General features: G+C 71.9%; 45 protein-coding genes, 1 rRNA gene, 2 pseudogenes and 1 riboswitch (1 of these 49 only partly in view). Of the genes and pseudogenes, 28 read left to right on the top strand and 20 right to left on the bottom strand.

Going from position 1 to position 53642, the window contains the following annotated elements; genetic code table 11:
* Both OG946_RS21285 and OG946_RS21280 read right to left on the bottom strand, forming a co-directional pair.
* Positions 1-137: ribosomal RNA gene (locus tag OG946_RS21285) — 16S ribosomal RNA — on the bottom strand (it extends 1391 nt beyond the left edge of the window).
* A gap of 387 nt (positions 138-524) precedes the next feature.
* Entirely contained in the window at positions 525-1103 is a 579-nt protein-coding gene (locus OG946_RS21280) for a MarR family winged helix-turn-helix transcriptional regulator (protein ID WP_047017400.1), read from the bottom strand.
* 136 nt (positions 1104-1239) lie between these two features.
* Here OG946_RS21280 and OG946_RS21275 point away from each other — a divergent pair, with 136 nt between their 5' ends.
* Positions 1240-2550: an MFS transporter gene (locus OG946_RS21275; protein ID WP_326797644.1), complete on the top strand. Its 1311-nt coding sequence runs from the start codon at positions 1240-1242 to the stop codon at positions 2548-2550.
* Positions 2551-2616: 66 nt separating this feature from the next.
* Here OG946_RS21275 and OG946_RS21270 read toward each other — a convergent pair whose 3' ends face one another.
* Together OG946_RS21270 and OG946_RS21265 are read right to left on the bottom strand one after the other, a co-directional pair.
* Complete coding sequence (locus tag OG946_RS21270) at positions 2617-4335, bottom strand: ATP-binding SpoIIE family protein phosphatase (RefSeq protein WP_326797643.1); 1719 nt, start codon at positions 4333-4335, stop codon at positions 2617-2619.
* An 82-nt stretch (positions 4336-4417) separates the two neighbouring features.
* On the bottom strand, positions 4418-5773 hold the full coding sequence (locus OG946_RS21265; RefSeq protein WP_326797642.1) for an NAD(P)/FAD-dependent oxidoreductase: 1356 nt from the start codon (positions 5771-5773) through the stop codon (positions 4418-4420).
* Positions 5774-6127: 354 nt separating this feature from the next.
* On the opposite strand from OG946_RS21265, the gene OG946_RS21260 reads away from it, so the two are divergent.
* Both OG946_RS21260 and OG946_RS21255 read left to right on the top strand, forming a co-directional pair.
* Positions 6128-6838, top strand: a complete 711-nt coding sequence (locus OG946_RS21260; RefSeq protein ID WP_326797641.1) for a TetR/AcrR family transcriptional regulator — start codon at positions 6128-6130, stop codon at positions 6836-6838.
* A 342-nt stretch (positions 6839-7180) separates the two neighbouring features.
* Positions 7181-9088, top strand: coding sequence for a sigma-70 family RNA polymerase sigma factor (locus tag OG946_RS21255; protein ID WP_326797640.1), 1908 nt, complete (start codon positions 7181-7183; stop codon positions 9086-9088).
* A gap of 127 nt (positions 9089-9215) precedes the next feature.
* Here the strand turns inward: OG946_RS21255 and OG946_RS21250 are convergent, their stop codons facing one another.
* Positions 9216-10661, bottom strand: a complete 1446-nt coding sequence (locus OG946_RS21250) for an MFS transporter (RefSeq protein ID WP_326797639.1) — start codon at positions 10659-10661, stop codon at positions 9216-9218.
* 767 nt (positions 10662-11428) lie between these two features.
* On the opposite strand from OG946_RS21250, the gene OG946_RS21245 reads away from it, so the two are divergent.
* The 6 genes from OG946_RS21245 to OG946_RS21220 all read left to right on the top strand — a co-directional run bounded on the left by OG946_RS21245 (position 11429) and on the right by OG946_RS21220 (position 18967).
* The gene (locus OG946_RS21245) at positions 11429-13531 is read left to right on the top strand and encodes an asparagine synthase-related protein (protein ID WP_326797638.1); all 2103 of its coding nucleotides are present in this window, start codon (positions 11429-11431) and stop codon (positions 13529-13531) included.
* 122 nt (positions 13532-13653) lie between these two features.
* A complete protein-coding gene (gene lhgO, locus OG946_RS21240) occupies positions 13654-14970 on the top strand; it encodes an L-2-hydroxyglutarate oxidase (RefSeq protein WP_326797637.1) in 1317 nt (438 codons plus the stop codon).
* Positions 14971-15025: 55 nt separating this feature from the next.
* Positions 15026-15784 carry a tRNA (guanosine(46)-N7)-methyltransferase TrmB gene (gene trmB, locus OG946_RS21235; protein ID WP_326797636.1) on the top strand — a complete coding sequence of 253 codons (759 nt, stop codon included), beginning with the start codon at positions 15026-15028 and terminating at the stop codon, positions 15782-15784.
* Positions 15785-15988: 204 nt separating this feature from the next.
* Complete coding sequence (locus OG946_RS21230; protein WP_442814436.1) at positions 15989-17167, top strand: PrsW family intramembrane metalloprotease; 1179 nt, start codon at positions 15989-15991, stop codon at positions 17165-17167.
* A gap of 58 nt (positions 17168-17225) precedes the next feature.
* Complete coding sequence (locus OG946_RS21225) at positions 17226-17429, top strand: hypothetical protein (protein WP_326797635.1); 204 nt, start codon at positions 17226-17228, stop codon at positions 17427-17429.
* 674 nt (positions 17430-18103) lie between these two features.
* Positions 18104-18967, top strand: coding sequence for an NgoMIV family type II restriction endonuclease (locus OG946_RS21220; protein WP_326797634.1), 864 nt, complete (start codon positions 18104-18106; stop codon positions 18965-18967).
* A gap of 15 nt (positions 18968-18982) precedes the next feature.
* Here OG946_RS21220 and OG946_RS21215 read toward each other — a convergent pair whose 3' ends face one another.
* Complete coding sequence (locus OG946_RS21215; protein WP_326797633.1) at positions 18983-20242, bottom strand: DNA cytosine methyltransferase; 1260 nt, start codon at positions 20240-20242, stop codon at positions 18983-18985.
* 90 nt (positions 20243-20332) lie between these two features.
* On the opposite strand from OG946_RS21215, the gene OG946_RS21210 reads away from it, so the two are divergent.
* A complete protein-coding gene (locus OG946_RS21210) occupies positions 20333-20794 on the top strand; it encodes a very short patch repair endonuclease (protein ID WP_326797632.1) in 462 nt (153 codons plus the stop codon).
* Positions 20795-20853: 59 nt separating this feature from the next.
* Positions 20854-21192 (top strand): annotated as a pseudogene (locus OG946_RS21205) (transposase); the annotation flags it as partial.
* A 356-nt stretch (positions 21193-21548) separates the two neighbouring features.
* Here the strand turns inward: OG946_RS21205 and OG946_RS21200 are convergent.
* On the bottom strand, positions 21549-22793 hold the full coding sequence (locus OG946_RS21200) for a restriction endonuclease (RefSeq protein ID WP_326797631.1): 1245 nt from the start codon (positions 22791-22793) through the stop codon (positions 21549-21551).
* 324 nt (positions 22794-23117) lie between these two features.
* Between OG946_RS21200 and OG946_RS21195 the strand changes: the two are divergent.
* The 3 genes and pseudogenes from OG946_RS21195 to OG946_RS21185 form a co-directional block, all read left to right on the top strand.
* A pseudogene (locus OG946_RS21195) lies at positions 23118-23282 on the top strand (DUF397 domain-containing protein); the annotation flags it as partial.
* Between the two features lie 421 nt (positions 23283-23703).
* Positions 23704-24462 carry a hypothetical protein gene (locus OG946_RS21190; protein ID WP_326797630.1) on the top strand — a complete coding sequence of 253 codons (759 nt, stop codon included), beginning with the start codon at positions 23704-23706 and terminating at the stop codon, positions 24460-24462.
* Positions 24463-24513: 51 nt separating this feature from the next.
* The gene (locus tag OG946_RS21185; protein WP_326797629.1) at positions 24514-24879 is read left to right on the top strand and encodes a VOC family protein; all 366 of its coding nucleotides are present in this window, start codon (positions 24514-24516) and stop codon (positions 24877-24879) included.
* A gap of 205 nt (positions 24880-25084) precedes the next feature.
* Here OG946_RS21185 and OG946_RS21180 read toward each other — a convergent pair whose 3' ends face one another.
* From OG946_RS21180 to OG946_RS21170, 3 genes are all read right to left on the bottom strand, one after another.
* Complete coding sequence (locus OG946_RS21180; protein WP_326797628.1) at positions 25085-26206, bottom strand: M23 family metallopeptidase; 1122 nt, start codon at positions 26204-26206, stop codon at positions 25085-25087.
* An 11-nt stretch (positions 26207-26217) separates the two neighbouring features.
* Positions 26218-26360: riboswitch (cyclic di-AMP (ydaO/yuaA leader) on the bottom strand.
* Between the two features lie 254 nt (positions 26361-26614).
* Positions 26615-27913, bottom strand: coding sequence for a PP2C family protein-serine/threonine phosphatase (locus OG946_RS21175; protein WP_326797627.1), 1299 nt, complete (start codon positions 27911-27913; stop codon positions 26615-26617).
* A gap of 439 nt (positions 27914-28352) precedes the next feature.
* Positions 28353-29624, bottom strand: a complete 1272-nt coding sequence (locus OG946_RS21170; RefSeq protein WP_326797626.1) for a cytochrome P450 family protein — start codon at positions 29622-29624, stop codon at positions 28353-28355.
* Between the two features lie 128 nt (positions 29625-29752).
* On the opposite strand from OG946_RS21170, the gene OG946_RS21165 reads away from it, so the two are divergent.
* Entirely contained in the window at positions 29753-30628 is an 876-nt protein-coding gene (locus OG946_RS21165) for an RNA-guided endonuclease InsQ/TnpB family protein (RefSeq protein ID WP_326797625.1), read from the top strand.
* Positions 30629-30733: 105 nt separating this feature from the next.
* Here the strand turns inward: OG946_RS21165 and OG946_RS21160 are convergent, their stop codons facing one another.
* Genes OG946_RS21160 through OG946_RS21140 form a run of 5 tightly spaced genes read right to left on the bottom strand, consistent with a single transcriptional unit; the run spans position 30734 to position 35549 of the window.
* Positions 30734-32287 (bottom strand): cytochrome P450, encoded by a 1554-nt coding sequence (locus OG946_RS21160; protein WP_326797624.1) that lies wholly within the window; start codon positions 32285-32287, stop codon positions 30734-30736.
* Entirely contained in the window at positions 32284-32976 is a 693-nt protein-coding gene (locus OG946_RS21155) for a GTP-binding protein (protein WP_326797623.1), read from the bottom strand. The genes OG946_RS21160 and OG946_RS21155 overlap by 4 nt, the downstream gene beginning before the upstream one ends.
* A complete protein-coding gene (locus OG946_RS21150; RefSeq protein WP_047017380.1) occupies positions 32957-33325 on the bottom strand; it encodes a DUF742 domain-containing protein in 369 nt (122 codons plus the stop codon). The genes OG946_RS21155 and OG946_RS21150 overlap by 20 nt, the downstream gene beginning before the upstream one ends.
* Positions 33322-33759 (bottom strand): roadblock/LC7 domain-containing protein, encoded by a 438-nt coding sequence (locus OG946_RS21145; protein ID WP_326797622.1) that lies wholly within the window; start codon positions 33757-33759, stop codon positions 33322-33324. Before OG946_RS21145 ends, OG946_RS21150 begins: the two co-directional genes overlap by 4 nt.
* Positions 33756-35549, bottom strand: coding sequence for an ATP-binding protein (locus OG946_RS21140; RefSeq protein WP_326797621.1), 1794 nt, complete (start codon positions 35547-35549; stop codon positions 33756-33758). Before OG946_RS21140 ends, OG946_RS21145 begins: the two co-directional genes overlap by 4 nt.
* Before the next feature lie 467 nt (positions 35550-36016).
* Between OG946_RS21140 and OG946_RS21135 the strand changes: the two genes are divergently transcribed.
* The 5 genes from OG946_RS21135 (at position 36017) to OG946_RS21115 (ending at position 42689) form a co-directional block, all read left to right on the top strand.
* Complete coding sequence (locus tag OG946_RS21135; RefSeq protein ID WP_326797620.1) at positions 36017-37564, top strand: arylsulfotransferase family protein; 1548 nt, start codon at positions 36017-36019, stop codon at positions 37562-37564.
* A gap of 42 nt (positions 37565-37606) precedes the next feature.
* On the top strand, positions 37607-38650 hold the full coding sequence (locus OG946_RS21130) for a type III polyketide synthase (RefSeq protein WP_326797619.1): 1044 nt from the start codon (positions 37607-37609) through the stop codon (positions 38648-38650).
* A gap of 37 nt (positions 38651-38687) precedes the next feature.
* Positions 38688-39335, top strand: a complete 648-nt coding sequence (locus OG946_RS21125) for a sulfotransferase family protein (RefSeq protein WP_326797618.1) — start codon at positions 38688-38690, stop codon at positions 39333-39335.
* Between the two features lie 291 nt (positions 39336-39626).
* Complete coding sequence (locus OG946_RS21120) at positions 39627-40103, top strand: hypothetical protein (protein WP_442814634.1); 477 nt, start codon at positions 39627-39629, stop codon at positions 40101-40103.
* 1779 nt (positions 40104-41882) lie between these two features.
* Positions 41883-42689 (top strand): hypothetical protein, encoded by an 807-nt coding sequence (locus tag OG946_RS21115; protein WP_326797616.1) that lies wholly within the window; start codon positions 41883-41885, stop codon positions 42687-42689.
* A 91-nt stretch (positions 42690-42780) separates the two neighbouring features.
* Here OG946_RS21115 and OG946_RS21110 read toward each other — a convergent pair whose 3' ends face one another.
* A complete protein-coding gene (locus OG946_RS21110; RefSeq protein WP_326797615.1) occupies positions 42781-42984 on the bottom strand; it encodes a hypothetical protein in 204 nt (67 codons plus the stop codon).
* A 93-nt stretch (positions 42985-43077) separates the two neighbouring features.
* On the bottom strand, positions 43078-43578 hold the full coding sequence (locus OG946_RS21105; RefSeq protein ID WP_326797614.1) for an ATP-binding protein: 501 nt from the start codon (positions 43576-43578) through the stop codon (positions 43078-43080).
* Positions 43579-43731: 153 nt separating this feature from the next.
* Between OG946_RS21105 and OG946_RS21100 the strand changes: the two genes are divergently transcribed.
* From OG946_RS21100 to OG946_RS21085, 4 genes are all read left to right on the top strand, one after another.
* Entirely contained in the window at positions 43732-44577 is an 846-nt protein-coding gene (locus tag OG946_RS21100) for a helix-turn-helix domain-containing protein (protein WP_326797613.1), read from the top strand.
* Positions 44561-44809, top strand: a complete 249-nt coding sequence (locus OG946_RS21095) for a DUF397 domain-containing protein (RefSeq protein WP_326797612.1) — start codon at positions 44561-44563, stop codon at positions 44807-44809. The genes OG946_RS21100 and OG946_RS21095 overlap by 17 nt, the downstream gene beginning before the upstream one ends.
* 108 nt (positions 44810-44917) lie before the next feature.
* On the top strand, positions 44918-45451 hold the full coding sequence (locus OG946_RS21090; RefSeq protein ID WP_326797611.1) for a GNAT family N-acetyltransferase: 534 nt from the start codon (positions 44918-44920) through the stop codon (positions 45449-45451).
* Positions 45452-45696: 245 nt separating this feature from the next.
* A complete protein-coding gene (locus tag OG946_RS21085) occupies positions 45697-47793 on the top strand; it encodes a HelD family protein (RefSeq protein WP_326797610.1) in 2097 nt (698 codons plus the stop codon).
* Positions 47794-47855: 62 nt separating this feature from the next.
* On the opposite strand, the gene OG946_RS21080 is transcribed toward OG946_RS21085, so the two are convergent.
* On the bottom strand, positions 47856-48938 hold the full coding sequence (locus OG946_RS21080; protein WP_326797609.1) for a methyltransferase domain-containing protein: 1083 nt from the start codon (positions 48936-48938) through the stop codon (positions 47856-47858).
* Between the two features lie 212 nt (positions 48939-49150).
* Between OG946_RS21080 and OG946_RS21075 the strand changes: the two genes are divergently transcribed.
* The 4 genes from OG946_RS21075 (at position 49151) to OG946_RS21060 (ending at position 51787) form a co-directional block, all read left to right on the top strand.
* Entirely contained in the window at positions 49151-50377 is a 1227-nt protein-coding gene (locus OG946_RS21075; protein ID WP_326797608.1) for a PP2C family protein-serine/threonine phosphatase, read from the top strand.
* Between the two features lie 92 nt (positions 50378-50469).
* The gene (locus OG946_RS21070; RefSeq protein WP_326797607.1) at positions 50470-50838 is read left to right on the top strand and encodes a hypothetical protein; all 369 of its coding nucleotides are present in this window, start codon (positions 50470-50472) and stop codon (positions 50836-50838) included.
* 26 nt (positions 50839-50864) lie between these two features.
* Entirely contained in the window at positions 50865-51395 is a 531-nt protein-coding gene (locus OG946_RS21065) for a hypothetical protein (RefSeq protein WP_326797606.1), read from the top strand.
* Complete coding sequence (locus OG946_RS21060) at positions 51392-51787, top strand: peptidase inhibitor family I36 protein (protein WP_326797605.1); 396 nt, start codon at positions 51392-51394, stop codon at positions 51785-51787. The genes OG946_RS21065 and OG946_RS21060 overlap by 4 nt, the downstream gene beginning before the upstream one ends.
* 147 nt (positions 51788-51934) lie before the next feature.
* Here OG946_RS21060 and OG946_RS21055 read toward each other — a convergent pair whose 3' ends face one another.
* Together OG946_RS21055 and OG946_RS21050 are read right to left on the bottom strand one after the other, a co-directional pair.
* Positions 51935-52927: a hypothetical protein gene (locus OG946_RS21055; RefSeq protein ID WP_326797604.1), complete on the bottom strand. Its 993-nt coding sequence runs from the start codon at positions 52925-52927 to the stop codon at positions 51935-51937.
* Positions 52909-53556 carry a hypothetical protein gene (locus tag OG946_RS21050; protein WP_326797603.1) on the bottom strand — a complete coding sequence of 216 codons (648 nt, stop codon included), beginning with the start codon at positions 53554-53556 and terminating at the stop codon, positions 52909-52911. Before OG946_RS21050 ends, OG946_RS21055 begins: the two co-directional genes overlap by 19 nt.
* Positions 53557-53642: the final 86 nt, after the last annotated feature.

The raw sequence follows: 53642 nt of genomic DNA, 5'->3' as shown, positions 1-53642 counted from the left end.
GAGTGCAGGGCAGATTGCCCACGTGTTACTCACCCGTTCGCCACTAATCACCGGCCGAAACCGGATCATCGTTCGACTTGCATGTGTTAAGCACGCCGCCAGCGTTCGTCCTGAGCCAGGATCAAACTCTCCGTAAATGCATACATGATGCATCACAGAAACGAGTCTGCCTCGCTTACTGCTGTGTCACTACATCAAACACTTGGCATCGATTACTTGGCACACTGTTGAGTTCTCAAAGAACGGACACTTCCATCAAGACCCTTTCAGGTCTCTCCGGGCGTTTCCCTTCGGTGTTCCATAACCGTAGCGGATTGTCCCGGCGGCGCAAAATCCGGCCGCCCGCCGAAAAGAACCGGGCATGCCGATTCAACCCCGACGAAAGGGAGTCGATCACACAACGAGAAGATGGGACGAGCCGCCCCTCAGGGACGGCCACCGTCGCACTCCAGAACCTCAACGGCCCCGTGGCAACCTGAGGAACCTTACGGAGCGGGCTCAAACGTGTCAAGCGCGATCAAGGGCTAGTCCAAATCGGACAGTCGGCCGCTCGCGTCGGGCTGGGCGTCCTCGACGCGGCGGAGGAGGCGGGTCAGCAGCTCGCCGAGCAGGGTGCGTTCGGCCGGGGTGAGGTCCTGGAGCAGGTCCTCCTCCCAGTCGGTGCCCATGCGCATGGTCGCGAACCACTTCTCGCGGCCCAGCTCGGTGATGCCGACGATGACGCGAACGCGGTTGGCCTCGTCGCGTTCGCGGGTGACCAGGCCCTCGGCGACCATGCGGTCGATGCGGTGGGTCATCGCGGCGGGGGTGAGGCCGAGGCGCTTGGCCAGCTCGCCGGGGCCGAGCTGGTAGGGAGCGCCGGCGAGGACGAGGGCCTTGAGCACCTCCCACTCGGCGCCGTTGATGCCGATGTCGGAGAGATGGCGGCCGTAGGCGACGGTCATGCGGCGGTTGAGGCGGCTGAGGGCCGAGACGATCTGCTCGACCTGGGGGTCGAGGTCCTGGAACTCCCGCTGGTAGAGCGCGATCTGCTCGTCGAGCGAGCGCAGCTCCTGCGTGGGCGTCCGTTCGGCATCGGGGGCCGGGGCGTCGCTGTCGGACATGGCGCGCAGTATTCCACCAATCTCGTTCGCGTCGAACTTCTCAGTCGTGTACTCTTTAGGTCTGAACTTTAGCATCGAAGTCTTCGACCCGGTAGCTCGTCGGCGCCGGGCCGTACGTGTGTATGGGAGGTGAGCAGTGACACGCGAGACCGGCGCCGCGGCCCTCCGCAGGATCCAGGTGGGGAACGCGCTGAGTGCCTTCGGCAGCGGCTTCACCGTGCCGTACACGTTCTTGTACGTATCGCGGGTGCGTGACCTGGGCTCGACGACGGCGGGAGTCGCGCTCGCCGGGTTCGCCATGGCCGCGCTGCTCGTGCTGCCCTTCACCGGGCGGTTCATCGACCGGCGCGGGCCCCTCCGGGTGGCTCTGGTGGGTACGGTCGCGGCCGCTACCGGGGCGCTGTCGCTGGGGCTGGCCTCGACGGCGCCGATGGTGCTCGCGTCGACGCTGGTCATGGGCGCCGGGATGGCGGTCATCCAGCCTGCGCTGGCGACGATGATCGTCTGGTGCTCGACGACGGTGACGCGGTCGCGGGCGTTCGCGACGCAGTTCTTCCTGAACAACCTCGGGCTCGGTGTCGGAGGTCTGCTGGGCGGGCTGCTCGTGGACGAGGAGCACGCGGGGTCGTTCGTGCGGCTCTTCGCCATCGAGTCTGTGATGTTCCTGGTGCTCGGCGCCGTGGTCGCCACGGTGCGGCTGCCGCGCGGGACGCGCGCCGCCCACGCCGTCCCGGCGGGCGAGGGCGCCCGGGGGCGGTGGCGGATACTGCTCGCGGACCGGGCGATGGTGTGGCTCTGCGTGCTGGGCTTCGTGATGTTCTTCGCCTGCTACGGGCAGTTCGAGTCGGGGCTGTCTGCGTTCGCGGTCGAGGTGTCGGGGATATCCCCGTCGACGCTCGGGGTGGCGCTGGCGGCGAACACCGCGGTGATCGTCGTGGCGCAGTTCGCCGTGCTGCGGCTGGTGGAGCGGCGGCGGCGCAGCCGGGTCATCGCCGCGGTCGGGCTCATATGGACGGTCGCGTGGCTGGTGGCCGGGGCCTCCGGGTGGGTCGCCGGCGGGCAGGCGATGGCGACGGCGGCGATCATCTCCACGTACGCGCTCTTCGGGCTCGGCGAGGCGATGCTGTCGCCGACCGTGGCGCCCCTCGTGGCCGATCTGGCACCGGGTTCGCACATCGGGCACTACAACTCGGTGTTCGCACTGGTCAAGCAGTTGGCGCTGGCCATCGGGCCCGCCGTCGGCGGGCTGCTCGCGGGCGCGGGGGCGTACGGGGCGTACCTCTCGATGCTCGTCGTGTGCTCGCTGGGCATCACGGTGATGGGGCTGGTGCTGGGCCGGCGGCTGACGCCGGTGCAGGACTGCCCGCGGCTCGCGGGCACCGTGCAGGTGGCGGCCCACAAGCCGGCGGCGGCCGGGGCGGAGCCGGCGCCCGTTCAGGCGGCCTAGGCCCTGTCTGGGCGCGTGCCCGCGCGGGCTCCTGCCTGCGCGGGTACGCCCGTTCCGTACGCGTCCTCAGTGGCCGTGCTCGCCCGGCAGGGCGAACTCGCACCACACCGCCTTGCCGCCGCCCAGCGTGCGGCGTGAGCCCCAGGTCGAGGCGATCGTGGCGACGATGGAGATGCCGCGGCCGTTCTCGTCGCCGGGCTCCGCCTTGCGGCGGCGCGGCAGGCGGTCGTCGCCGTCGGTGACCTCGACGATGAGCCTCCGGTCCGTACGCCGCAGCCGCAGCCGCATCGGCGGGGAGCCGTGCTGCAGGGAGTTGGCGACGAGTTCGCTGGCCGCCAGTACGCCCAGCTCGCGCAGCTCCGCCGGGAAGCGCCAGCTCGCCAGGACGCCGTCGGCGAAGGCGCGTGCGCGCGGGGCCGCCTCGACGCCGCCGAGGAGGTCGAGCGCCGCGCTGCGGAACAGCTCGGCCTCGCCGTCGTCGCGCAGCGGGTGCTCCAGGACGAGCACGGCGACGTCGTCGTCGTGCTCGGCGGTGACGCCGAGGGAGCGGATGAGGCGGTCGCAGACGACGCCCGGTGCACCGGTGGCGCCGGTGAACGCGCTCGCGAGCGCGTTCACGCCCTCCTCGATGTCCTGGCCGCGGCGCTCGATGAGGCCGTCGGTGTAGAGGACGGCGGTCGAGCCGGGCGGGAAGGGCAGTTCGGCGGAGCTGTGCACCCAGCCGCCGGTGCCGAGGGGCGGTCCCGTGGGTTCGTCGACGCGGCGCACGGTGCCGTCCGCGTCGCGGATGAGGATCGGCAGGTGGCCGGCCGAGGCGTGCACCAGGCGGCCCTCGTGCGGGTCGTGGACGGCGTACGCGCACGTGGCGATCTGGTTGGGGTCGATCTCGGCGGCGAGGCCGTCGAGGAGCTGGAGCACCTCGTGCGGCGGCAGGTCCAGGCGCGCGTACGCGCGTACCGCGGTGCGCAACTGGCCCATGACGGCGGCGGCGCGGACGCCGCGCCCCATGACGTCGCCGATGACCATGGCCGTGCGGCCGGCGCCGAGGGTGATGACGTCGTACCAGTCGCCGCCGACCGCGGCGTCCGTGCCGCCGGGCTGGTACTTGGCCGCGACCCGCAGGTCGTCCGGGTGCTCCAGCTTCTCCGGCAGGAGGCTGCGCTGCAGCGCCACCGCGGCCTCGCGCTGCATGCGCTCGCCTGCGCGCAGCCGCTCGGCGGCCTCCACCTGGTCGGTGACGTCGGCGGCGGAGACGAGCACGCCGCCGCTCTCGCCGACGTCGATGGGGCTGCAGGTGAACGTGTACGAGCGGGAGTCGGGGGCGCGGCGGGCCTTGACGGTGCGCGGGGTGCCGCTGCGCAGCACCTGGTCCATCAGCGGCAGCAGGCCCAGCTCGGCGAGTTCGGGCAGCGCGTCGCGGGCGGGCCGGCCCGGGGCGCGGGCACCGAAGACGGCGGCGTAGGCGTCGTTGACGTAGGCGGTGCGGTGGTCGGGGCCGTGGACGACCGCGACGGGGGCAGGCAGCCGGCCGAGGGTGGCGCTGACGGGCAGCTCGATGCCGGGGTCGACGTCGTGTTCCGTATCGGGTTCCGGGCCCGTGTCGCCGTCGCCGCTCGCCGTACCGCCGGGGTCGGCGTCCGGCTCGGCGCCGGGGGGCGGTTCCGCCGCGGCCCGGCGGCCCTGCCGTCCGGCGCGGGCGGTGGGGACGGCACCGCGGAAGCCCCGCGCGGCGGCGGTGCGGCGCGGGGATCCGGGGAGCCGGGGGCTCCAGCGCGTGAAGTTCAAGCGTGCCAGTCCCAGGTCCACTCGTTGGTCGTTCGTTTCGCTCCGTGCCGTTTCGTGCCCGTCCATGGTCACATGCCCCGCCTCAGTCGCCGTCAGGGCCGCGACCCGACCGGGTGGCGAGTTCGAATTCCGCCCGGGGGTGTTCCAGCGAGCCGAGGGCGACGATCTCCCGTTTGAACAGTCCGGAAAGGGTCCACTCGGCGAGCACATGGGCCTTACGGCCCACGGTGGGGAGCTTGCCCAGGTGGTACGCACGGTGCATGAGCCAGGCAGGGTAGCCCTTCAGCCGGTGGCCGTACACATAGGCGATGCCTTTGTGGAGGCCGAGGGAGGCGACGGAGCCGGCGTAGCGGTGCCGGTAGTCGCGCAGGGGTGCGCCGCGCAGGGCGGCGGCCAGGTTGTCGGCGAGGACGCGGGCCTGGCGGACGGCGTGCTGGGCGTTGGGGGCGCAGAGGGCGCCGGGCTCGTCGGCGGTGAGGTCCGGTACGGCGGCCGCGTCGCCGGCGGACCAGGCGGCGTCCTCACCCTCGACGCGGAGGTCGGGGGTGCACCGCAGGCGGCCGCGGTCGTCGCGGGGCAGGCCGGTGGCGGCGAGCACGGGGTTGGGGCGGACGCCGGCGGTCCACACGAGGGTGCGGGTGGGGAAGTGGGCGCCGTCGTCGAGTTGGGCAACACGGTCCGTACAGCTCGACAGGCGGGTCTCCAGGCGTACGTCGATGCCGCGTTCGCGCAGGCGGCGTACGGCGTACTCGCCGAGCCGCTCGCCGACCTCCGGCAGGATGCGGTCGCTCGCCTCGACGAGGACCCAGCGCATGTCCGCGGGGCGCACGCCGGTGTAGTAGCGGGTGGCGTAACGCGCCATGTCCTCGAGTTCGGCGAGTGCTTCCACGCCGGCGTAGCCGCCCCCCACGAACACGAACGTGAGCGCGGCCTCGCGGACGGCGGCGTCGCGGGTGGAGGAGGCGATGTCCAGTTGTTCGAGCACGTGGTTGCGGAGGCCGATGGCCTCCTCGATCGAGGTGAAGCCGATGCCGTACTCGGCGAGCCCGGGCACCGGCAGCACGCGGGAGACGGATCCGGGCACCATCACGAGCTGGTCGTACGCCAGCTCCAGCGGCGGTTCGCCGGTCTCGTCGGTGGCGAGCGTCGCGACGCGGGCGGTCCGCTCGGGGTGGTCGACGGACGTCACGCGGCCGGCGACCACGCGGCAGCGGGGCAGGACGCGGCGCAGCGGCACCACGACGTGGCGCGGCTGTACGGAGCCGGCGGCGGCCTCGGCGAGGAAGGGCTGGTAGGTCATGTACGGGTCGGGGGCGACCACGGTGATCTCCGCCGCGCCTCTTCTGAGCTGCTTGCCGAGGTGCTTCTGCAGCCGCATCGCCGCGGCCATCCCGACGTTGCCGCCACCGACGACGAGTACGCGCGTCGGATCCGTCATGGGCAACCTCCTGCCTGGGGTCCCGCCTGGGGCCCGGCCTCGCCGCGCGCCGCCGGCGGCGGTGCGGGCCCGGGGCGAGGCCGCCGACGGCGACCTCGGAACACCCATGACGCACCGCGTTCGGACTTTTGTCCACAGGCGGGGGAAGGATTTCCGGCGCCCGTGGTGTCCGCCCCGCGGCCGATCCTTATCCACAGCCCCTTCTCTCTTGACTTCTGCTGAACTATGTTCGTACGAGCCGGAGTGGCCCGACCAGATGCACTCCGGTAAGCAGGGTGGGGAGTCTCCGGGGGGAGACTGTCATAACCGGGGGAAACAGAGATGCAGGTTCAGAGCAGTCGTCTGTCAGCAAACATGTCGGGATCGGACACTTCCGGCGAACTGCCGACGAATGGCCGGTCGGCGCTGCGGGTCGACGCGCAGCGCAATCTGGAGCACGTCCTGCGCGCCGCGCGCGAAGTCTTCGGGGAGCTGGGTTACGGCGCCCCGATGGAGGACGTCGCCCGCCGCGCCAGGGTCGGCGTAGGCACGGTGTACCGCCGCTTCCCGAGCAAGGAAGTGCTGGTCAAGCGCATCGCCGAGGCGGAGACCGCGCGGCTCACCGAGCAGGCACGCGCCGCGCTGCAGCAGGAGGACGAGCCGTGGGCCGCGCTGGCCCGCTTCCTCCGCGCGTCCGTCGATTCCGGTGCCGGGCGGCTGCTGCCGCCGCAGGTGCTGGGCGTGACGGCGCAGGCGCCGGAGGGCGAGCCGCGGGTGCCGCAGCAGCGGCCCTCGCCGGACGGCACGGCGCCGCAGGCCGGCGGTGCGGTCGCGGGTGAGGGCGCGGGTGCGGAGGGCGCGAGCGTCGGCGGTACGGACGCGGCGGCGCTGCTCGACGTGGTCGGGCAGTTGGTCGCGCGGGCCCGGGACGCGGGGTCGCTGCGCGCCGACGTATCGGTGTCGGACGTGCTGCTGGTGATAGCCACCGCGGCGCCGTCCCTGCCGGACCCGGAGCAGCAGGCGGTCGCGTCCGCGCGGCTGCTGGACATCCTGCTCGACGGGCTGCGGCCGCACGCGGAGGGCTGAGCCCTAGGCGGTGCCCGACGGGGGTGCGCCGGGGTGTGCCTCGGCGTGCCCTGACGGCCCCCGCGGGGGTTCCCCTCGACGGGTGGCACCGCGGGCGGTGGTTCGTGTTGACGGCGTCGCCCGTCAGGGGGCCTCTCGCCGGGCGCCGGCTTCCGTGGCCGGCGCAGTGGCCCGTTCGTCAAGCGAGGCCGCCGTCTACCCCGAAAGCGTGACCGGTAGTGCGCCGCGAGCGGGAAAACCCTCCAACGGGTGGTTGACCGTTCAACGCGGACGGCGGCCACGGTCCGTTGTGGCACGCTCACCCGATGACGGGCGGGACGAGCGTCTACGGGAGCTTGCGGCATGGCAGTTGACGATCGGGACGATCGCGGGCATGCCGTGGACGGCGGGACCTCCGACGGGACCTCCGACGATGCCGACAAGGCCGTGGGGGCCATTCCCAAGCAGCGTGAGCGGCGGGACGAGGGGGTCACGGGACCCCTGCCCTCCGACACCGAGTTGGTCGGCCGGATGCGTACGGGCGACGACAGCGCGTACGAAGAGCTGTACCAGCGGCACGCCCCGGCGGTCCGCCGGTACGCGCGCACCTGCTGCCGCGACTCGCACACCGCCGACGACCTCACCGCCGAGGTGTTCGCCCGTACGCTCCAGGCGGTCCGCGGCGGCGCCGGTCCCGAGACCGCGGTACGGGCGTATCTGCTCACCACCGTGCGGCGGGTCGCCGCCGCCTGGACGACGACCGCCAGGCGCGAGCAACTCGTCGACGACTTCGCCGACTTCGCGACCCAGGCCGCGCGGCCGGTCTCCGACGACACCCTCGACCTGGGCGCCGACGTACGGGCCATGCACGAAGCCGAGCAGTCGATGGCGGTGCAGGCGTTCCGTAGCCTGCCCGAGCGCTGGCAGACCGTGCTGTGGCACACGACGGTGGAGGACGAGTCGCCCAGCCAGGTCGCGCCGCTGCTCGGGCTCACCGCCAACGCGACCGCCGTACTGGCGCACCGCGCCCGCGAGGGGCTCAAGCAGGCGTACCTCCAGGCGCACGTCTCGACCGCGCTCACCGCGGGCGGCGACTGCGCCCGTTACGCGGACCGGCTCGGCGCGTACGCCCGCGGCGGGCTGCGGATGCGCGCCGAGCGGGGGTTACGCAAGCACCTGGACGACTGCGTGCGGTGCCGCATGGCGGCGGTCGAGGTCGCGGACGTCAACTCCCGGCTCAGCACGCTGCTTCCGGTCGCGGTCGTCGGCTGGTTCGCGTCGGCCGCGGCGGCGAAGGCCGCCGGGTTCGCGGGCGTCGGCGCGGGTGCCGGGGCGGCGGGTGCCACCGGGGCGGGAGCCGCGGCGGCGGCGAGCGGCGTCGTCGGCGGCGGGGCAGGTTCGAGTGCGGGTGCGGCCGGCGGTGCCGGTGCGGCGGCGGGCGAGGGGGTCGGTACGCCGGTCAAGGTCGCGGCCGCGGCGGGCATCGTCGTGGCCGCGGCGGCAGCGGCGCTGGCGCTCGTACTCTCCGGCGGCGACGGCGAGAAGGAGCCGGTCGCCAATCCGCCCGCCACCTCGGCCCCGGCGCCGCCCCCGGCGCCCCCGCCCGAGAAGAAGCCGGAGCCCACTCCCCCGCCCCCCGCCCCCGAGCCGGCGGAGCCCACGCCGACGCCCACCCCGACTCCGGAGCCGCCCTCCCCCAGCCCCACGCCGACCCCCACGCCCACGCCGACACCCACGCCCACGCCGACACCCACGCCGACACCCACGCCGACACCCACGCCGACCCCGACACCGAAGCCCCCGAAGCCACCGAAGCCACCGCCGCCGCCGCCCGCCGAGCCGTATCGCGTCGCCGGCCTCGACGCCGACGTCCTCGGCGACGGCACGGACCCGGAGATCGTCGCGAGCCGCAGCGGCTGGTGGTGGCAGCGCGAGGACTTGGACATCGGCGGCAGGACCTACGCCCACGGCGTCACCGTGTCCGCGAAGTCGTCGCTGGTCATCGAGCTGAACCGGTCCTGTACCCGCTACCGGGCGGCGGCCGGCATCGACGACATGATGTACCGCCTGGGCGGGGCCAGGTTCACCGTCTACGGCGACGACGCCCGGCTCTGGCGCTCCGACTGGGTCGAGGCCGGCGAGCAGGCGGCCGTGGTCGACGTGGGCCTGCCGTCCGGCACCGAGACCATCCGGCTGGAAGCGGAACCGCAGCACCCCATCCACACCGCGCTGCTGACGGGCTGGGCGGACGCGGTCATCGACTGCCGCTGAACGCCGCCCCGTCCGGCGCCTGGTCCACGGCCGTCCGCGCCCGCGCGCGGGCCCGTACGCCCCTCGGCCCGTACGCCCCTTGCCCCCCGGCGCACCGCGCCGCCGGGCGCGCCCGGGCGCGTGCCCCCTACGCCGGCGCGACCAGCAACGGGCGGGCGCGCTCGCGCAGTTCCGCCACCATCGGCTCGTCGCCGTACGGCTCCAGCCGGGCCAGCAGGTCCTTCACGTACTCCGTCGTCCGCGCCGACGAGATCCGGCCCGCGACCTCCACCGCCCGCGTGCCCTGCGCGCACGCCGCGTCGAGGTTCCCCGACTCCAGCTCCGCCACCGCCGCCACGATCAGCCGCAGCCCGTGCGAGCGGACGAACGCCTCCGTCGGCCGCGCCAGCGCCTGTTCGGTGAACCGCCGCACCTGGAGCGGCACCCGCAGGTCGCGGTAGCACTCGGCGGCGTCGGCGGCGAGCCGGTCGTAGGCGTAGAAGTCGAGCCAGGCGGGGTCCGGGTCGCCCTCACGGGCGCGCTCCAGCCAGCTCTCCGCCGCCGCCAGGGCCGTGCCGCACGACGCCTCGTCCTGTGCGCGGGCGTGCGCCCGCGCCTCGACGAGGTGGAAGAAGCTCATCGCACGCGCCGTCGCCAACCCCCTGTTGCGCTCTATGGCCGCCTGGGCGAGGTCCACGCCCTCGTCGGCGAAGCCGCGGTACGTCGCCTGGAGCGACATCGACGCCAGGACGTACCCGCCGAGCGGCACGTCCGCCGCCGCCCGCGCGAGCCGCAGCGCCTGGATGTAGTACCGCTGGGCCGCCTCCTGCTGCCCCGTGTCGAAGGCCATCCACCCGGCGAGCCGGGTGAGTTCTGCGGTGGCGCCGAAGAGCGAGCGCCCGACCTCGTCGGTGTACGCGCCGAGCAGCAGCGGCGTCGCGTCCACGCGCAGGCACTCCGGCACCATCGACGCCCGCCAGTCGCCGCCCCCGTACTTGGAGTCCCAGCGCCGCGCCTCCTCCGCCGCGTCGCGCAGCTTGGCGACGTCGCTGTGCCCCACGCGCCGCGGCCCTGTGCCGTCGGCGGCGGGCGCGTGCTGCGGGTCGACGCCGTCGAGGCCGCGGGCGACCGAGCCGTCGGCCGGCGTGATCAGCCAGCGGGAGGCGGGCGTCGCGTACGCGCTGACGGCGAAGGAGCCGGCGAGGCTCTGCCAGATGCCGCCGCTGCCCGCCCGCCGCCCGGCGAGGTCGAGCCGGTACAGCTCGGTGGCCGAGCGCACCGCCTCGCCGACGTCGCGCGGGAAGGCCAGGCCGACTTCGGGCGCCGGGTCGGTGTCGGCCAGCCCTATCTCGTGCAGCGGCACGGGGCGGCCGAGCTTGCCGGCGATGGCGGTGGCGATCAGGTGGGGCGCGGCTCCCTGGGGCACCATCCCCTTCGTCACCCAGCGGGCGACGGACGTCTTGTCGTACCGAAGCGTCATGCCGCGCTGCGCGCCGAGGTCATTGACCCGGCGGGCGAGTCCGGCGTTGCTGATCCCGGCGAGCGCGAGCATGTGGCCCAGCTTCTCGTTCGGCCCGCGTGGCGTCCTGGACATGCACACCCCTCGACCACCGACGGCTCCCGTCCGGCAGGTGGGGATCCGGCCGGGTCGCATATGCACCCAGCGTAGTTCGCCGGATCCCGACCGTTAAGAGGAATGTTTCCGGATGGCGGGATTGCAGCGCGCGTGCTCCGGGGTCGTGTGGCGGTGCGCCGTACGTGCGCTCTGCACGCAAAGGGCCGCGCACGCTTGGCTGGTTGTCCGTGGGTCGGCTCGCCGCGCCTGGGAAAGCGGCGGGCCTGGGGAACTCCGCCGTCATTCATCCCCGCGGGCGGCGGCTCACGGTCCGGGGAGCGCGGGACGCTTCCCGGACCGCACAAGCCCCGAAGACGGGCTTGGTTGGCCGGGATTGCGCCGTGTGCAGAATGGCTGAATGACGCCCCTGGCACGGGGTGTAGATCCGGGCGTACGGGACGTCCGTACCGCAGTACGGGCACCGCCCGGGTGTCCGTTCCGCGTTCCGGACGGCGCGCGGGGGCCGGTCCGTAGCGTCTGTTGATCCTCTTCCCTGTGCACGGCCCCCGCCGGGCCGCCTAACTGCCCTGAGCGCGCCCGCGCGGCGGCCTCCGGGGCGCTTCCGGCCGTGACAGGCAGACTCCCGCGCGACCGCATCCACTCACATGCGCCCCTCTCGTGGCAGCATTGGTCCTGACGAAACGGCAGTACGCCCTGAGCGTGGCGGAGTTGATGCCGATCGCCCGGCTCGCCTGGCTCGCTTGGCATATGCCGATACGTCCCCAGTTGCCCACGAGGAGGCACGCATGCGGTGGTTGGTGGGGTGGAGCAGCGCCGCCGCCGCGCCCTCGTTCCTCGACGGTGCGCAGTCGGCCGACGACTACGACCTCCACCCCGTCGGCGCCCAGCTCGTCTGGGGCGGCTCCGATCCGCTGTGGGCGGTCGGCGACTGGCGGCCGGACGAGATCCGCGTCGTCGACGTCGCCCCGCTGATCCGGCTGGCGATCTTCGGCACCTGCGGCGCGAGCGACGACCAGTTGCGCGTGGGCCTGCTGTCCGCCCGCGGCGGCGCCGTACGGCACCTGACCGCCTGGTCCGGCGGGTACACCGCCGTCGCGCAGGTCGGCCGCCGCACCACCGTCCTCGGCGACCTCGCCGGCGCGCGCCCCGTCTTCCACGCCGCCTGGGACGGCGGCACCGCGTACGCGACCGCCGCGCTGCCGCTCGCCGACCTGATCGAGGCCGAGCTGGACGTCCCCCACCTCGCCGCCCAACTCGCCTGCCCCGACGTGCCGGAGGCGCTCGGCGACGGCACGCCGTACGCCGGCGTGCGCCGCGTGCCTCCCGGCCACGCGCTCATCCTCCGCGAGGGCGCCAAGGAGATCACCGGCTACGAGCCGCGCGCCTCCCTCGCCGTCGCCGCCCCCTCGCTGGACACCGAACCGGCGGTGGCGGGCGTACGCGACGCGCTGGTGGAGTCCGTACGCGCCCGGCTGGCCGCCCCGCGCCACGCGCCGGAACCCGGCTACGGCGGCCTCGACCCCGGCCCCGTACCCGGCATGGGCCCGGCCGACCGGCGCGCCTCGCGCGGCCCCGCGCCCGGCATCGGCGCCGACCTGTCCGGCGGCATCGCCTCCGGCACCCTCGCGCTGCTGGCCGCCGGGCTGCCGGGGGCGCCCGGCACGCCGCCGGGGCTGGGGCCCGGGCAGGGCGAGCGGCTGGTGGCCGTGACGTTCAACGACCTGACGGCGCGCGCCGACGAGGCCGAGCTGGAGCGGGCCCGCACCATCGCCGCCAACCCGCGGCTGCACCACGTCGTGGTGGCCGCCGGCGAGGCGGCGCTGCCGTACGCGGACCTGGAGAACATGCCGCTGACGGACGAGCCGGGGCCCTCCCTGGTCGCCGCCGCCCGGCACCGGCGCCGGCTGACCGCGGGCAGCGCCGACCACCTCGTGGGCGTCGGCGCCCGCGAGGTCCTCGACGCGCACCCGGCCCGGCTCGCGGACCTGCTGCTGGACCGCAGACGACGTTCGCTCTTCCGGCCCGTGACGGCGCTGGCGCGCGCGGAGGGCTCGGTGCTGGCGCCGCTGACCGTCTACCGCGCGGCCCGCCGGCTGGCACGTACGACGTACTGGGAAGGCATCTCCGAAGGCGCCGAGGCGCTCCTCGACGACCCCGCGGGCGGGCTCGGCGGGGCGCCCGGGCGCAGCCGGGGCGCGCTCGACGCGTCGCTGGCCGCGCTGAGCTGGTGCCGGCCGGGTCCTGCGGCGCGGTGGCTGACGGGCGAGGCACTGGCCGAGGTGTCGGTACGGCTCCGGGGCTCCGCGGGCACGGCGAACGGCGACGGCACCGGCCGCCCGGGCGAGCGCCGCGCCGCCGCGGCGCTGGCGCAACTGGGCGCCGACTACCGCGTCTTCGAGCAGGCCGCGGAGGTCCGGTTCCAGCGGCTGCACGCGCCCTTCCTCGACAACCAGGTCGTACGGGCCTGCCGCGCCCTGCCCGAGGCGCTGCGCGTGCAGCCGGGCGCGCGGGCGGCGGTGCTGGGCGCGGTGCTCGACGGCGCGGGCATCCGCGGGCTGCCGCCGGGCTGGGGCGCGACGACCGGCCCCGCCGCGGCCGCCGCGTCGGCGGAGCGCATCGGGCTGCGCCGCGCCTCGGCGGAGCTGGCCGACCTCTTCCACCGGCCGCTGCTGGCGGACGCGGGTCTGGTGGAGGGCCGGGTCGTGCGCAAGGCGCTGCGCGCGGCGGCGGACGGCGAGCCGCTGCCGCTGAGCGGTCTCGCGGAGCTGGTCTCGACGGAGCTGTGGCTGCAGCGGCTGCTGATGCGGCGCGGGTCGTGCTGGACGGGCGACGCGGCGCCGCGGCAGCGCGCGGTGGCGGGCGGGGTGCCGCCGCGGCTGCCGCTGTAGGGGGCTTCGAGGGCCTCGCGGTAAGGGGTCGTGGCCATCGCGGTAAGGGGCTTCGCGGGCCCTGGTTTGGCGGCGGCCGGGCCGGTCGGGGGATGATGGGGCCGACCCCTGCCGGAGGTGCCATGGCCGACGACTGCGACGTACTCGTGATCGGCGCCGGCATCGTCGGCCTCTCCACGGCGTACGCGCTGACGCGGGCCGCCCCCGGCATCCGCGTCGTCGTCCTGGAGAAGGAGCCCGGCCCGGCCCAGCACCAGACCGGGCGCAACAGCGGCGTGATCCACAGCGGGCTGTACTACCGGCCGGGCTCCCTCAAGGCGCGCTACGCGGTGCAGGGGGCCACCGAGATGGTCGCGTTCTGCGCCGAGCACGGGCTGCCGCACGCGGTCACCGGCAAGATCGTCGTCGCCACGGACCGGGACGAGCTGCCGCGCCTGCACGCCCTGGCGCAGCGCGGGCGCGAGAACGGCATCCCGGTGCGCGAGCTGGGGCCCGCGCAGATCACGGAGTACGAGCCGCATGTGCGCGGGCTGGCGGCGCTGCACGTGGCGACGACGGGGGTGTGCGACTTCCGGGCGGTGGCGCGGACGCTGGCGGAGCTGGCACGGGAGGCGGGGGCGGAGGTGCGGTACGGGGTGGAGGTACGGGCGATCGCGAGGCGCCCGGACGGGGCGCGTACGGCGGGCGAGGCAGACCCCGTAGCCGACGCGGCGCGCCCCGACGGCACCAGCCAGCCCACCGACGCCACCCGCCCCGCTCGCCCCGCGGTCGCCGTCCGTACCGCTGTCGCCGTCCGCACCGCCGCCGGTGACGTCGTCCGCGCCCGCGCCCTCGTCAACTGCGCCGGCCTGCACTCCGACCGCATCGCCCGCCTCGCCGGCGACCGCCCCGGGCTGCGCATCATCCCCTTCCGCGGCGAGTACTACGAGCTGGCCCCGCACGCCGCCGATCTCGTCCGCGGCCTCGTCTACCCCGTCCCCGACCCCGCGTTCCCCTTCCTCGGCGTCCACCTCACCCGCGGCATCGACGGCGCCGTCCACCTCGGCCCCAACGCCGTCCCCGCGCTGTCCCGGGAGGGCTACTCCCGTACGAGCCTCAGCCCTCGCGACGCCGCCGCCGCGGTCGCGTACCCGGGCAGTTGGCGCATAGCCCGCCGCCACTGGCGCTACGGCGCCGGCGAACTCCGCCGCTCCCTCTCCCGCCGGGCGTTCACCCAGGACGTACGCCGCCTGCTGCCCGCCGTCGACGAGAAGGACCTGCGCCCGGCGCAGGCGGGGGTACGGGCGCAGGCGGTGCTGCCGGACGGGTCGCTGGTGGACGACTTCCGCTTCGCGGAGGGGCCGCGGACGATCCACGTACTGAACGCGCCGTCCCCGGCGGCGACCGCGTCCCTGCCGATCGGCAGGGAGGTCGCCCGCAGGACGCTCGCCCTGCTGTGACCGGCGGGGGACCGCCCCCTTCACCTGCTCGGGGCCTTCGTAAAATGGGGGCACTGTGTCCGACCACCCCGATCAGCACGATCGTCCCCAGCCCAGGTTCCCCGACGGCCCCGCGCCCGCGCCCGCCGGGCCGCACAACGAGCGCCGTATCCGCTCCTTCGTGCCGCGCCGCAGCCGCGTGACCCTCGCGCAGGGCGAGGCCCTGCAGCGGCTCTGGCCGAAGTGGGGCTTCGACATCGACGGCGCGTCCGTACTCGATCTCGACGCCCTCTTCTGCGGCCTCCCCGTCGTCCTCGAAATCGGCTTCGGCATGGGCGAGGCGACCGCCGACATGGCCGCCGCCGACCCCGCGACCGGCATCCTCGCCGTCGACGTCCACACCCCGGGCCAGGGCAACCTGCTGCGGCTCATCGAGCAGCGCGGCCTGACGAACGTACGCATCGGCAACGGCGACGCCGTCATCCTGCTGCGCGAGATGCTGCCCCCGGGTGCGCTGGCGGGGATACGGATCTACTTCCCGGACCCGTGGCCCAAGAAGAGGCACCACAAGCGCCGGCTCATCCAGCCGGAGTTCCTGGCGCTGGCGGCGTCGCGGATGGCGCCGGGGGCGGTGCTGCACTGCGCGACGGACTGGGAGCCGTACGCGGAGTGGATGCTGGAGACGCTGGAGGCGTCGCCGTACTTCGAGAACACCCACCCCGGCGGCTACGCGCCGCGGCCGGACTTCCGCCCGCGTACGCGCTTCGAGGGGCAGGGGCTCGGAAAGGGGCACATCGTGAACGATCTGCTCTTCCGCCGCATCCGCGATAAATAGCCCGTCGCGCGCGGCGGGAGGACTGGCTAGGGTCGAAGGGTGCGGTACGAAGGCGCTCAGCTCATGACCCGGCCGCGGGAGCCCGAGGAATTCGGTCCGCGCCCGGAGTACGAGGACGCACGCCCGAAAGCGGCGGAACCCACTGCACACACCCCTCCCGCCGGCCGACGGTTCTGGCGCAGAAGGGGCGTACGAATAGGCGCGGTGGCGACCGTGCTGACGCTGGCGGGCCTGGCGATCCTGTGGCTGGTGTGGACGGAGACCGGCACGCACGGGATGCTCCTGGGCAGCGGGCTGGCGCTGCTGCCGGTGCCGCTGCTGATCGCGGGCTTCCTATGGCTGGACCGGGTGGCGCCGGGGCCGTGGCGCTACCGCATCTTCGCGTTCGCCTGGGGCGCCTTCGCCGCGACGCTCGTCGCGATGCTGGCGAACACCTTCGCCGCCCGCTGGATCGCCACCGGCCTGCCGACGGCGTCGTCACGCGAGGCGGACCTGTGGGGGATGGCGGTCGTGGCGCCGGTGGTGGAGGAGAGCGCGAAGGCGGCGGCGATACTGCTGCTGTTCCTCTTCCGCAGGCACTACTTCTCCGGCCTGGTCGACGGCCTGGTGCTGGCGGGGATCATCGGCACGGGCTTCGCGTTCACCGAGAACATCCTGTACCTGGGCAGGGCGTACGAGGAGAACCAGACCTTCGGCGACTCCGGCCCCCTGGCGACGGTGACCGTGACGTTCATCGCCCGGATCGTCTTCTCCCCGTTCGCGCACCCGCTGTTCACGGCGATGGCGGGCATAGGCTTCGGCCTGGCGGCCATGACGCTCGCCGGCCAGCGCCTACGCCGCGTGCTCCTGCCGGTGGCCGGCCTGCTGCTGGCGATCGCGATGCACGCGCTGTGGAACGGCTCGGCGGTGATGAACGGCTACGCCTTCCTCGGCGCGTACGCCTTCGTGATGGCGCCGGTGTTCGGCCTGCTGGTGTGGCTGGCGGTCTGGTCCCGTGGCGGCAAACTCCGCACGATACGCACCCAGCTCCCCGCCTACGCCCAAGCCGGCTGGCTGGTCCCCGCGGAACCGGTGGCCCTCTCCTCCCTGCGCATCCGCAAGATAGCCCGCAGCCTGGCCCGCCACGCCCACGGCGACGAGGCCCGCCGCGCGGTGGCCGACTACGAACGCGCGGCGACCACCCTGGCCCTGCTCCGCGCCCAGGCCACGCAGGGCCGCCCAGCGAAGGACTACGCGACACGCGAAGAAGCCCTGCTGGCAAGGATGTGGCAGCACAAGGCGATAGCCCAACCAGCCCTCACCAGAGCCGCCTACACCACCAACCCACCCCCCTGGCCCCCACCCCCGGTCTCCCCCCACCCGGCGAAGGCTCCCCACATCTGAGGGTCCCCGCAGCCACCCGCAGCACCACGGCGTCGAAGCCGACATGGGTGCCGGCTGATTGTTCGCACTCAGCCCGCTACTCCTCGGCGCGAGCTTCTTCACCATCGGCTACACGGGCATCCGCCGCGCCCGAACCCTCCGCCGCACCGGCGCCACCGCCGAGGGCCAGGTCGTCTGCCTCGCCACCAACTCGGGCAACAACGGCACCCTCTACCACCCCGTGGCCCGCTGGCACACCCACGATGGCGTTTCCCCCGAATAGACCTCCCGCTCGGCGAGAAGACCGTCATCAACTTCCGACCGACCAGGCACCCCGGCCCCGCCCGAAGAGCCCCACCCGATCTTCCCTCTCTCCGCCTTGCCTGGCTCATGCGAGCCGCTGAATAGTCGATACCTTTGTGATCTTGGAGGCGTGTGGGAGATACTCATCTGCATGCCGGCTGAAAAGAGCGAGGTAGACCGGCCCACAGACCCGGGCGGAAATCCCCTTTGTGGGCTTTCGTGCTACCCCGACACATGTCAGCGGTTCGGGCAAACTCGCAGAATCGCTTCTTTTCTATGGCTCAACAGGCAAGTCGGTGGCACATTCAGTATGAGCGAGCACCAGGTCGCACTGCGGGAGAACAGGGTCAGGGTCACCATCGGGCATCGTGTCCCACAGGAACGCCTTCGGGCTCGCGGTGCCGGTGATGCTGTTGATAATTGGCGGACTGAGTGCGCCAGGCACAACGAGCCTGTTCGCGACGCGACTCCTACCGGGTTAGGCGCCTGGACCGGGAGAAGAACCGCACTTTTCTCGGCTAGCTCCGGCGGGACACCCCGCTCGGAACCTGACCGTGTCTACGATCAGGTCTGTGTACTCGCTCATGACGAGCGAGACGAGTCTATCGCCTACTCGCAGAAGAATCTCGGCAGCCATGAGGAGGCACGTAACAGATGACGGCGCTACTTACAGTGGCAAGGAAGAATTTCCATGCGGATCTCGTGGGCAAAGAGACCCTCTCCTTGTCGCTGAATGATGTGGCATCGAATGCAGACGGTGGGCAGAAGACCAGTCTGGCCATTGCGCTACATATAGCAAAGGAGCTTTCAGCGCAGACCGTTGAGAAGAAGCTCGACGGCCAGCGGCTCGGAAAGCAATTTGAAGAGGCTGTCGAACGATTCCTCGCGGCCACCTTCCCCGCATTTCAGTCTCTCCGCCCGGGTGACTGGACAATCAAGAATTTCGGCGGGTCACGAGCCGACTATCAGATCGCCAAGTATGAGCCATACACGCACCTGGCCGATCTCGCTCGCGCAATTAAGAACGATCGCACTCTCGCCTCCGTGCTGGGTAACTCGTACGAGATCAGCCCAGACATTCTGGTGCTACGCAATCCGGAGCCAGACGAAGTGATCAATGGCCAGCGTGAGCTTGTCGATGCGGATTCAGGCCAATATGCCATTATTAGGAGGATGAACCAGGAACAGCCCATCGTCCACGCTATCGTGTCCTGCAAGTGGACGCTGCGTAGCGACCGAGCCCAGAACGCCCGCTCAGAAGCCCTGAACATCCTTCGCAACCGCAAGGGCCGCACACCGCACATCGCGGTCGTGACCGGAGAGCCCACTCCATCTAGGCTCGCATCGCTCGCTCTGGGGACTGGAGACATTGATACCGTGTACCACATTTCCCTGCCCGAACTCATCGAGGCCGTCGATCAAACCGGCAACGATGAGGCGATCAACATGCTCGGCACGTTGATCGCTGGGAAGCGTCTCCGCGACATCAGCGACCTGCCACTAGACCTCACCGTATAGAGGCATGTGTGAAGGTTAGCTGATCCTCGCTCGCATCTCCGCGAACCGTGCGTGCCTCTCGTGAATTTCCTGGCCAATGAACCCCTTGAAGCCCGCGAGACGGTACGCACGGCCGTCGAGTCGGTCGTCCTCGTCAATCACGAAATCACGCGCTAGGTGTGCCATCCGGCGCTCGAACTCCTGAGAATCCATCTTCACGCCAGCGGCACTTACAAGTTCCCTCTCGGTGAGAGAATTCGATGCGTTCTTCAATGCAATATAGAGCGGGTCATGCAGGATCTCTTCCTCTACATCCGCCAGATTCTTAGGATTCCCGTTCTGCCTGAAGGCGTTCACGATGGAACTCCCCACGGCCCGCGCCACAGGCGGCGGGAACGCGTTGCCAATCTGCCGGTAGCGAGTCGTCTTCCGTCCGGTAAAGTTCCAATCGTACTCGGGGGAATCCCCCCAACCCTGGATGCGCGCCACCATTTCCGTCGTGAGCTTCGGGACATAGCCGACTGGGTGTGATTCGTTCGGGGGCGCGTCGGCAACGCCCAGGGCGTCGACGCCCAGTGCCCGCCACGCAGCTTTCGCGCGGGTGGGACCCAGATCCGCTCCGCCGTGCTTCTTGGAGCCGCCTACAATAGTTGGGGCAATATTATTTGCTCCCGCAGCCCACCTCTCGACACCAGGCCAGTTTTCCTGCGCCATCAGTTTGTACAGTGCCGTCCCTACAGTGCCCGTATATGGGTCCTCTTTCGGCCACTCGAACCACTTCGCATCCTCCGGACGCAAAGCAATCAGCACGAAGCGCGGACGGAGCTGAGGGACCCCATAATCCCGGGCCTCAAGCAGCTTCCAGTCAGACCAGTAACCCATGTCCTTCAGCCGGTCCTTGACGTGCTGCCGGTACGCAGCGAATCGGGGCATCGACAGACCGCGGACATTTTCGAGGAGCAGGGCACGCGGCTTCATCACGGCTGCCAATTCCACGGCCCAGGCAAAGAGATCACGCTCATCGGTGGCACCGAGTTGCTTTCCCGCAATCGAGAACGGAGGGCAAGGCACACCGCCTGCAAGAAGACTCACATTGGCGAATTCCCGCGGGTCCCACAATTCCTTGTCGGCCACATCCCCCTTCCGGATGTCCCATTTTGGCCGATTTTCCCGGAGGGTAGTCGCCGCGTTCGCGTCAAGCTCCACCGCCAGGGCGTGGCTGAACCCCGCAAGCTCCAGGCCCAGCGACTGACCACCTGCGCCCGCGCAGATCTCCACGACCGACAGATCAGCCACGCTTGTACCTCCAAGTCCGAGCAGCATCCGCCTACAATCCTGACCCATCCAACACCGTGGGTCTGACAGTTTCCCGCTACGGTGTGTGCGATGTCCCACAGGAGCAACCCCGAAAGCCTGACGCCACCCACGCCCGGCAGGTCACGGAACATGGCCGCCATCAGGCGCAGAGACACCAAACCAGAACGGGCGATCCGGTCGCTCCTGCATGCAGCCGGCAAGCGGTACCGCGTCGATGTCCGTCTGGATCTTGAAGGTGCCCGCCCGCGGCCGGACATACTGTTCACACGCGCGCGCGTCGCCGTCTTCGTCGATGGCTGTTTCTGGCACTGCTGCCCCGAGCACGGTCGGCAGCCAAGCGTGAACGGAGGCTACTGGGGCCCCAAGCTCGAACGGAACATTGCCCGCGACCGGAACGCGGACGCCGCTCTCCAAGACGCTGGCTGGACCGTGGTGCGCGTCTGGGAGCACGAGGATCCCGGAGATGCCGCGGAGCACATCCTGTCGGTGCTGGAAGCAGCATCACCTGAGCAGAGGAGGACGCGGCGGTAAGTCGTCCGCTCAGACCGAGCCGACATCCATCATGCGCTCCGCAGACTCGCTGCGGCCTGGAGTTCACCGAGACCTGGGGCGAGAAGTACCCGGCGATCATCAGGTTGTGGGAGAACTCCTGGGCGGAGTTCGTGCCGTTCCTGGCCTTCGACGCCGAGATCCGCCGGATCGTGTGCACCACGAACGCGATCGAGTCCGTCAACGCCCGCATCCGCCGGGCCGTCCGCGCCCGCGGGCACTTCCCGTCCGAGGCCGCCGCGATGAAGTGCATCTACCTCGCGGTGATGAGCCTGGATCCCACCGGCACCGGCCGCAAACGCTGGTCCAGCCGCTGGAAGCGCGCCCTGAACGCCTTCGACCTGGCCTTCGACGGCCGACTCTCAGCAGCCCGCAACTAACCCACAGACTAACTCATTTACACCGAAAAGTTGACAGTCCCGCCCCTGGCGCTGTGGCCTGAGGGTCTGGGATCGTGCCGATGCCCGCTGTGGGCTTGGCATTAGTGAAGAACGGCCGTCGACCTGCTAAGGAAGCGGCCAAGATCATACGTGATCATTACGTGACCGGTGACATGGAGCCGGATCCGGCGGCCTTCGGCTGCACACGCGAGAAGACCCCGTCCTCAACGCTTGCCCTGGTCACGGGGTCTTGGAGTACTCCCGACAGGATTCGAACCTTCGCACCGGCTTCGGAGGGCGCGTTCGTGCACACACTTCAGCAGGTCAAGAGCCCAGAGGCTGCGCTAAGTGCATTGTCAGTCCGCAAATAGGCCATGCTCCGGCTGGCATAGTTGCACCTTCGGGAAGCTCTGCTCGAGCCACTGGCGGACGGCGCCAACAGTCGTGCGGCCGTTGTGGCGTAGGGCGTCAATCACGTCTCGGCCAGCGATGAGAACGATCGGGTGGCCATCCTCGTGGACTTCTTCCTGAACCTGCTTCTGAAAGTATGACGTGGTCACCAGCACGCCGAAGTTTCTATGCCTGATTCGGGAGATCAGACGTGAGGCCTCCCGCACACCAACAGAGTTGCCGACGCCGTAGCACTTGGCTTCGAGAGCGAAGTCTATGGAGATGCGACTGGATGCCGGCCCGAGACCATACATGCCGACGGCATCGCGCCCCCCGTCCCGGCTGGGGCGCGTGAGGTCGACTGGTCCGGTGTTCCGGGCGATCAGACGCCAGATTGCCACGGCACACGCCTCGAAGTCGTGCTCCCGCTCGCGGAAGTACTCGCGGATCTCCTCCAGCATGGCCGTACCTAGGGCGTCACCCGGGAGTTGGTCGGCCTTGGAGCGGATGACGGTAGTCGCCGGCGCCAGCAGTGGCCGGTAGACGCGTCCCTCAACCCAAGTGCACCAGACATCGGGACACTCACCGGCCAGAGGGTCACCGCCGTCGAGCAGGTGCTGAATCCAGCCGCGTGAAATCCTGTCGTGGTCGAGGACGGTGAAGTGTGAACGGTAGTTCTGGAACCGGAGTCCTGACGTCGTGCGCCAGATGGCAGCGAGCTCCTCGTCAGATGTGAGGGTCGGTCCGCCGGGTGCTAGCAGCCCGCGGAAGCGTACGGCCCGACCGGAGATGCCTGCCTTCTCGAACAGGAAAAACGGAGGCACCTTGGCCCGGTCATCTGCGGTTCCGTGGGATGCGGCGAAGGTGTCCCGGAGGAGGACGTTTCCAGCCCGTGGGGTGTTGTGGAGGCCTTGGCCCGGCTTCTTGTTGTCGCCGTAGTACGTGAAAGTGCCCGTCTCGATGTCCAGATGGTCGGGCCAGTTGACATCGCTGCCGCTCGTGTAGAGCACAGCCAACCTCACGGTCCCCTTGGCCGGAGAGCCGGAGAACCGGAAGCCGCCTTGGTTGCCAACACCCTTTACAAGTTTCGAGATGGGATCGTCGCCGGTGTGGCCACTCGTGCCGCCGGCGTAGAGGGCATCGACGAGAAGATCAGAGGCTTCCAGGTCCGCGAACGCTACGTGGGGCTCGGAAGCGGCAGCGAGGGTCATGCCAACAAGGTCTACCAGCAGGCACTGACAGCCGTGATCGAGCGGCTGGATTGGTTGCTCAGTCCGGCGGCCCGTGAAGGTGTCAGTGCCCCTGCGTAAGATCCTTTGCACGCACTTGAGTGATCTCGGGAGGGGGCTGATGCAGCCGCTACGTGTGATGGACCTCTTCGCTGGCTACGGGTGGCGTCATTGCGATTACCGCCGGTCAGCAGGGATCCCCTGTCCCCAACCGACTTCAGCAAACGTCATCCGCTCAGTAGAGGGAGGCCCTCCCCTGGTGATCACCACTCTCCGGTAGGTCAAGTCCACCTTCAGCAGCGGCGCGACGGCGGCGGTTGTGTCGAGTGGGCGCCGGCCGTTGCCGCCTTCGGCGTTGTTCCTGTGCGGGACAGCAAGGATCCCGGTGGACCTGCCCTCGCGTTCTCTGCCGAGGGTTGGCGGGCCTTCGTTGCGGGCGTTCGGGACGGGGAGTTCTCCGAGCGCTTCTGACCTGTCCAAAGGCCCCTGGTGCGGGAGTTATCCACAGGGGGAAGCGGAGGGTGGGGATCCGGGAGAGGGTGGGGGCATGACGGGGGAAATTGGGTCGCTGGGTGCGTTGGCGGCGGGGAATGGTGGGGTGTTGGTTTGTGCCGAGGCTTTGGCGGCCGGGTGGTCGTCCGGGGTGTTGGTGCGGCGGTTGCGGAAGGAGGGGTGGCGGAAGGTTCGGGCCGGGGTGTGGGTGGAGCCGGGGCGGGTTGGGGATCTGCGGCTGCGGTTGCGGGTGGCTCAGGCCGGGCGGCCGGAGCTGGTCGTCAGTCACAGTGCGGCGGCTCATCTGCTCGGGGTCGAAGTGCTCGCTGTGCGGCCTGAGTTCACGCACGTGCGGGGGCGGGGGCGGGCGCCCGAGGGATGCGTGCTGCATCGGACCGCGGTGAGTGACAGGGAGATCGTCAACGTCGCCGGGCTGCGGGTCACCGACGCCGCGCGGACCCTCGTCGACCTGCTGCGTACGGCGGAGCGGGATGCGGCGCTCGTGGCCGTGGAGTCCGCCTTGACCCGGCGGCCGTTGGGGCCCGGCGGTGGGTGGCCGCGGAGGTGGCGGGAGCAGGTGACCGATCTGCATGCGGTCTCCGAGGCCCTTGCCGGGATCGGGCAGCGGCGAGGTGTGGTCCAGGCGCGGCAGCGGCTGGCGCTCGTCGATCCGCGCTCCGGGTCGCCCGCGGAGACCGTGGCGCGGCTGCGGATGTACGATGCCGGGCTGCGGCCGCTCAGCCAAATGCCGTTCACCGCGCCCAACGGCCGGCGGATACGGGTGGACTTCTTCTTCCCGGCGGCGGGGCTCGTCGTGGAGATCGAGGGCTACGGCTTCCACGGCAGCCGGGCCGCTCATCTCGCCGACGTCGAGCGCTTCAACGACCTGGGGCGCTGTCCCGAGGTCCGGCGCATGCTGCGGTTCACCGCGGCCGACGTCTTCGAGCGGCCCCAGCGGATGCTCCACACCATCCGCGCCGCCCTGGGCGAGATCGCCGCCGGGGAGTCCCGTGGCACCGCCGCCGCCGGGGAGTCCCGTGGCACCGCCGCCGGCACTGCCGCGGCTGCTCATGCGGTTGCCGGTGCGGCAGCCCGTGCCGGCGCCGCCGCCAGTGCCGCTGCCTCGGACGCCGCTGCCAAGGCCACCGCGGCTGCCTGAGTCGCCGCCGGTTTACCTGCGGTGTCCGAGGTGCGTGGCAGGGTGACCCCCATGGACGCCTACGTCAGGAACATCGTGCTCGACTGCGCCGACGCCCGTCAGCTCGCCGACTTCTACACGCAGTTGCTCGGCATGCGGGTCATTCGCGAGGACTGGATGGTGATCGCCAAGGACGAAGGCAGCTTTCCACGGCTGGCATTCGAGGAAGTCGAAGGCTACCGGCCGCCACTCTGGCCGGACCTCGATCGCACCTACCCCCAGCAGATGCACATCTGCTTCGGCGTCGACGACTCCACCGCCGCGGGCGAGCTGGCGCTGCGGCTCGGGGCCACGCGGCTCTCCGAAGAGGGAGGCAGTTGTCCGGTGTTCGCCGATCCCGCCGGGCATCCGTTCTGCCTCTGCGGGCCCGGGGAGTAGGTCCCGGGAAAATGCCGACGGCCCTGGTGTCGGGGGGTCGGCCACCAGGGCCGCCGGCGGTCTCGGTGCGCGCTCGGACGCCACGGGGGAAGTTGCGTTCGGGCACGCCGGAGACGTGGGAGAGGGGTTTATGGGGGCTTGCGGTCCGTGCGGCGGGCCGTCGGTCCCGGCCACCGGGGCCGGGGCGCTGGGCCCGCCGGGTCGATCAGACCGGGGCGCCGTTGTTGCGCAGCCAGGCGAGGGGGTCCACTGCGTCCCCGCCGCCGGGTCGTACCTCAAGGTGCAGGTGCGGGCCGGTGACATTGCCCGTGGCGCCTACGCGCCCGATGACGTCGGCGGTCGTGACCTCGCCGGAGGACTGGATGATGGAGGACAGGTGGCAGTACCAGACTTCGGTGCCGTCTTCGAGCGTGAGGACGATGCGGTAGCCGTACGAGCCGGCCCAGCCGGCCTCGGTGATCGTGCCGCCGTGCACGGCCTTGACCGGGGTGCCGGTGGAAGCGGCGAAGTCCTGGCCCGTGTGGCCCGCGGCCCACATGTCGCCGGACTCGCCGAACGTCGAGGTGAGCGTGTAGTTCGCGACCGGGGCCACGTAGCTGGCGGCGAGCTTGGCGAGGCGCTCGGCCTCCGCCTTGCGGCGGGCCTCCTCCTCCGCCTTGCGGCGGCGCTCCTCCTCCAGGCGGCGCTGGCGCTCCTCTTCCTGCGCCTTCGCCTCGGCGGCCTCCTCGGCCGCCTGCTGGGCGGCCTCGGCCTCGGCGGCCGCGCGGGCAGAGGCGTCGGCCTCCGCCTGCTGCTGCTCGGCCTGCTCCAGGATGCGCGCCCGCAGGGCCTCGCCGGAGTCGGCGGGCTGGTTCGCGGTGTCGGTGTCGCTGGCGTAGCTGACCTGGGTGAGCGGAGCCGTGGTGACGACCGTGTCGGAAGCGGGCTCCTCCTCGCTCGGCATCAGGTCGCCGACGCCCGGCAGGCTCTCCGCGTCCGGGAGTTGCGCGCTTATCTGGCTCGCGACGGTGTCGACCTGGTCGGGCATGGATATCGCGACCGGGGGCTTCTCCTGCGCCGTGGCCATGCTGCCCGCGCCGACGGCGGCGAAGACGCCCACGCCGAGTACGGCGCCGCTGCGCGCCATGCTGCCACCGCGCTGCCGGGGGAGGCGCCGGCGGCCGCGGGAGGGAAGGTCGTCCTCGGGGAGGACTTCGTCGACCGGCTCTTCGGCGGCGTAACCGGTGGGCGCATACCCCTCGGGGGCGTAGCCGCCGGACGCATAGCCGTCGTAGCCGTAATCGTCATAGCCATGGCCGTAGCCAGGCCCAGACCTGTAGGACGCCACGAAGGCGTACTCCTTTCCTTCCTTCTCGCCTACCGGGTTAGCTGACGGGTTCGGAGCAGGAAGGTCTCCTACGGGCCGCCTCCTCGCGGAGGTTGGCCCGATTCACCCCAAGGTGGTGGTTCCCCGGTTCCCTAGGTGTTGCCGTTGCTGCAGTTGTGACGTGCGGGATTCGGCGACGGCGCACGGTGCCGCCTCTTACGACGGCAGTGACGACCGCGCTGCGTTACCGCACGCTAGCGGACGACGGCGTTCGATTCCAAGTCGTTCCCGTTATTCAGTTGTGCTTTGCCGCGGACGATCCGGGCATGCACCAGCGGAAACGGACAAGTTGACGGCCCGACTACGTGCAGTGAGGTCCGGTCGTTAGCTGATCGTGCATCAGTTGTTATGCGGAGGGGTGCTATTCCACTACGGAGTGTGAATAGCCGAGGGCGAGTCCGGCGGCTCTCCGAACGGTGTACGGGAGCGGGCGAGGGCGAACAGCGCCATGTCGTCCGCGACCCTTCCGCCCGTATGGCGGGTCACGTCGTCCAGGAGGGTGTCCAGGAGTTCGTGCGGGCCGTCGAACAGCCGGCCGTCCAGCCGGGTCAGGGGGTCGTAGAAGACACCCGCCTTGTTCCGCGCCTCGGTCACGCCGTCCGTGAACAGAACGAGCGCCGCGCCCGGCGGGAACGCCACCTCCATCAGCTCGTCCGGCCACGTACCCAGGTCGCCCATGCCCAGCGGCAGCGCGTGCTCGTGCGGGTGCAGCGTGCGTGCCGCGCCGTCCGACCCCAGCAGCAGGGGCGCCGGATGGCCGCGGTTGAGCAGCCGCAGCGCGCCGCCCTCGCGGTCGACCTCCGCCAGCACCGCGGTCGTGAACCCCTCCACCCGGTCGAGGCCGCTGCGCCCCGTCTCCTGGCGCTGCAGCGCGCGTTCCAGCCGCCGCGCGACTCCTTCGAGCCCCGCCTCCTCCTCGGCCGCCTCCCGGAAGGCACCGATGACGACCGCCACGGACTCCACCGCCTCCAGCCCCTTGCCGCGTACGTCGCCGACGATGCAGCGCACGCCGTACGGGCCCTCCTGCACGGCGTAGAGGTCGCCGCCGATCCGGGCGTCGGCGTCAGCGGCCTGGTAGCGGGCGGCGACCCGCAGCGTGCCGAAGCCGTCCGGCGGATTCGGCAGCACGGCGCGCTGCGCGGCGACCGCGACGTGGCGGGCGGAGGCCAGCCTGCGGTAGTTGCGCTGGATGAGGAGGTTGATGCCGATCGCCAGGGCGCCGAGCACGACCTGCGACACCATCTGGGTGAGCGCGTCGGGGCCCGTGGCGGTGCCGTTGAGGATTTCGAGCGTGACGTCCACCACCAGGGCGGCGACGGCAACGACGACGGTGCCGCGCAGGGTGAGCAGCGCAGCGGCGACCAGCGGGGTGGTCTCGAATATCGGCGAGGACCGCAGCCCTTCCGGCGTGAACCAGAAGAACACCGCCCCCACGACGATCAACGCGGCCGGCAGCCACCGCAGCACCCAGCGGACCCGCCGCTCACCGCCGGGGGCGTCGGGGCGGCGGGTCCGGACCGCCAGGTCCAGCGCACCGCTTCCCACGCGGTAGGCCCGCCCGTTCTCGTACGGGGCGCGCCCCTCGCCGTGCGAGCCGCGCTCCGCGTCCTGCGGACCGCCCTCGGCCTGCCCCGCGCTCTGCGCGCCGTCCTCCCGCACCGGCTGCACCTGCCCTTTCCTGCGCTGCCCTTCCTGCGCTGTCCTCCCTGTACGGCCGACACGCGGGCGCTTGCCATCGTCGTTCAGGGTTCCGCGGCCCGGGCGGGACGGCGACCGGGCGGGGCCCAGGCGGGTTACAGGTGGCGTTTCGGGCGTCATTGCGGCCAGGGTGTGAGGGCAGACGAGTCGCGGACCGGCGGACCGCACGCAGAGGGTACAGCCGAACGGGTATAGGGCCGCCCGGCTCCGGCGCGCGCGGCGCCCGCGCGCGCCCCCGCTCTCCCGGCGCCCCACGCGCCCCTCGGACAACTGACGTCATCTGTCAGCCGTCAAGCGTCAGTCGCCGTCAGGCGCCAAGGCGTCCGGTGCCAGCCGGCGCCAGGCGGCGCCAGGCCGCGCCAGGCCGCGCCAGGCCGCGCCAGGCCGCGCCAGGCCGCGTCAGCCGGCGTCAGGCGAGGCGTACCGGGAAGGACTCCAGGTCGTTCTGCGTCAGTACCGGCAGGTTGCGCAGCTCCCCCAGCGGCACCGCCGCCCGCAGCCCCGGGAACCGGGCGAAGAGCGCCGGCAGCGCCACCGCCGCCTCCAGCCGGGACAGCGCCGCGCCGGGGCAGATGTGCGGCCCGTGCCCGAAGGTCATGTGCCGGATCGGCGTCGCCCGCGTCACGTCGAAGGCGTCCACGTCCGCCCCGTGGTGCCCGGCGTCGCGCCCGATCGCGCGGTACGAGATGACGACGCCCTCGCCCTTCTCGATCACCGTGCCGGCGATCTCGATGTCCTCCGTCGCGAACCGCATCAGCAGGTGGGTCACCGGCGGGTCGTAGCGCAGCGCCTCCTCGATCGCCGTCTCCCACGTCACCTTGCCCTCGCGGACCAGGCCGAGTTGCTCGGGGTGGGTCAGCAGTCCGCGCACGGTGGTGAGCAGGAGCGTGATCGTGGTCTCGTGCCCGGCGGCGATCATGGACTTCAGGTTGCCGACGACCTCTTCCTCCGTCAGCGGCTCGCCGCCCTCGTCGGCGAGGATCAGCGCGCTCGTGAGGTCGTCGGCGGGCTCGGCGGTCTTCTGCCGCACCATGTCCGTGAACACGCGGTCGAGTTCCGCCATCACCGCGAGCCGCTCGTCCTGCGGCGTGAGCATGGAGAAGAAGGCTTTCCACAGGCGCATCTGCCGCGGTATCTCCGATTCCGCGACGCCCATGAGCGCGCACACCACCCGCATCGGCAGCGGCTGCGCGAAGACCTCCTTGAGGTCGACCACCCCGTCGCCCTCGGCCGCCGCGGCCTCCAGGGAGTCCAGCAGCTCGGCCGTCACCCGCTCGACCACCGGCCGCAGCGCGTCGAGCCGCCGCGGCGTGATGGCCTGCGCCGTCTTGGCCCGCAGCCGCCGGTGCTCGGCGCCGTCGACCGTGAACATCGACCGGCCCGGGTTGACCATCCCGATCAGCGGCCACTCCGCCGTGACCTCGCCGGTCTGCCACAGCCGCCAGGCGCCGATGTCCTTGACCAGCCGGGCGTCGGTGAGCAGTTGGCGGGCCTCGGCGTGCCGCGTGACGGTCCATGCGGGCGCGCCGAGCAGTTCGATCCGGGTGAGCGGGGCGGCGGCGCACAGGAGCGCGGTCTCGCCCGCGAGGTCGCGTACGAGCGGGTCGATGGCCAGCGGCCCGGGGAGGGCCCCGGAGCCGGTCGGGGCGGCGGCGGAGCCGGCGGCGTGCGGGCAGTTCACGGATGACCTTCCGAGGAGGCCCCGGCCTTCGGGTCGGGGCAGAGTCGAATCCTGATGCTGACGTCGGGGAGCAGAGCGGTTTCCGCAGCATAGGAGGGGTTGTCAGTGGCTGCCGGTAGGTTGCGTGCATGAAGCTGGTGGTGCAGGTCAGGTTGCTGCCGACGCCCGAAGATGCGTCGGCACTGCAACGGACGCTGCACGCCTGCAATGCCGCGGCGAACGACGCCCGCACGGTCAGTATCTGGACCACCGCCGGGCGCCTGAAGGGCCTGTGTTACGCCGGGCATCCGGAGCAGGTGGCGCTGCTGGTGAAGTACCGCAAGGGCGAGAGTGATCTCGTGCACCGTGCCGGGAAGTGGCTGCTCCTCGCCGTTTGTGAGGTGCCCGAGCCCACGGTGTCGGAGCCGAGGGGCTGGGTCGGTGTGGACCGGGGCATGGCGAATCTGGCCACCGCCAGCGACGGCACCAATTACCAGGGTCGTCGCCTTGGGCGCTACCGGCGCTGGCGGGCCCGTAAGAGGGCGGAACTGCAGGCCAGACAGACCCGCAGCGCATCCCGGCGGGCCAAGCGGATGGCCCGCCGGGAGACCCGGCATGCCGCCCACACCAACCACGAGATCAGCAAGGAGATCGTGGCCGTCGCACAACGCACCGGACGCGGCGTCGCCGTCGAGGACCTCGGCGGAATCCGCGAACGGGTACGGCCTTCCCGCGACCAGCGGGCCGCGCTCTCCTCCTGGCCGTTCCGACAGCTCGGTGAGTACCTGGCGTACAAGTGCCGCCGGGCCGGTGTGGCGTTTCTCGAAGTCGACGCCCGCCATACCTCGCAGCGCTGCCCGCGCTGCGGCCATACCGAGCGCGGCAATCGGCCGACCCGGGATCACTTTCGTTGTCGTCGGTGCGGGCTCGCTGGCCCGGCCGACCACGTCGCCGGGGTCAACGTGCGTGAGCGCGCACGCCTGGCGTGGGGCTTCGTCAACAGTCCCGCACTGCAAGAGACCTAGCACCTCCTCTCCTGTGGTGGATGCGACCCGTGGCCGTCCTGTCGTAGGGGGCAGCCGGGAGCGCGAATCGGTGTGAAGACCAACCAGGCCATCAAGCCCGACCCTTCAGGACCGAGAAGTTGACGGGTGACCTCCTGCAGCGCGTACGGGGGTGAAGGTGACCGGCAGGGCGGTCATGCCGCGCAGGAACGCGGACGGCCGCCGCACCAGCGTCCGGGCCGGCACGGACAGGTCCAGGTCGGGCAGCCGGTCGAGGAGTACCTCGAGGCCCGTCCGGGCGATGATCTCAGCGATCTCCTGGGCCGGGAAGGGGCAGCGGAAGTCGCCGTAGCTGAAGGCGAAGTGGGCGCTGTTGCCGGCCTGTGCGGGTACGCCGGCGCCCCCGTACCCGTATCCGCCGCCCATGCCGCCCGCCCCGCCCGCGCCGCCCGGCCCGCCGAGGGCCTGCTGGATCTGCGGGTCGTCGTTGGCGGCGGCGAGGCCGAGGAGCAGCAGGTCGCCCGCGCCGACGGGGCGGCCGCCGAGCTGGGTGTCGCGGGCGGCCCAGCGGCCGACGAGGATCTGCGTGGGGGTGTCCTCCCACAGCACCTCGTTCATGGCCTGGCCGACGCTGTGCCGCCCGCCGCCGAGGGCGGCGGCGAAGCGGTCGTCGGTGAGCATGAGGCGGATGGAGTTGCCGATCCAGTCGGCGGTGGGCAGGAAGCCGGCGGCGGTGGTGTCCTTGAGGTCGAGCATGACCTCTTCGTCGGTGAAGTGCATGGGGTCGGCGAGCATCCGCGAGGCGACGTCCTGGCCGGGCGCGAGCCGTTTCTCGGCGACGAGCCGCGTCATGTGCTCGACGAACGTCTCGTACGCCTTGAGCGCTCCGGGTCCGCCGTCCGCGAGTTCGTTGAGGACCTGGGCGAGTTGCCGTCCCTGGGCGTCGGGGAAGCCGATGAGGCGGGCGAGGACGAGCACGGGGAGGGGGACGGCGTAGTCGCCGACGAGTTCTGCGCTGCCGCGGGAGCAGAAGGAGTCGATGAGCCGGTCGGCGAGCTGTTCGCAGTGCCGGCGGAGGTCGAAGGGGTCGACGCTCTCCAGTGCGGCGCCGACCATGACGGCGTGCCTGCGGTGGTCGGCGGCGGAGGCGGTGAAGTGGATGGACGGCATGACCTGGCCGACCATCGGCAGCAGCGGCCAGTCGGGCGGGATCTTCTCCCACTGGTTCCACAGTCCGCGGTCCCGTGGGAACAGTTCGGGGTCGGAGGTGACCTGGTGGAGTTCGCGGTAGCCGATGACGAGCCAGGCGGGGATGTCGCCGGGGAGTTCGACGGGGACGACGGGGCCGTGGTCGCGGCGCATCTCGCGGTAGAGGTCGCGCGGGTCGGTGTGGAAGCGGGGGCCGCTGAGGGGTACGGAGCCGGCGGCGCCGGCGTGCGCGGGGCAGGCGGCGGGGGGTGCGTCGGCGGCGGGGGGCGCGTCGGGGCCGGAGGGCGCGGGCCCGTCGGCCGGCGCACCCGGCGCGGCGCCCGGCGCACCGGGCCCGGCCGACGGCTCACCGGGCGCACCGGGCTCACCCGGTACACCGGGCGCAGGGGCCTCGCTCAGCGCGCCCGTGCGCGGCTGCGCCGGGCTGCTGCTCCCCTCGTGTGCGGCCTGGTCGTCGGGAGTCGGGGTCATGTCGCGGTCTCCGGTGCGGTGGGGACGGTGGCTGCGGCGGCGGCCGTGGCCGCGGCGGTAGCGGTGGCGGTGCCGGCGGCGAGGCGCTGGAGGTGTTCGACCAGGGCGATCAGCACGCCCTTGCTGGACTCGCGGGACCGCGCGTCGCAGTCGACCAGCGGGACGTGCGGGTCGAGGTCGAGCGCCTCGCGCACTTCGGCGCTGGTGTAGGGCGGGCCGCCGAAGTCGTTGCGGGCGACGATGAACGGCGTGCCGTGGTGCTCCAGCCGGTCGATGGCGTACCAGGAGTCGGCGAGCCTGCGGTGGTCGACGAGGACGATCGCGCCGAGCGTCCCGGAGAACAGCCGGTCCCACAGGAACCAGAAGCGTTCCTGCCCGGGCGCCCCGAAGAGGTAGAGCACGGTGCGCTCGTCCAGGCTGATCCGCCCGAAGTCGAAGGCGACGGTCGTGGCGGTCTTGCCGGGCACGGCGCTGCGGTCGTCGATGCCGCGGCCGGCGAGGGTCATCGTCTCCTCGGTGTTCAGCGGCCGGATGTCGCTGACGGAGCGGACCATGGTGGTCTTGCCGACGCCGAAGCCGCCGACGATGACGATCTTCAGCCCGTTGTCCGCGGTACGGGCCAGGGGGGCGCGCTCGGTCGCGCCGCCCGGCGCGGGGGTCTCGCGGGGGTCAGAGGTGGCGGAGTCCAACGAGCACCTTCTCCAGAGTCTCGGGATCGGCGAACCGGACGCCGCCCGGCGTGCGCGGGGGCGCGTACCGCGGGTGGCGCGCGGTGATCCGGCCGGCGGCCAGCAGGTCGGAGAGCAGGATCTTGGTGATGCCGACGGGCAGTCCGAGGTCGGCGGACAGTTCCACCACGGCGGTCGGGGTGCGGCAGATGCGCAGGATCGCGGCGTGCTCCGACTGCATGCCCGGTGCCGGTTCGTCCTCGGCGACGACCAGGGTGACGAGGTCGAACTCGTCGCTGGCGGGCCGGCTGCGCCCTCCTGTCAGGGTGTACAGCCGGTCCGGGTCGTCGTCCCGGCCGGGGCGGGTCATTCCGCCGCGACCCCCTCGGCCGCGGGTACGGGCCCGCGGGGCGGGGCGCTGAGGTGCTCCCCGAGCTGCTCGACGAGTTCCAGCATGTTGTGCCCGACGAGCCCGGGGTCGGCCGTCTCCGCGGCGATCACGGCGACGTGGCTGCCGGAGCCGGCCTCGGCGATGAAGAGGATGCCGCCGTAGAACTCGGTCATCGACTGCCGTACGCCGCCGCTGCCGTCGCCGAACTCGACGGAGGCGCCGTGCGACAGGCTCTGGATGCCGGCGGAGATGGCGGCGAGCTGGTCGGCGCGGTCCTCGGAGAGCTCGGGCGTGTGGCAGAGCTTGAGGCCGTCGCGGGAGAGGACGAGGGCGTGCCTGGCGCCGGGCGTGCGCTCCAGCAACCCCTCCAGCAGCCAGGTCAGCCCGGTGGCCTCGGCGGGAGTTTGGGTCATCGGTCGTCCTCCGAAGATGAAGCGCCATTGCGTGCGGGGGGTGCGGCGGTGGGGTCGTCGCCGTCGTCGGGCGCGGCGGGTTCCTCGCGTTCCGCAGGTTGCTCTGGTAGGGATGCGGCGGGCCGGCCGGGCAGGGGATCGTCGGCGCGTACCCCGTCGTCTTCCCGTACGTCGTCTTCGTCCCGTACGGCGCCGTCGGCGGGTACGTCGTCTGCCCGGCCGGTGTCGCGCTTGCGGCCGTTGACGGCGGCGACCATGGCGCCGCCCGCCGTGCCCGCGCCGTCCGTACCGTCCGCGCCGCGCTCCTGGCCGGTGACCGCGCGCCGGAACGCGCCGAACCGGGCGGCGGAGCCGGCGGGTTCGAGGCGGCGCTGGGACCCGGTGTCGTCACCGGCGGCGCCCTGGTCGCCGGTGCCCGTTTCCGTCCCCGTACGTGCGACGCCCGTGCCCGTACCGGCGGCCTCGGCGGACGCGCCGCCGTCCGGCACCCCGCCGGGGTGTGCGCCCGCCAGTGTGCGCCCGCGGCGCCGCCGCGGCAGCGCGGCCAGCGCGAAGGGGTCGTGCCCTCCGTCGCCCGCCCGCTCGTCGGCGTCCTCGCCGGCGGCGACGTCCCGTTGCCGGGGCAGCGGGAGCGGCGTGCTGCCGGTGTCCTCGGTGGGCATGGGCAGGGCCGGTGTCCGTACGGGCTCGCCGGGCCGGGCGCGGGAGATCAGCTCCTGCGGGATCATCAGCACCACGCCCGTACCGCCGATGGCGGAGGGCCGGAACGAGACGGTCAGCCCGTGCTTCTGCGCGAGGTGCCCGACGACGGGCAGGCCGAGCCGGGTGCCGGTGAGCGTGGACAGGTCGGTGGCGGTGCCGGAGACGGCGCGCTCGGCGCGGCGCTGCGCGGCCTCGCTCATCATCAGGCCGCTGTCCTCGATGGTGACGACGGCGCCGGCGGGCACTTCCGAGACGTAGACGTGCACCTCGGTGGTGGGGGGCGAGAAGTTGCAGGCGTTGTCGAGGAGTTCGGCGAGGGCGTGCATGACGCCCTCGGCGGCGTGTCCTGCGACGGCCACTTCGGAGACGGCCCGCAGCCGCACGCGCTGGTAGCCGGCGATCCGGCCCATGGCGCCGCGCAGGATGGACTCCATCGCGATCGGCTTGGCCCAGCGGCGGCCCGTGCGGGCGCCGCTCAGCACGGCGATGCTGTCGGCGACGCGGCCTGCCTGCGCGGTGCGGTGGTCGAGGTGGAGGAGGTCGCCGAGGACGTCGGCGTCGCCGTGGCGGTGCTCCATCTCGCGCAGGTCGGCGAGCATGCTGGTGGTGATGGCCTGCATCCGGCCTGCGGCGTTGGCGCAGGAGGCCATGGCGGCGGCCCGGCGGTTCTCGCTGCGCCGCGCCTCCTCGGCGACCTGCTGTACGGCGCGCCGGTAGGCCTGGTTGTCCAGCCGCGGGGCGGCGGCGAGCGCTTCGTCGACGGGCGCGCCGGCGGCGATCTTCCGCAGCACCTCGGGTACGACGCGGTCGGCGAAGACGGCGGCGGCGCCGGCCGCGGCGGCGGCGCGTTCGTCGGCGCGGGCGGCCTTGGCGCGGTAGCCGGCCGCGGCGGCGACGGCTATGCACAGCAGGACGGCGGCGGCGCCACCGGCGTAGACGATGTGCCGGGTGTGGTCCTCGGGTCCGGCGAGCGCCGCGGCCAGTACCGCGACGGCGGTCGCGGGCGCCGTGACGAAGAGGGCCGTCAGCGGTGCGGGGAGTCGGGAACGCGAGGCCCGGGGCGGGGCTGCATCCTGGTGCGCGGTCATCGACGGGCTCCTCCGGGCAGGTGGCCTGTCCCAGGTCGGGTGTGTGCGCCGGGCTGAGCAACATGCTCGCAGGTGCTCAAGTCGCCGACACTATAGGGAGTTTCTTCACCACACCAGCACACTCAATGGACCGTTTGCAGCACACCTGTGACAAGAGATGTCCGCCCTGGTCCGCCCGGGTCAGGCGGCTTCCGGAGCCCCGCCGCGGCGATCGTGACGGCCCTGTCACCGCCGGTCGGCTAGAACGTAGGACGCCCAAGATCGCCCGTACGCCCCCTGCCGCAACGGCGTCCAACTGCGGGACGGCCCTGGTCAGCAAGCCTTTGCGGCGTCACCACGCTGTAACCGCACGCTTGTTACAACGTTTGAAGCAAGATCGCTGATCAAGCAGCCGCGCGGCGCCGCCACCTTGCCGTAGGACGGCCGCGCAGCGCTCCGGACCCTCCACCCGACGGGAGACCCTACGGATGACCCGATTACCGCGTACGTACGCCACGTTCATGCTCTGCGGAGCCACGGTCGCCGCCCTCACCGCGGCGACCCCGGCCACCGGCGCAGCCGCGCGGCCCGCCGCGGACTCCGGCACCGCCGCCCCCGGCTCCGCCGCCGAGCAGGCCGCCGCCGACCAGGCCGCCGCCGACGGCGAGGCGCCGCCCGGGCTCGACGTGCTCAAGCGCGGCCAGGGCATGGCCCCCGGCCTCCTCTTCCTCACCCCCCAGGGCCGCCACGAGACGCCCCGCGGCCCCCAGATCGTCGACGACCGCGGCCGCCCGGTCTGGTACCACCGGATCCCCGCCGGCTTCGTCGCCGCCGACTTCCAGGTCCAGGAGTACCGCGGCAAGAAGGTGCTCACTTGGTGGGAAGGCGAAAGCTCCCCCACCGGCACGGGCTCGGGCACCGGCTACATCGCCGACGAGAACTATGACGTCATCGCCACCGTCAAGACCCCCGACGCCGGCGAGCGCACCGACTTCCACGAGTTCCGCCTCACCCCCGACGGCACGGCCCTGATCCTCAGCTACCGCGACGAGCCGTACGACCTCACCCCCGTCGGCGGACCCGAAGACGGTCAGGTCCTCGACTACGTCGTGCAGGAGATCGACATCGCCACCGGCGAGAAGGTCATGGACTGGCACAGCCTCGACCACATCCCGATCACCGACTCCGACCGCCGCTTCGACCCCGGCATGCCGGGCCCCTTCCCATACATGCACCTCAACGCCGTCAGCCTCGACCACGACGGCAACCTCCTCTTCTCCGGCCGCGAGACCAGCACCATCTACAAGGTCGACCGCGAGACCGGCGAGGTCATCTGGCGGCTCGGCGGCAAGCGCAGCGACTTCCGCCTCGGCGCCGGCGCCCGCACCATCGGCCAGCACAACATCGAGCCGGCCGGCGAGGACACGTACCGCGTCTTCGACAACCAGAACATGGGCAGCCCCGGCTACGAGTCGCGGGTCGCGTGGCTGCGTATCGACGAACGGCGGATGACCGCGGAACTCATACGCCAGCAGGTCCACCCGGACCGGCTGACGACAGGGCTGGAGGGCAACAGCCAGGCGCTGCCCAACGGCAACACCTTCGTGAGCTGGGGCTCGCCCTCGGGCCGTATCTCCGAGTTCTCGCCTTCGGGCCGGCTCGTCTTCGACAGCACGCTGCCGAAGGACATCAGTAGTTACCGGGGCTATCGCGCCCCCTGGGAGAGCACGCCCGACACCGCCCCCGAGGTCGGGGTGAACGACGCGGTCACCGCCGTCGACGCCGTGTGGAACGGCGCGACGGAGGTCGAGGACTGGCGCGTGCTCGGCGGCGAGACGGCGTCGGGGCTGCGCCCCGTGGCGCGCGTCGGGTGGAAGGGGCTCGACACCGAGGTGCGACTGCCGCCCGAGGCCCGGGACATCGACTACGTGAAGGTCCAGGCGCTCGACGCGCGCGGCAGGGTCATCGGGTCCTCACCGGTCGAGGCCGTGGAGCCCGTGGAGACCGCGGAGCCCGCCGCATCCCGCCCCCACTGACAGAAGGCCGCCGACGCCTCGCAGAGTCAGGAGAAGAACACGATGTCCGAAGCGCGGATCGTGGCTGTCACGTTCCGGACCCCACCGCTGGTCAAGATGGAAGAGTTCGCCAACCTCGTCGCCGCGGACCCCGGAGGCGACACGGTCGCCCAGGTCGTCCGGAACTCGGCGATCACCACCAAGGGCATGGCCGTCAACGCCCTGCTGGAAGACCCCCGCCGCTGGACCACGCGCCGGCGGATGGACCGCAGCCTCACCGAAGCCCGCCACCTCGGCCACGCCACCGTCACCGCGGCGCTCGCCGAGGCCGGCCTCGGCCCCGGGGACGTGGGGCTGTTCGCCACCGTCACCACCACGACCCACTCCGCCCCCGGCCTCGACGCCCTCGCCGCCGAACTCGGGCTGCGCCCCGACGTCGAGACGCTGTCCCTCGGCCCGATGGGCTGCTACGCGGCGGTGCCGGCGGTGTCCGCGTGCGCGCACTGGGTCGCGGTCAAGCGGCGCCCGGCGGTGCTGCTCGCGGTCGACCTCTTCTCGCCGCATGTGCAGCCGCCCCCGTACGACAAGGAACAGGCCGTCGTCCTCACGCTGTTCGGCGACGGCGCCGCGGCGGTGGTGCTGCTGCCGCGGGACGCGGATGAGCCGGGCGGCGTCGAGGTCGTCGACGCGGAGCAGCTCACCGCGCCGGCCTACGCGGACGACCTCCAGGTCCACATGGGCGACAACGGGCTGCGCATCAGGCTCAAGCCGTCGATGCCGGACGTCGTCGCGGGCTCCGTCGCGACACCGGCGCGGGCCCTGCTCGCCCGCCACGGGGTCCGCTGGGCCGACATCGCGTGGTGGGCCGTCCACCCGGGCGGCCGCCGCATCCTCGACCGGGTCGACGAGGCGCTGGGCCTGCCGGAGCGGTCGATGGCCACGGCGCGGGAGGTGATGCGGGAGTACGGCAACACCGCGGCCCCGGCGGTGCTGGCGGTGCTGCGCCGGCTGCAGACGACGCGGCCGCTGGCGGCGGGCCAGCACGGGGTGGTGCTGGCGTGCGGCCCGGGAGCGACGGTCTGGGCGCTGCTGCTGCGCGGTACGTAGGGACACGGAGAACGTCGGAAACCGGAAGGAGAAGGTGATGCTGGAAGTCATAGGCGCGGGAGTCGGCCGTACGGGAACGCTGTCGCTCAAGACGGCGCTGGAACGGCTGGGCTTCGGCCCGTGCCACCACATGCTGGGCCTCTTCGAGGACCCGGAGCAGATCCCGGTGTGGGAGGCGGCGTCGCGCGGCGAGCCCGTGGACTGGCGCCGGGTGTACGCGGAGTACGGCTCGACGGTGGACTGGCCGGGCGCCCGCTTCTGGCGGGAGATAGCGGGGGCGTTCCCCGGGGCGAAGGTGGTGCTGACGGTACGGGACCCGGAGAGCTGGTACGCGAGCGCGGCGAGCAGCATCTACGCCACGGCGGTGGCCCCGCCCCCGCCTGACGTGGGCGAGGGGTTCCTGCGCTTGCGGGACATGTCGCTTGAGGTGATCTGGGACGGCGTGTTCGACGGCCGGTTCACGGAGAAGGAGCACGCGCTGAAGGTCTTCGCGGAGCACGAGGCGGCGGTACGGGAGGAGATACCCGCGGACCGGCTGCTGGTGTTCCGGGTGGGCGAGGGCTGGGAGCCGCTGTGCGACTTCCTGGGAGTCCCGGTGCCGGACGAGCCGTTCCCGAGGAGCAACGAGCGGGGCAGGTTCGCGGACGAGGTGAGGGAGCGCAGCGCGGCGGCAGGCGAGAGGTAAGGCCGGACGGCGGGCCGCGGCGGGGGTAAGACTCCTCCGATCACCGCGACGCGACCCGCAGCGGCAGGGGCCCGGAGGCGAGGCAGCCTCCGGGCCTCGTCGGTGGGTGGGGCGCCGATCCCGAAACGGGCGGAGGGCGTCACTCCGAGGCGGGTACCGCCTCTCCGGGGGCGCCCGGCAGCCGACTCGCCCCGTACGTGACAGCCCCGCGGGGGCGTGTGCCGGAAGTGGTCTAGCTTGGCTGACGTGACTGGGCGGGGGCGGGGTTACCGATACGTCGGACCGGTGGAGCTGAAGGCCGCGGTCCGGCCCGGTGACGGCGGGCGTCGTATCGGCTCTGCGGCTGACTTCGATGGCTGGATCACGGAGCAACCGGCGGCGGAGCCGGCCGAGCCGTTCACCTTCGTGGTCGGTATGGACGGTGTGCTCCGGCTGGCGCCGCGACGGAGCGAGCACGTGGCCTGTGCCGGTGGCGACATGGTCCTGGGCGCCGGCGAGATCAGCTTTGTGCGCGAGGCGGACCGGTGGGCCGTGAGCGAGGTCAGCAACCAGTCCACCGGGTACTGCCCGGACGTCGGCTCCTGGGCGGAGGTCGCCCGTGCTCTGGACGCCGCGGGGCTCCGGCGGCCTTCCGGCTTCACCCACGAGGTCGTCTTCCGGCGGTGCCCCGGCTGCCAGGAGCGCACCATCGTGCGTGAGGACGACTTCGTCTGCGTCTTCTGCGGCACGGATCTGCCCGCGGAATGGAACGTGGATCCCACCGCGTGAGGGCCGCGGAGCGGCCAGGTGCACGTAGACGGGCGAAACCCGGGACCGGATAGGCGTTTTGACCCGGTTTGATCGGCGGCTCGCCGCGAGTTCGTCTCGGCCGCGTTCACCCGAGCCCCCGCGGGCACCCGTGGCCCGCCTGAAGGAGCGCAGCCGGGCGAAAGTCCGGCCACATGGGCGATTTGGGCCGATTTCCGGTGCGGTCGGCAGCGAACTTGTCCCGGTGGCGCGCATTCCGCCGGCCCGGCACGACCCGGGGGCGGGCAAGCGAGCCCAGCGGGGCGAAAGTCGGCCCTCGGAGCCCGAATCGGGCCGGACTGATGGGTGTTACCGCGAGTTACGGCGAGATTCCTCCGCCCCGCCGCGGCGGACGGGGCTTCTACGAGCCGGGCCCGGCTCCTCCCTGCCCGGTGCCGCGCCCACCCGCGAGGGGGCGGGCCCAACTCCCGGCGCCGCGGGCCCCCGTCCGCCGGGGACGCCCGCGATCAGCGCCGCCCCGCCTCCGCCCCCGTCCGCCGGGGAGATTGGCGATCGGTGCTGCCCCGGTTCCGTGGGCTGCCCCCGTCCGCAGGGCACCGCCTCCGTAGTGCCGGTCGAGGGCGCCCACTCCCTCCGGGCCACCCATAGCCGCCGGTCCTTTACGGGCCGGAGTCCGGTGTCAGGGGTGGGGCGAAGCCCCATCGCGAAGCGACGCTCCTCGCAGCGAAGCGGAGAGGAGCGCCCTTGACACCGGGCGGAGGCCCGCACACTCACAAGCGGGGTGGCCCGGGGGGAGCCTTGACGACACGGCTTCTCCCTTCGCCGCCACCCCGGACACCGGCCCGCTCCGCGCACCACCGCCGCCCCGACGCCGTACCCCCGTACCCGGCAAGCCCCACCCCCACGACGTACCAGCTCAGAACCCCGACGCCCCCGCACTGTCAGACCAGCCGCATACCCTTGGGCGGGCGTGAGGGGAGGTGGGGGCTTGGCGGAATACGGCATCCCCGCCCCCGGCCCCCGAGCCGGGTTTGCCTCGCGCCCCGTACGCCCCCGTCCGTAGTCGAGAACCTGCCGATACAGCAGATCCGCGAGGCCCACAGCGGCGACGACGTGCGGTTGGTGGTCAACGGAATCCGTTCCGACCCGGATCCCGTTCGTCGACCCGCTACGCCGCTGGCCGGGCCTGTCGTACGCGCTCGCCGTCAACCTGCGCGGCGACATCGAACTCCTCTGCCCGGGACGGCCTCTACAGGACCTGCTCTCGGAGGTCGAGCAGGCGGGTGCTGCCGCGGACCGGCGAGGGCGCGGGACGGGGCCGGCGGTAGCCGCGCGCGGGCTGAGGACCGAGAGATGTGTCAGGTTCCTTCAAGGTTGCGTACAAGTACCTGCTGGCAGAGTCGGCACGGCCAACACGGTTGACCACCATGCCCCGGGGGGACGCATGACCACCGCTATCTCGCGGAAGATTCCGGCGCTGCCGGACGCACCCGGGCACACGCTACGCATCTGGGGCATCACCGATAACCCGCTCTCACCGGGAACGTGAAACCGCCCCGGGCCCGGGGCGTCTGAGCACCGTGCACACGGGCCCCTGGCAGGGCCGCTCCCACGGTTGCCGGCGACGGCCCCTCCGGTGGGTGGAGTAAACGACCGCCTCACGAATGGGTCTGTCAAGCGGCCGAACCATGCGGCCGAACGGGGGGAGGTGCAGGCCACCCTGCGACCACGCGCCGCATCCATGGGCACACCTGCGGGACTCCACATCACAGCCTCATCGCGAACGAAAAGGACAGGTACATGCGCAAGAAGACACGACTGATGGGGGCCGCCATGCTGGGGGCCGTTCTGCTGCCCCTCGGGGCGTCGACCGCCTTCGGCGAAACCGAGTCGGCGGGAGCGCCGACGGAGACCACGCGGGCCTGCTCCGCGGAACTGCCGAGCGATCCTACGGCGGCGGCGAACCGCTTCCTGAGGCTCGTAGACACGCTGGACCGCCAGGGCCTCACGCAGGCCGAGATCGACGCGAAGCTGGCCAAGGACAACTGCCTGGACCGGGTGGACACCGGCGACGGGGCCGAAACCCGCGGCGACCCCGGCAACGAGATCACGCTTAACAAGCCGAAGATCTACAAGGTCAGCGGGAAGAACCTCTATGTCGCCAGCGCCGGCTGGAAGTGGCTGAAGATTCCCAGCAAGGTCAAGGGGTACGACGCCTTCGGCCTGAGCTTCAGCAAGAAGGTCGCCCCCCTGGGTCATGTCCTCAAGTACCGGGGCAAGTTCCTGGACTGGAAGACGACCGAGCAGGCGGCGAAGTCCAATGCCCACGGGTCGGGGTTCATCTTCAACGAAGGCCCCAGGATCGGCGCCGGCGACACCGCGGACCTGCAGGGCAGGATCGGCGAGATGGCCATCACCTTCAAGGCCGCCAAGTCGGGCTGCTCGAACCTCCAGGCATTCTCGAAGTACGGCCACACCTGGAACTCCACCAACGTGTCCGGTATCACCATCGGTGCCGAGTCGATCGGCTTCACCTGGTCGACCAGCAGCAACAAGTGGCAGCAGGCCAGCCAGCCCAGCAGTGAAGTGCGCGTGTGCCGGTCGTAGCAGCGGCATAGCCAACGACGGTCGGCGCCCCCGGGAGGGGCGCCGACCCGGGCTCAGTCACTGACGTTCGCCAAGCCGGTCCCGGCCCCGCTCAGCGGTCCGCGTACTCCCCCAGGACGACCACCGACACCACCGCACCGCCGAAGGCGGTGACCGCCCGCCACGCCGTGTGCAGGTGGTGCCTCGTCGCACGCGCGGCCACCGTCGCGATGCGCGGGCTGTCGGGTTGCGGGGCGTCGGTGGCCCGCCGGCTGTCTGCTGCCCCGCGCGGCGGGGCGATGGAAGCGCTGCTCATGTTTCCAGCGTGCCGCGGATCACCTGCGAAAACCTCGGCCCGCGGGCGGAACCCCACCGCCCCGGATCTACGACCCAAGGGCCAGCCGCACCCCTACGGAAGTCTCAGGGTTCCCCCGACTTCTCCGTCCCCCGCCCGCCCCGGCACCGGCCCGCGCCCCCGCGTCGGCTCCAGCGTCGCCCGTACGGTCTTGCCGACGAACTCGCGCGGGAACCACGACAGCTCCGCCCCCAGCCCCCGCGCCAGGAACAGCCCCCTCCCCCGCTCGTCCTCCGGCCCCGGCGGCGAGGCATCCGGCATCCGCGGCGGCTGCGTCGTCTGCGGGTCCGATACGTCGATCACCAGCGACCCGTCCTCCCGTACGGCCAACCGCACCCACACCCGGCGCCCGACCTGCCGCCCGTACTGGATCGCGTTCGTCACCAACTCCGACACCACGAGCGCCGCGTCCTGCGCCTCCCCACCCCACCGCCACAGCGCCAACTGCCGCCGCACGTGCGCCCGTACCAGCGGCACGGACCGGTAGCCCATCACGTACCCCATCGACCACTCGCGCGACATCCCCTCCGAACCGCACGCTCCATGCTCGGCCATCCATCTCAACTCCAGAATTACAGTGACACTTTGGGATTTACGGCTGTATTGTCGTAGCGCTCGGTTACGCTGCGTGGTGAAAGATTTTCGGAGCGGAGCGGCCGAGGGCAAGGCCCGGCGCGTGACAGACGTGACTTGAACTGGGAGGCAGACATGACCCCACGCAACGCCACCCACCGCGCGACAGGTACGACGGCCGCGATGTTCGGCGACGTACTGAAGCACTTGCGCGAGGCAGCGGGCATGACGCAGGCGGAGTTGGCGAAGCTCATCCCCTGCGACAGGTCGTACGTCGCGAGGGTGGAGACCGGGACGAGCGTCCCGCCGGACACGTTCGCGGAGAAGTCCGACGAAGTGCTGGGGGGTAACGGACTGTTAGCGCGACTGTGGCTGAAGGTCGACTGGTACCCGGATGTGGCGCATCCGGATTGGTTCGAACGACGAGCGCAGATGGACGCGGAGTGCGTGGCGTTGCGGGCGTACCAGGAGCGAGTCATGCCGGGCCTTCTGCAGAGCGAGCAGTACGCCCACACCCTGTTCGCCCGCCACATTGATAACGAAGAGAAGGTCGAGGAACGCGTACGCGCCAGGCTCAGCCGCCAACAGAGGTTCCTCTCCTCGGAGGGCCCGCTGTACATCGTCGTGCTGGACGAGAGTTGCCTGCGCAACGTCGTCAGCGGACCGGAGGTCATGCGCGAGCAGTGCGAACACCTGCTCGCAGCAGGCCAGCGGAAGAACATCCAGATCCAGGTGGCTCCGGCCGACCGACCTGAACTCGACCGCCCACCCGGCTCGGTGTCGCTGATCACGCTGCCCGACGACGAGAAATGGGCGTACGCCGAGGCACTGGACCGCGGTCACTTCAGCGCGAATCCGGCGGTCTACGGGCACCACCTGCGGACATATGATGTGCTCAGAGCTGACGCGCTGTCGGCTCGTGAATCCGCCGCCCTGATCGGTGAGTTCATGGAGGGATACGGGCATGATCGTGTGGCGTAAGAGCAGCTACAGCGACGCGAACGGCGGAGACTGCATCGAGGTGGCCGCGGACTGGCGTAAGAGCAGCTACAGCGGCGACAACGGCGGCGACTGCATCGAGGTGGCAACCACCCCCACCACCGTCCCCGTGCGCGACTCGAAAGACCCCCACGGCCCCCACCTGGCCTTCACCCCCGCCGCATGGGACGCCTTCGTCGCCGCCGTCAAGCGCGAGGAGTTCCCCGCCGCGTGACGATGCCCATCCGCTTCACGAGCATCGCGGCCAAGCATCACGTCCATCCGTCTCCGGACCATTACGCCAGGAAACGGGGACGTAACCTGGGCTTATTACGATCGCCGCATGCGCACCGGGGTGAACAGGGCAGACGACGTGGATACGCGGGTACGGCCGGGCACCGAGGACGACCTCGAAGAGCTGACCCGCATCTACAACCACTACGTCGTCGAGACGCCGATCACCTTCGACATCGAGCCACTCACCGTTGATCAGCGTCGCCCGTGGCTGGCGTCCCACCCGGACCGGGGTCCGCACCGGCTGCTCGTGGCGGAGGACGGGGGAAAGATCCTCGGCTATGCGACCAGCAGCCCGTTCCGCCCGAAACCGGCGTACTCGACCTCTGTCGAGACCAGCGTCTATCTGGCGCCCGAACACGTAGGGCGGGGTGTCGGGAGCCTGCTGTACGCCTCGCTCTTCGAGGTGCTGGAGCAGGAGGACGTGCACCTGGCCCTCGCCGGTGTGGCGCTGCCCAACGAGGCGTCGGAGCGGCTCCATCTGCGCTTCGGGTTCCGGCCCGTCGGCGTATACGAGGAGGTCGGGCGGAAGTTCGGTAGGTTCTGGGACGTCGCCTGGTTCCAGAAGACGCTCGCTCACTGACCTTCCGGGCTCGACGGCCTCACCGCACCGCCCGGCCCCGCCCACAGGCTCACGGCGTCTGGAACTGCTCCCCGCCCCCGCGGAGAAATTCGTTGGACCCGCCCCGGCCCTGCGCGTAAGCTCGCGCGTCTGCCCCCGCCTCCCCGGCTGTTCTCGCGCGCCGGGAGTGCCGCCTGCCGGTCGGAAACCGGCGGCCTACGCCACGCCCGTGACCGGGCCGCCAGCCGCCGGAGGCTTGTACCACCATGTCCGACGCCACCCCTACGACCGGCACCACCCCCAACGCCGCTCCCGCCGCTCCCGCCGCCCCCCTGCTCCGCGAGCGGGCCCACCTCGCCGCGTCCCGTAGCGCCCTGCGCGCCATGCGTGCCGACGCCGAGGCGCTGGACATCGCCGACGTGACCGCGAACTGGGTCAACGCCGAGGTCCTCCAGTCCGAGATCGACCTGCGGATCAAGGCCCTCGCCGACCTCGCCGACACCCCGCTCTTCTTCGGGCGGCTCGACTACTCGCACGCCCCCGGCGCGGAGATGGCCGAAGGGGATCCCGGGGAGAACTTCTACATCGGGCGGCGGCATGTGCACGACGCCGACGGGGACCCGATGGTGATCGACTGGCGGGCGCCGGTCTCGCAGCCGTTCTACCGGGCGTCGAAGAAGGACCCCATGGACGTCTCCCTCCGCCGCCGGTTCGGGTACGACCGCGGGGAGATCACGGCGTACGAGGACGAGCATCTGACCGACCCCTCCGAGGCGGCGAAGTCGAGCGCCCTGCTCCAGCGGGAGATCGAGCGGCCGCGCGTCGGGCCGATGCGGGACATCGTGGCGACGATCCAGCCGGAGCAGGACGAGATCGTGCGGGCGGAGATCGGCGGGACGGTGTGCGTGCAGGGGGCGCCGGGGACGGGGAAGACGGCGGTGGGGCTGCACCGGGTCGCGTATCTGCTGTACGCGCACCGGGAGCGGCTGGCGCGTACGGGGACGCTGGTGATCGGTCCGAACGACTCCTTCCTGCGCTACATCGAGCAGGTGCTGCCGACGCTGGGCGAGCTGGACGTGAAGCAGGCGACGGTGGCCGAGCTGGTGGCGCACGTCGAGGTGCGGGGGGTCGATCCGGCGCCGGTGGCGCGGCTCAAGGGCGACGCGCGGATGGCGGAGGTGCTGCGGCGGGCGGTGCGGGCCGGGGTGACGATGCCGGTGGAGCCGGTGGTGGTGGTGCGCGGGTCTCGGCGGTGGCGGGTGCCCGCGTACGAGGTGGAGGAGCTGGTACGGGAGCTGCTCGCGCGGGACATCCGCTACAACTCGGCGCGGGAGGCGCTGCCGCAGCGGATCGCGCATGCCGTGCTCGTACGGATGGAGCGGGCCGGGGAGGCGCCGGACGACCGGGTGCAGGACGCGGTGGCGCGGAACGCGGCGGTCAAGGCGGCGGTGAAGGCGATCTGGCCGGCGGTGGACCCGGTGAAGCTGGTGCTGCGGCTGCTGTCGGACGCCGACTTCCTTGCCGCGCACGCGGAGGGGATTCTCGACGCGGACGAGCAGCGGCTGCTGCTGTGGGAGAAGGCGCCGCGGGGGGTGCGCTCTGCGCGGTGGTCGGCGGCGGACGCGGTGCTGATCGACGAGGCGCGGGACGTCGTGGAGCGGACGCCGTCGCTGGGGCACGTGGTGCTGGACGAGGCGCAGGACCTGTCGCCGATGCAGTACCGGGCGGTGGGGCGGCGGTGTTCGACGGGGTCGGCGACGGTGCTGGGGGACATCGCGCAGGGGACGACGCCGTGGGCGACGGAGAGCTGGGCGGTCGCCCTCGCGCACCTGGGGAAGCCGGACGCGGCGGTGGAGGAGCTGACGCAGGGCTTCCGGGTGCCGCGGGAGGTCATCGCGTACGCGTCGCGGCTGCTGCCGTCGATCGCGCCGGGGCTGGCGGAGGCGACGTCGATCCGCGAGTCGGCGGGGGACCTGGCGGTACGGGCGCTGCCGCGGGCGGCGCTGGACGGCTCGGTGGCGGAGGCGTGCGGGTCGGTGCTACGGAGCCGGGAGGGCTCTGTGGGGCTGATCGCGGCGGACGGGCGGGTGGCCGCGCTGGGGGCGGCGCTGGCGGCGGCGGGGCTGCCGTTCCTGTCGCCGGGTGAGGAGACGTCGTCGGAGGCGCGGCTGACGCTGGTGCCGGCGTCGCTGGCGAAGGGCCTGGAGTACGACTACGTCGTATTGGACGACCCGGCGACGATCGTCGCGGCGGAGCCGGACGTACGGACTGGGCTGCGGCGGCTGTACGTCTGCCTGACGCGGGCGGTGTCGGGGCTGACGGTGCTGCACGCGGAGCCGCTGCCGGCGGAGCTGGCGGCGTGAGGGCGCCGTAGCCGCTGCGGCGGGCGGTCCCGCCGGGACCTGCCGGGACCTGCCGCGCTCGGTCACCCGGCCGGCAGCGGCCAGGACGGGCCCTCCGGTGTCCCGTACCAGAACCGCTGGGCGTTCGGCGTGACGGTGATGCCGAAGTCCTCCCGGGCCGGTTGGCCGCCCGGGAACAGGGACGCGACTTCTGCCACGGTGTCCCACAACCGCCGCGGGCCCGCCTGCCGGACCTGGCCGTCCGCCTGCGCCAGGACCGTCGAACCGTCCTCCGTCCACAAGCACATGCCGGACACCGCGCCGTCGTCCGCCCGCCACGCGACGGCGTTGTAGCCGGGCAGGGCGAGGGACAGCGGGAACGTCCACCGGCCGGCCAGCACGTCCGTCACTCGCAGGGTGGTGGACTCCGGGGGCTGCTCCCCTGCTCCGGCGACGTCCGGGGCCCTGCCCGGGGGGACGCGGAGGGGCATGAAGAGAGCGGGGGTCGGAAGGAAGCGGCCTTCCGCGTGGCCGGGGGCGGTGACCGTCGCCCGGATCAGTCCGAAGCCGATCGGGGCGACGATCACGGCGCCGTCCGCCGCCTGTTCCAGCAGTGCCCGCGGTACGGAGCGGAGCGCGGCGGTGGCGATGAAGCGGGAGTAGGGGGCGCGGGGCGGGTAGCCGAGGGCTCCGTCTCCGGTGGTGACGAAGGGGGTCGTGCCGGCCTCGCGGAGCCGGCGGGCCGCCAGCGCCACCAGGTCGGGGTCCACGTCCACGCTGGTCACGTTCTCCGCGCCGAGTCTGTGGGCCAGCAGCGCCGCGTTGTAGCCCGTGCCGGTGCCCAGCTCGAAGACGGTGGCGCCCGGTTCTGCGTCCAGGGCGTCGAGCATGGTCAGCATGAGGCCCGGTTCGCTGGAGGAGGACGTGGGGACGCCGCGGGCGTCGAGCTGGGTCATCAGGGCGGTGTCCGAGTAGACGGTCGGCAGGTATGCGTCGTCCGACTCCGTGACGCGGTACCACTCGCCGCGCGCGTTCTGCCCGTAGAACTCCGGGACGAAGACGTGCCGCGGCACGGCGGCGAAGGCCGCGCGCCAGGGGCTCGGGCGCCCGTCCCCGAGGGTGGCGGCGAACTCTTCGCGCAGAGCTTCCGTCGAATCCGGGATCATGTCGTTCCTCGTCGGTGATCGGCGTGGGCGGCGGCCACCAGCAGCCCCGTCCGGTTCTCGACCCTGCCCACCAGCCGGCTTGTCCGCACTCCAAGAGCATCCGCACTGAGGGCCGGCTACCCGCGGACGGACGAGCACGGCGGGCCGATCTCACAATCTGCCCTTATCGTGAATAAATACGCGATCAGGACGTACGTGGCACGGGCAGGTGGATGGTGAACAGACCCGTGATCGACTACGAGGCCGTCTTCCACGCCATGCCGACGGCAGTGGCCTTGCTGACCACGGACCTGGTCTACCTGGACGCCAACGATGCGTACTGGTCGACGTCGGGGCGGAGCCGCCAGCAGGTGATCGGCCGCCATGTCTTCGACGTCTTTCCCGACAACCCCGACGACCCCGAGGCGAGCGGCACGCGCAACCTGTCCGCGTCCCTGCGCCGGGTCGCGGCCACCGGGCAGCGCGACGCCATGGCCCTCCAGCGCTACGACGTGGAGTCCCCCGACCGGCCGGGGGTGTGGGAGGAGCGGTACTGGAGCCCGGTGAACGTCCCCGTCTTCGCGCCGGACGGGACCGTGGCCCTGCTGCTGCACCGGGTCGAGGAGGTCACCGAAGTCATCCGCGCCCGCGGTGGCGCGGAGAGCACCCAGGTGCTTGAGGCCGACCTCTACACCCGGGCCAGGGAACTGCAGGAGGTCAACGAGGCCCTGCGCCTGGCCCACGCCCGTGAACGCGAGGTCGCGCTCCAGCTTCAGGAAGCGATGCTGCCCGCGCCCAGCCCGCTCGGTCACCACCGGGCCGCGGTGCGCTACCGGCCCGCGGTCGCGTCCCTGAACGTCTGCGGCGACTGGTACGACATCGTCGACCGGCCCGGCGGCGACGGCACCGTCGTCGCCGTCGGCGACGTGGTCGGCCACGGACTGCGGGCAGCGGGTGTCATGGGCCAGCTCCGCAGCGCGCTCTCCGCCGCCTCGCTCGTCGCGGACGGCCCCGCACAAGCCCTGGAAGTCCTCGGCCGGTACGCCCGGTCCGTCGACGCGGCGGCCACCGCCACCGCTGCCGCCGTGTTCATCGACTGGGCCGGCCGCTCCCTCACGTACAGCAGCGCCGGCCACCTGCCTCCCGTGCTCTGGCGTCCGGACGGCACCGTCACCTACCTCGACCAGGCCACCGATCCGCCTCTCGGCGTACGCCCCGAGCGCAGCGCCCGCCCCGAGGCCCGGGCAGCGTTCTCCGAAGGCTGTGTCCTCGTCCTGTACACCGACGGTCTCGTCGAGCGCCGGTCCGAAGACATCGACGTCGGCCTGGCCCGGCTGGCCGATTCGATCGCCCGTCACGGCGCCGGAGATCCCGAGCGGCTCGCCGACGGACTGCTGACCGACCTCATCCCCCCTGCCGGCCTCACCGACGACACCGCCCTGGTGGTCGTCCGGCTGTAGGCGGGCCGTTCGGGTGACACCGCGCTTCCCACGCGCGGCGACCAAGGGTTACTGTCTGAACACAATCCGTAACTCTCGGGGGTTCTTTCCTCATGCGCCTGCGCGCCTTTCTCTTCGCCATCCTCACCGCGGTCGCCACCCTGGTCGTCGCCGCCGTCCCCAGCGGGGCCGCGCCGAGTGCCGCCGGGCCGGGCGAGGTCTGCTTCTGGACCCGGCCGGGGCAGATGGGCGAGGGGTGGTGCTACCGGCCCGGGGGGTACGCCGAGGTGCCGCGGAACCTGCACGACAACGCGTACTCGTTCCGGTCCGACTTCAACGGCAGCGTGTGGGCCATCGACTGGACGCGGTACGGGTGCGTGTTCCGGGAGATCCGGGCGTACGAGCTGGATGACAACTGGGACTGGGGCAACAAGATCGACGGGGTGGACAGCTCCCGGCCCGCCGACTGCCAGCCCGGCTGAGTCCCCTCCGCGGCGCACACCAGGCCATGCCCTCCCGTCCCCATCCCGGTCTGCTCGGCGCAGCCCTCGCCGTCGCGCTCGCCCTGGCCGGCTGTGCCACCCCGCCCGCGCCCGCCCCGCCGCCGCTCAGCGACGACGACTCCGTACGCGCCGCGCAGCAGTTGCTCACCGACCGGTGTCTCGTCCGGCAGGGGCTCACCCCGCCCCGTCCGGGGCAGCCGCCCGGCGGGGAGCGGGAGCAGCGAGAGGTCGCCGACGCGCTCTTCGGGGCGGGTGAGGCCGAGTTGGCGGAAGAGCTGCCCACCGGGTACGTCGTGCGGGCGCACACCGACGGGTGTCTCGCCGGGGCGCAGCGCGCGTTGTACGGGGATCAGGAGCGCTGGTTCCGGGCCTCCACCGTCGTGAACAACCTCAAGTCCATCGCCGCCTACGAGGACCGCGGTCTCGCCGCGGTCCGCGCCGACCACCGCGCGGACGTCACCGCGCACGACCGCCTGCGCGCCCACGCCGTGGAGCGTGCCACCACCCTGCTCGACAAGGAGAAGCCACCCTCATGACACAGACGAAGACGAAGACGAAGCGCAAGCCACTCGCGCTGCTGGCCGCCGCGCTCCTGTCCCTCGGGGGCGCGTTCGCCTCCGGGGCCGTGGCCACCGCGGCGGACTGCCCGAGCGGCGAGTTCTGCACCTGGGAGAACGCGAACTTCGACGGCCAGCGCGCCAACTGGTCCGGTGACGACGGCTGGTGGGAGTCGTGGATCGCCGACACCGACTCGTCCTGGGCCAACCACGGCATCTCCGGGCCCGGCGTCAAGGACCACGTGATCGTCTACGAGGACGCCTGGCAGGGCGGCGCCGCCACCCTCTGCCTCACCCCGGGCCAGGAGGTCGGCTACAACGGCGTAGCCAACGACCGCGGCGACTCCCACACCTGGGCCATGAGCTGCTGAGTCCGGCCAACCGAAGGGGCAGCGGCGCGCGTTCCCCCACGACGCACGCCGCTGCCGCCCCAGCCGTACCCGCGAACCTCCCCCAGAAGATCACGGCGCCCCCGGCCTCTCCGGCCGGGGGCGCCGTGACGAGCATAAACAGCGAGGTCAGCGGACGACCGTCTGGATCTCCTTCACGGTCACTTCCTGCTCGGACACCGACAGCCCGTCCGGCAGGTCGTCGTTCTGCGGAGTCCCGTCCGGGCTCGCGGTCGGGTTCCAGGTGACGTCCCAGACGATCTGCGCCTCCATGGAGTACGCACCCTCGCCCGAGGACTTGCGGTACGTGATGTTGCAGCCGGAGCCGTCGCTGTTGACCTGGTAGCCGCCGTCCGCCTTCACCAGGTCGTACGTGCAGGAGGACGGCTCGGCGTACTCCGTGCCCGCGTCGATGCGCAGCGAGACCGGCTCGGCGACGGTGGTGGCCGCGATGTTGATGCCAGCCTGCGCGTTGGCGAGGCTCGCCGTCGTCCACACGCGGTCCAGCGGCTCGCTGAACTCGATCTTCGTGGGGAGGTTCACCACGTTGCGGTCCGCGTTCGGCTTCAGGTCGACCGGCGGCGCCGGGAGCTTGGTCTCGGCGTACGCGAGCCCCGCGAGGATCTCCGGGTCGATGGCGTCGGCCGGCGGGTCGGGGTCGCCGCGGTCCACCCAGATCCACAGCTCACCGATCTCGCAGGAGCGCGGCGACATGACGGGGGTGCGCTCCCACCACATGCCGTCCTTGTCCTTGTGGGCGTCGGTCTCCTCTTTCCGGTTCTCCGCGGTGTCGTGGTCGATGCCCTCCAGCGGACCCTTGTCCTCCATCTCCTCGTTGTGCTTGGCCAGCGCGTCGTTGGTGTACCGGGGCTCGAACCAGCACACCGGCGGGGACCAGTTGCCCGTCGAGCTGGTCATCGGCTGGCCGCCGCCCGGACTGTGGTACTCGAACTTCACCGTGGAGTTGACCCCGCCGTTCCCGCTGCCGCCGCCCGTGTCCGTCGTCCCCGTGCCGCGGTCGGCCGCCGCCCCGCCGGCCGAGGCGAGCAGCAGCCCGCAGGCCAGCGCGGCGACCGTGGCGGTGGCGCGCGTCCCGTGTGGTGTCAGGCTTCGTCGCGACATTCCTTGCTCCCCCTGGTTGCCTGGTAGTCCACGACCTGCCAGCCGTCCCCGCTCTTCTCCATCGTGGCGCGCGCGTCGATGTAGGAGTTCAGCGTGGTCGGGGTCTTGTCGACCTTCCCGGTCCCGGCGTTCTTCAGATACGCCTTGCTCTGGTCCTCGCAGTACGCGACGACGGCGCGGCCGTCCTTCAGCGAGGTGACCTCGCGGAAGTAGAAGGTGTCGAGCCCGGTGATGGTGACGCCGTCCTTGCGGTACTCGGCGAAGTCGGCCTCGAACGTCGCGGCGGCCTCACCGGCCCAGTACTGCGTGAAGTTCGGGGTCGCCTCGGTCGCGGCGTACGCCTCCTGCTGGGCCATCAGCGCGTAGCCGTGGTCCCGCAGGATCGCGTCCTTCCGCTCGTCCCCCGTCGCGTCCTCGGCGATCTCGACCCGCACGTCGTCCGGGAGGTCGAACTCCGGAGCACCGGGCTCCTTTTCGGACGCATCCGCCGACGGATCCTGGTCGGTCGGCTGCGCGCCTTCGATCTTGTCGCCGGACGAAGGACCCCCGTCGTCACCGCAGCCGGCCAGCAGCAGCACGGCCCCCAGCGCCGCTGCCACCGCTCCCGTACCTGCTCTACGCGCTCTCATGGTGCGGTCATTCCCTCCGTCACGTGTGGGAGGGGAGCCACCTGCCCCCGTTGTGCCTCCATGAGATTAGCGAAGCCGGGTGGCGT

The sequence above is a fragment of the Streptomyces sp. NBC_01808 genome (genome assembly GCF_035917395.1).
In the GTDB taxonomy this organism is placed as follows: Bacteria; Actinomycetota; Actinomycetes; order Streptomycetales; family Streptomycetaceae; genus Streptomyces.
The sequence above is the reverse complement of the archived record's forward strand: the minus strand, read 5'-3'. Positions and strand labels throughout refer to the sequence as shown.

What these genes read in the sequence shown, in the direction of transcription:
- OG946_RS21280 (WP_047017400.1), bottom strand. Translation starts at nt 1,103, where the DNA reads ATGTCCGACAGCGACGCCCCGGCCCCCGATGCCGAACGGACGCCCACG.
- OG946_RS21265 (WP_326797642.1), bottom strand. Translation starts at nt 5,773, where the DNA reads ATGACGGATCCGACGCGCGTACTCGTCGTCGGTGGCGGCAACGTCGGG.
- OG946_RS21260 (WP_326797641.1), top strand. Translation starts at nt 6,128, where the DNA reads ATGTCGGGATCGGACACTTCCGGCGAACTGCCGACGAATGGCCGGTCG.
- OG946_RS21255 (WP_326797640.1), top strand. Translation starts at nt 7,181, where the DNA reads ATGGCAGTTGACGATCGGGACGATCGCGGGCATGCCGTGGACGGCGGG.
- OG946_RS21250 (WP_326797639.1), bottom strand. Translation starts at nt 10,661, where the DNA reads ATGTCCAGGACGCCACGCGGGCCGAACGAGAAGCTGGGCCACATGCTC.
- OG946_RS21245 (WP_326797638.1), top strand. Translation starts at nt 11,429, where the DNA reads ATGCGGTGGTTGGTGGGGTGGAGCAGCGCCGCCGCCGCGCCCTCGTTC.
- lhgO (WP_326797637.1), top strand. Translation starts at nt 13,654, where the DNA reads ATGGCCGACGACTGCGACGTACTCGTGATCGGCGCCGGCATCGTCGGC.
- OG946_RS21220 (WP_326797634.1), top strand. Translation starts at nt 18,104, where the DNA reads ATGACGGCGCTACTTACAGTGGCAAGGAAGAATTTCCATGCGGATCTC.
- OG946_RS21210 (WP_326797632.1), top strand. Translation starts at nt 20,333, where the DNA reads ATGTCCCACAGGAGCAACCCCGAAAGCCTGACGCCACCCACGCCCGGC.
- OG946_RS21200 (WP_326797631.1), bottom strand. Translation starts at nt 22,793, where the DNA reads ATGACCCTCGCTGCCGCTTCCGAGCCCCACGTAGCGTTCGCGGACCTG.
- OG946_RS21185 (WP_326797629.1), top strand. Translation starts at nt 24,514, where the DNA reads ATGGACGCCTACGTCAGGAACATCGTGCTCGACTGCGCCGACGCCCGT.
- OG946_RS21165 (WP_326797625.1), top strand. Translation starts at nt 29,753, where the DNA reads ATGAAGCTGGTGGTGCAGGTCAGGTTGCTGCCGACGCCCGAAGATGCG.
- OG946_RS21160 (WP_326797624.1), bottom strand. Translation starts at nt 32,287, where the DNA reads ATGACCCCGACTCCCGACGACCAGGCCGCACACGAGGGGAGCAGCAGC.
- OG946_RS21150 (WP_047017380.1), bottom strand. Translation starts at nt 33,325, where the DNA reads ATGACCCGCCCCGGCCGGGACGACGACCCGGACCGGCTGTACACCCTG.
- OG946_RS21145 (WP_326797622.1), bottom strand. Translation starts at nt 33,759, where the DNA reads ATGACCCAAACTCCCGCCGAGGCCACCGGGCTGACCTGGCTGCTGGAG.
- OG946_RS21140 (WP_326797621.1), bottom strand. Translation starts at nt 35,549, where the DNA reads ATGACCGCGCACCAGGATGCAGCCCCGCCCCGGGCCTCGCGTTCCCGA.
- OG946_RS21135 (WP_326797620.1), top strand. Translation starts at nt 36,017, where the DNA reads ATGACCCGATTACCGCGTACGTACGCCACGTTCATGCTCTGCGGAGCC.
- OG946_RS21130 (WP_326797619.1), top strand. Translation starts at nt 37,607, where the DNA reads ATGTCCGAAGCGCGGATCGTGGCTGTCACGTTCCGGACCCCACCGCTG.
- OG946_RS21125 (WP_326797618.1), top strand. Translation starts at nt 38,688, where the DNA reads ATGCTGGAAGTCATAGGCGCGGGAGTCGGCCGTACGGGAACGCTGTCG.
- OG946_RS21115 (WP_326797616.1), top strand. Translation starts at nt 41,883, where the DNA reads ATGCGCAAGAAGACACGACTGATGGGGGCCGCCATGCTGGGGGCCGTT.
- OG946_RS21110 (WP_326797615.1), bottom strand. Translation starts at nt 42,984, where the DNA reads ATGAGCAGCGCTTCCATCGCCCCGCCGCGCGGGGCAGCAGACAGCCGG.
- OG946_RS21105 (WP_326797614.1), bottom strand. Translation starts at nt 43,578, where the DNA reads ATGGCCGAGCATGGAGCGTGCGGTTCGGAGGGGATGTCGCGCGAGTGG.
- OG946_RS21100 (WP_326797613.1), top strand. Translation starts at nt 43,732, where the DNA reads ATGACCCCACGCAACGCCACCCACCGCGCGACAGGTACGACGGCCGCG.
- OG946_RS21095 (WP_326797612.1), top strand. Translation starts at nt 44,561, where the DNA reads ATGATCGTGTGGCGTAAGAGCAGCTACAGCGACGCGAACGGCGGAGAC.
- OG946_RS21090 (WP_326797611.1), top strand. Translation starts at nt 44,918, where the DNA reads ATGCGCACCGGGGTGAACAGGGCAGACGACGTGGATACGCGGGTACGG.
- OG946_RS21085 (WP_326797610.1), top strand. Translation starts at nt 45,697, where the DNA reads ATGTCCGACGCCACCCCTACGACCGGCACCACCCCCAACGCCGCTCCC.
- OG946_RS21080 (WP_326797609.1), bottom strand. Translation starts at nt 48,938, where the DNA reads ATGATCCCGGATTCGACGGAAGCTCTGCGCGAAGAGTTCGCCGCCACC.
- OG946_RS21075 (WP_326797608.1), top strand. Translation starts at nt 49,151, where the DNA reads ATGGTGAACAGACCCGTGATCGACTACGAGGCCGTCTTCCACGCCATG.
- OG946_RS21070 (WP_326797607.1), top strand. Translation starts at nt 50,470, where the DNA reads ATGCGCCTGCGCGCCTTTCTCTTCGCCATCCTCACCGCGGTCGCCACC.
- OG946_RS21065 (WP_326797606.1), top strand. Translation starts at nt 50,865, where the DNA reads ATGCCCTCCCGTCCCCATCCCGGTCTGCTCGGCGCAGCCCTCGCCGTC.
- OG946_RS21060 (WP_326797605.1), top strand. Translation starts at nt 51,392, where the DNA reads ATGACACAGACGAAGACGAAGACGAAGCGCAAGCCACTCGCGCTGCTG.
- OG946_RS21055 (WP_326797604.1), bottom strand. Translation starts at nt 52,927, where the DNA reads ATGTCGCGACGAAGCCTGACACCACACGGGACGCGCGCCACCGCCACG.
- OG946_RS21050 (WP_326797603.1), bottom strand. Translation starts at nt 53,556, where the DNA reads ATGAGAGCGCGTAGAGCAGGTACGGGAGCGGTGGCAGCGGCGCTGGGG.